The 56,715-nt window shown below is 47.0% G+C and carries 63 protein-coding genes and 1 riboswitch (2 of these 64 only partly in view); of the genes, 38 read left to right on the top strand and 25 right to left on the bottom strand.

Features of this window, described 5'->3' with window-relative positions; translation table 11 throughout:
• The 6 genes from QEO93_RS11190 to xth form a co-directional block, all read left to right on the top strand.
• On the top strand, nt 1-949 hold the 3' portion of the coding sequence (locus QEO93_RS11190) for a glycosyltransferase family 2 protein (protein ID WP_085815439.1). It extends 14 nt beyond the left edge of the window; the window shows 949 of its 963 coding nt (coding positions 15-963); the start codon falls outside the window, past its left edge; it ends in the stop codon at nt 947-949.
• Between the two features lie 197 nt (nt 950-1,146).
• Nucleotides 1,147-1,584, top strand: coding sequence for a peroxiredoxin (locus QEO93_RS11185; protein WP_032137412.1), 438 nt, complete (start codon nt 1,147-1,149; stop codon nt 1,582-1,584).
• Between the two features lie 82 nt (nt 1,585-1,666).
• Nucleotides 1,667-2,878: a multidrug effflux MFS transporter gene (locus tag QEO93_RS11180; protein ID WP_245190654.1), complete on the top strand. Its 1,212-nt coding sequence runs from the start codon at nt 1,667-1,669 to the stop codon at nt 2,876-2,878.
• Between the two features lie 84 nt (nt 2,879-2,962).
• A complete protein-coding gene (locus QEO93_RS11175; RefSeq protein WP_032137411.1) occupies nt 2,963-3,625 on the top strand; it encodes a YiaD family glycine zipper/OmpA-like lipoprotein in 663 nt (220 codons plus the stop codon).
• Between the two features lie 102 nt (nt 3,626-3,727).
• The gene (locus QEO93_RS11170) at nt 3,728-4,039 is read left to right on the top strand and encodes an ArsR/SmtB family transcription factor (protein ID WP_044250248.1); all 312 of its coding nucleotides are present in this window, start codon (nt 3,728-3,730) and stop codon (nt 4,037-4,039) included.
• 92 nt (nt 4,040-4,131) lie between these two features.
• On the top strand, nt 4,132-4,899 hold the full coding sequence (xth, locus tag QEO93_RS11165; protein WP_032137410.1) for an exodeoxyribonuclease III: 768 nt from the start codon (nt 4,132-4,134) through the stop codon (nt 4,897-4,899).
• Nucleotides 4,900-4,941: 42 nt separating this feature from the next.
• On the opposite strand, the gene tmk is transcribed toward xth, so the two are convergent.
• Nucleotides 4,942-5,571, bottom strand: coding sequence for a dTMP kinase (gene tmk / locus QEO93_RS11160; RefSeq protein WP_032137409.1), 630 nt, complete (start codon nt 5,569-5,571; stop codon nt 4,942-4,944).
• A gap of 130 nt (nt 5,572-5,701) precedes the next feature.
• Between tmk and QEO93_RS11155 the strand changes: the two genes are divergently transcribed.
• Nucleotides 5,702-5,923, top strand: a complete 222-nt coding sequence (locus QEO93_RS11155) for an HP1242/YdcH family protein (protein WP_032137408.1) — start codon at nt 5,702-5,704, stop codon at nt 5,921-5,923.
• A 154-nt stretch (nt 5,924-6,077) separates the two neighbouring features.
• Nucleotides 6,078-7,256 carry a restriction endonuclease subunit S gene (locus tag QEO93_RS11150; RefSeq protein ID WP_032137407.1) on the top strand — a complete coding sequence of 393 codons (1,179 nt, stop codon included), beginning with the start codon at nt 6,078-6,080 and terminating at the stop codon, nt 7,254-7,256.
• Nucleotides 7,257-7,358: 102 nt separating this feature from the next.
• Here QEO93_RS11150 and QEO93_RS11145 read toward each other — a convergent pair whose 3' ends face one another.
• From QEO93_RS11145 to miaA, 3 genes are all read right to left on the bottom strand, one after another.
• The gene (locus QEO93_RS11145) at nt 7,359-7,529 is read right to left on the bottom strand and encodes a hypothetical protein (RefSeq protein ID WP_209434855.1); all 171 of its coding nucleotides are present in this window, start codon (nt 7,527-7,529) and stop codon (nt 7,359-7,361) included.
• A 155-nt stretch (nt 7,530-7,684) separates the two neighbouring features.
• The gene (locus tag QEO93_RS11140; RefSeq protein ID WP_342446731.1) at nt 7,685-8,338 is read right to left on the bottom strand and encodes an RDD family protein; all 654 of its coding nucleotides are present in this window, start codon (nt 8,336-8,338) and stop codon (nt 7,685-7,687) included.
• A gap of 3 nt (nt 8,339-8,341) precedes the next feature.
• Nucleotides 8,342-9,277: a tRNA (adenosine(37)-N6)-dimethylallyltransferase MiaA gene (gene miaA / locus QEO93_RS11135; protein WP_085815438.1), complete on the bottom strand. Its 936-nt coding sequence runs from the start codon at nt 9,275-9,277 to the stop codon at nt 8,342-8,344.
• A gap of 429 nt (nt 9,278-9,706) precedes the next feature.
• Here miaA and serS point away from each other — a divergent pair, with 429 nt between their 5' ends.
• Complete coding sequence (gene serS, locus QEO93_RS11130) at nt 9,707-10,999, top strand: serine--tRNA ligase (protein ID WP_032137405.1); 1,293 nt, start codon at nt 9,707-9,709, stop codon at nt 10,997-10,999.
• Between the two features lie 44 nt (nt 11,000-11,043).
• Here the strand turns inward: serS and QEO93_RS11125 are convergent, their stop codons facing one another.
• Nucleotides 11,044-11,814, bottom strand: a complete 771-nt coding sequence (locus QEO93_RS11125) for a ferredoxin--NADP reductase (protein WP_032137404.1) — start codon at nt 11,812-11,814, stop codon at nt 11,044-11,046.
• 189 nt (nt 11,815-12,003) lie between these two features.
• Nucleotides 12,004-13,191 (bottom strand): succinyldiaminopimelate transaminase, encoded by a 1,188-nt coding sequence (dapC, locus tag QEO93_RS11120; RefSeq protein WP_032137403.1) that lies wholly within the window; start codon nt 13,189-13,191, stop codon nt 12,004-12,006.
• 207 nt (nt 13,192-13,398) lie between these two features.
• Here dapC and lpdA point away from each other — a divergent pair, with 207 nt between their 5' ends.
• Entirely contained in the window at nt 13,399-15,180 is a 1,782-nt protein-coding gene (gene lpdA, locus QEO93_RS11115) for a dihydrolipoyl dehydrogenase (protein ID WP_032137402.1), read from the top strand.
• A 135-nt stretch (nt 15,181-15,315) separates the two neighbouring features.
• On the opposite strand, the gene QEO93_RS11110 is transcribed toward lpdA, so the two are convergent.
• The 3 genes from QEO93_RS11110 to QEO93_RS11100 form a co-directional block, all read right to left on the bottom strand.
• Nucleotides 15,316-15,699 (bottom strand): rhodanese-like domain-containing protein, encoded by a 384-nt coding sequence (locus QEO93_RS11110; protein ID WP_081906957.1) that lies wholly within the window; start codon nt 15,697-15,699, stop codon nt 15,316-15,318.
• An 83-nt stretch (nt 15,700-15,782) separates the two neighbouring features.
• A complete protein-coding gene (locus QEO93_RS11105) occupies nt 15,783-16,118 on the bottom strand; it encodes a carboxymuconolactone decarboxylase family protein (RefSeq protein WP_032137401.1) in 336 nt (111 codons plus the stop codon).
• Nucleotides 16,119-16,339: 221 nt separating this feature from the next.
• Nucleotides 16,340-17,431: a 5-methyltetrahydropteroyltriglutamate--homocysteine S-methyltransferase gene (locus tag QEO93_RS11100; protein WP_032137400.1), complete on the bottom strand. Its 1,092-nt coding sequence runs from the start codon at nt 17,429-17,431 to the stop codon at nt 16,340-16,342.
• 272 nt (nt 17,432-17,703) lie between these two features.
• Between QEO93_RS11100 and mnmC1 the strand changes: the two genes are divergently transcribed.
• Nucleotides 17,704-19,317, top strand: coding sequence for an FAD-dependent 5-carboxymethylaminomethyl-2-thiouridine(34) oxidoreductase MnmC1 (mnmC1, locus tag QEO93_RS11095; protein ID WP_032137399.1), 1,614 nt, complete (start codon nt 17,704-17,706; stop codon nt 19,315-19,317).
• A 133-nt stretch (nt 19,318-19,450) separates the two neighbouring features.
• Here the strand turns inward: mnmC1 and hpf are convergent, their stop codons facing one another.
• From hpf to QEO93_RS11030, 13 genes are all read right to left on the bottom strand, one after another.
• The gene (gene hpf, locus QEO93_RS11090) at nt 19,451-19,738 is read right to left on the bottom strand and encodes a ribosome hibernation-promoting factor, HPF/YfiA family (protein ID WP_032137398.1); all 288 of its coding nucleotides are present in this window, start codon (nt 19,736-19,738) and stop codon (nt 19,451-19,453) included.
• A gap of 59 nt (nt 19,739-19,797) precedes the next feature.
• Nucleotides 19,798-21,165, bottom strand: a complete 1,368-nt coding sequence (rpoN, locus tag QEO93_RS11085) for an RNA polymerase factor sigma-54 (protein WP_085815437.1) — start codon at nt 21,163-21,165, stop codon at nt 19,798-19,800.
• Nucleotides 21,166-21,275: 110 nt separating this feature from the next.
• Nucleotides 21,276-22,004: an LPS export ABC transporter ATP-binding protein gene (gene lptB / locus QEO93_RS11080; RefSeq protein ID WP_032137397.1), complete on the bottom strand. Its 729-nt coding sequence runs from the start codon at nt 22,002-22,004 to the stop codon at nt 21,276-21,278.
• 18 nt (nt 22,005-22,022) lie between these two features.
• Entirely contained in the window at nt 22,023-22,547 is a 525-nt protein-coding gene (gene lptA / locus QEO93_RS11075; RefSeq protein ID WP_032137396.1) for a lipopolysaccharide transport periplasmic protein LptA, read from the bottom strand.
• A complete protein-coding gene (gene lptC, locus QEO93_RS11070) occupies nt 22,534-23,103 on the bottom strand; it encodes an LPS export ABC transporter periplasmic protein LptC (protein ID WP_032137395.1) in 570 nt (189 codons plus the stop codon). The genes lptA and lptC overlap by 14 nt, the downstream gene beginning before the upstream one ends.
• A complete protein-coding gene (locus QEO93_RS11065; protein WP_032137394.1) occupies nt 23,100-23,639 on the bottom strand; it encodes a KdsC family phosphatase in 540 nt (179 codons plus the stop codon). Before QEO93_RS11065 ends, lptC begins: the two co-directional genes overlap by 4 nt.
• Before the next feature lie 185 nt (nt 23,640-23,824).
• Nucleotides 23,825-24,562, bottom strand: a complete 738-nt coding sequence (recO, locus tag QEO93_RS11060) for a DNA repair protein RecO (protein WP_032137393.1) — start codon at nt 24,560-24,562, stop codon at nt 23,825-23,827.
• Nucleotides 24,563-24,649: 87 nt separating this feature from the next.
• Nucleotides 24,650-25,576, bottom strand: a complete 927-nt coding sequence (locus tag QEO93_RS11055; RefSeq protein ID WP_032137392.1) for an aldose 1-epimerase — start codon at nt 25,574-25,576, stop codon at nt 24,650-24,652.
• A gap of 198 nt (nt 25,577-25,774) precedes the next feature.
• Complete coding sequence (locus QEO93_RS11050; RefSeq protein WP_085815436.1) at nt 25,775-28,060, bottom strand: DNA internalization-related competence protein ComEC/Rec2; 2,286 nt, start codon at nt 28,058-28,060, stop codon at nt 25,775-25,777.
• An 87-nt stretch (nt 28,061-28,147) separates the two neighbouring features.
• The gene (gene ppsR, locus QEO93_RS11045; RefSeq protein WP_032137390.1) at nt 28,148-28,957 is read right to left on the bottom strand and encodes a posphoenolpyruvate synthetase regulatory kinase/phosphorylase PpsR; all 810 of its coding nucleotides are present in this window, start codon (nt 28,955-28,957) and stop codon (nt 28,148-28,150) included.
• 196 nt (nt 28,958-29,153) lie between these two features.
• Nucleotides 29,154-29,642 carry a PaaI family thioesterase gene (locus tag QEO93_RS11040; protein ID WP_032137389.1) on the bottom strand — a complete coding sequence of 163 codons (489 nt, stop codon included), beginning with the start codon at nt 29,640-29,642 and terminating at the stop codon, nt 29,154-29,156.
• A gap of 219 nt (nt 29,643-29,861) precedes the next feature.
• Complete coding sequence (gene ygfZ, locus QEO93_RS11035) at nt 29,862-30,707, bottom strand: CAF17-like 4Fe-4S cluster assembly/insertion protein YgfZ (protein ID WP_032137388.1); 846 nt, start codon at nt 30,705-30,707, stop codon at nt 29,862-29,864.
• 123 nt (nt 30,708-30,830) lie between these two features.
• The gene (locus tag QEO93_RS11030) at nt 30,831-31,319 is read right to left on the bottom strand and encodes a dihydrofolate reductase (protein ID WP_032137387.1); all 489 of its coding nucleotides are present in this window, start codon (nt 31,317-31,319) and stop codon (nt 30,831-30,833) included.
• A gap of 227 nt (nt 31,320-31,546) precedes the next feature.
• Here QEO93_RS11030 and QEO93_RS11025 point away from each other — a divergent pair, with 227 nt between their 5' ends.
• From QEO93_RS11025 to QEO93_RS11000, 6 genes are all read left to right on the top strand, one after another.
• Complete coding sequence (locus QEO93_RS11025) at nt 31,547-32,464, top strand: tannase/feruloyl esterase family alpha/beta hydrolase (protein ID WP_284627595.1); 918 nt, start codon at nt 31,547-31,549, stop codon at nt 32,462-32,464.
• Between the two features lie 12 nt (nt 32,465-32,476).
• Nucleotides 32,477-32,740, top strand: a complete 264-nt coding sequence (locus QEO93_RS11020) for a transposase (protein WP_003789867.1) — start codon at nt 32,477-32,479, stop codon at nt 32,738-32,740.
• A 17-nt stretch (nt 32,741-32,757) separates the two neighbouring features.
• Entirely contained in the window at nt 32,758-33,240 is a 483-nt protein-coding gene (locus QEO93_RS11015; protein ID WP_085815393.1) for an IS5 family transposase, read from the top strand.
• 24 nt (nt 33,241-33,264) lie between these two features.
• Nucleotides 33,265-33,954, top strand: coding sequence for a tannase/feruloyl esterase family alpha/beta hydrolase (locus tag QEO93_RS11010; protein WP_085815515.1), 690 nt, complete (start codon nt 33,265-33,267; stop codon nt 33,952-33,954).
• 100 nt (nt 33,955-34,054) lie between these two features.
• A complete protein-coding gene (glnA, locus tag QEO93_RS11005) occupies nt 34,055-35,473 on the top strand; it encodes a type I glutamate--ammonia ligase (RefSeq protein ID WP_032137386.1) in 1,419 nt (472 codons plus the stop codon).
• Between the two features lie 62 nt (nt 35,474-35,535).
• Nucleotides 35,536-35,976 carry a GNAT family N-acetyltransferase gene (locus QEO93_RS11000; protein WP_032137385.1) on the top strand — a complete coding sequence of 147 codons (441 nt, stop codon included), beginning with the start codon at nt 35,536-35,538 and terminating at the stop codon, nt 35,974-35,976.
• A 6-nt stretch (nt 35,977-35,982) separates the two neighbouring features.
• Here the strand turns inward: QEO93_RS11000 and recG are convergent, their stop codons facing one another.
• Nucleotides 35,983-38,028, bottom strand: a complete 2,046-nt coding sequence (recG, locus tag QEO93_RS10995) for an ATP-dependent DNA helicase RecG (protein WP_032137423.1) — start codon at nt 38,026-38,028, stop codon at nt 35,983-35,985.
• A gap of 210 nt (nt 38,029-38,238) precedes the next feature.
• Here recG and QEO93_RS10990 point away from each other — a divergent pair, with 210 nt between their 5' ends.
• The 6 genes from QEO93_RS10990 (at nt 38,239) to QEO93_RS10965 (ending at nt 42,942) form a co-directional block, all read left to right on the top strand.
• Nucleotides 38,239-38,652: a YqaA family protein gene (locus tag QEO93_RS10990; RefSeq protein WP_032137384.1), complete on the top strand. Its 414-nt coding sequence runs from the start codon at nt 38,239-38,241 to the stop codon at nt 38,650-38,652.
• A gap of 53 nt (nt 38,653-38,705) precedes the next feature.
• Entirely contained in the window at nt 38,706-39,191 is a 486-nt protein-coding gene (locus QEO93_RS10985; protein ID WP_044250245.1) for a DUF3465 domain-containing protein, read from the top strand.
• 19 nt (nt 39,192-39,210) lie between these two features.
• Entirely contained in the window at nt 39,211-40,263 is a 1,053-nt protein-coding gene (gene dinB, locus QEO93_RS10980; protein WP_032137382.1) for a DNA polymerase IV, read from the top strand.
• Between the two features lie 118 nt (nt 40,264-40,381).
• Nucleotides 40,382-41,251 (top strand): ribosome small subunit-dependent GTPase A, encoded by an 870-nt coding sequence (gene rsgA, locus QEO93_RS10975; protein ID WP_032137381.1) that lies wholly within the window; start codon nt 40,382-40,384, stop codon nt 41,249-41,251.
• On the top strand, nt 41,235-41,456 hold the full coding sequence (locus tag QEO93_RS10970; protein ID WP_284627594.1) for a hypothetical protein: 222 nt from the start codon (nt 41,235-41,237) through the stop codon (nt 41,454-41,456). The genes rsgA and QEO93_RS10970 overlap by 17 nt, the downstream gene beginning before the upstream one ends.
• Nucleotides 41,446-42,942 carry a phosphoethanolamine transferase gene (locus tag QEO93_RS10965; RefSeq protein WP_284627593.1) on the top strand — a complete coding sequence of 499 codons (1,497 nt, stop codon included), beginning with the start codon at nt 41,446-41,448 and terminating at the stop codon, nt 42,940-42,942. Before QEO93_RS10970 ends, QEO93_RS10965 begins: the two co-directional genes overlap by 11 nt.
• A 49-nt stretch (nt 42,943-42,991) precedes the next feature.
• Here the strand turns inward: QEO93_RS10965 and QEO93_RS10960 are convergent, their stop codons facing one another.
• Nucleotides 42,992-44,362 carry an L-serine ammonia-lyase gene (locus tag QEO93_RS10960; RefSeq protein WP_032137379.1) on the bottom strand — a complete coding sequence of 457 codons (1,371 nt, stop codon included), beginning with the start codon at nt 44,360-44,362 and terminating at the stop codon, nt 42,992-42,994.
• Nucleotides 44,363-44,601: 239 nt separating this feature from the next.
• Between QEO93_RS10960 and QEO93_RS10955 the strand changes: the two genes are divergently transcribed.
• From QEO93_RS10955 to QEO93_RS10930, 6 genes are all read left to right on the top strand, one after another.
• On the top strand, nt 44,602-44,832 hold the full coding sequence (locus QEO93_RS10955; RefSeq protein ID WP_032137378.1) for a YgjV family protein: 231 nt from the start codon (nt 44,602-44,604) through the stop codon (nt 44,830-44,832).
• Nucleotides 44,833-44,916: 84 nt separating this feature from the next.
• A complete protein-coding gene (locus QEO93_RS10950) occupies nt 44,917-45,444 on the top strand; it encodes a hypothetical protein (protein WP_085815435.1) in 528 nt (175 codons plus the stop codon).
• 20 nt (nt 45,445-45,464) lie between these two features.
• Nucleotides 45,465-47,042: a UDP-2,4-diacetamido-2,4,6-trideoxy-beta-L-altropyranose hydrolase gene (gene pseG / locus QEO93_RS10945; protein ID WP_032138202.1), complete on the top strand. Its 1,578-nt coding sequence runs from the start codon at nt 45,465-45,467 to the stop codon at nt 47,040-47,042.
• A gap of 67 nt (nt 47,043-47,109) precedes the next feature.
• On the top strand, nt 47,110-47,379 hold the full coding sequence (locus QEO93_RS10940; protein WP_032138203.1) for a hypothetical protein: 270 nt from the start codon (nt 47,110-47,112) through the stop codon (nt 47,377-47,379).
• 381 nt (nt 47,380-47,760) lie between these two features.
• A riboswitch (SAM-I-IV-variant riboswitch) is annotated at nt 47,761-47,874 on the top strand.
• 106 nt (nt 47,875-47,980) lie between these two features.
• On the top strand, nt 47,981-49,150 hold the full coding sequence (metK, locus tag QEO93_RS10935) for a methionine adenosyltransferase (protein ID WP_032138204.1): 1,170 nt from the start codon (nt 47,981-47,983) through the stop codon (nt 49,148-49,150).
• A 57-nt stretch (nt 49,151-49,207) separates the two neighbouring features.
• Nucleotides 49,208-49,531 carry a hypothetical protein gene (locus QEO93_RS10930; protein ID WP_143445723.1) on the top strand — a complete coding sequence of 108 codons (324 nt, stop codon included), beginning with the start codon at nt 49,208-49,210 and terminating at the stop codon, nt 49,529-49,531.
• Here the strand turns inward: QEO93_RS10930 and QEO93_RS10925 are convergent, their stop codons facing one another.
• The gene (locus tag QEO93_RS10925) at nt 49,532-50,287 is read right to left on the bottom strand and encodes an IS5 family transposase (RefSeq protein ID WP_284627592.1); all 756 of its coding nucleotides are present in this window, start codon (nt 50,285-50,287) and stop codon (nt 49,532-49,534) included. It lies immediately after the preceding gene.
• Between the two features lie 96 nt (nt 50,288-50,383).
• On the opposite strand from QEO93_RS10925, the gene QEO93_RS10920 reads away from it, so the two are divergent.
• From QEO93_RS10920 to dusA, 9 genes are all read left to right on the top strand, one after another.
• The gene (locus QEO93_RS10920; RefSeq protein ID WP_032136306.1) at nt 50,384-50,641 is read left to right on the top strand and encodes a hypothetical protein; all 258 of its coding nucleotides are present in this window, start codon (nt 50,384-50,386) and stop codon (nt 50,639-50,641) included.
• Nucleotides 50,642-50,652: 11 nt separating this feature from the next.
• Nucleotides 50,653-50,835, top strand: coding sequence for a hypothetical protein (locus tag QEO93_RS10915; RefSeq protein WP_143445722.1), 183 nt, complete (start codon nt 50,653-50,655; stop codon nt 50,833-50,835).
• A gap of 72 nt (nt 50,836-50,907) precedes the next feature.
• Nucleotides 50,908-51,183, top strand: coding sequence for an accessory factor UbiK family protein (locus QEO93_RS10910; protein WP_032136307.1), 276 nt, complete (start codon nt 50,908-50,910; stop codon nt 51,181-51,183).
• 10 nt (nt 51,184-51,193) lie between these two features.
• The gene (locus tag QEO93_RS10905; RefSeq protein ID WP_032138051.1) at nt 51,194-52,696 is read left to right on the top strand and encodes a YifB family Mg chelatase-like AAA ATPase; all 1,503 of its coding nucleotides are present in this window, start codon (nt 51,194-51,196) and stop codon (nt 52,694-52,696) included.
• 104 nt (nt 52,697-52,800) lie between these two features.
• A complete protein-coding gene (locus QEO93_RS10900; protein WP_081907045.1) occupies nt 52,801-53,739 on the top strand; it encodes an SPOR domain-containing protein in 939 nt (312 codons plus the stop codon).
• Between the two features lie 16 nt (nt 53,740-53,755).
• Complete coding sequence (locus tag QEO93_RS10895; protein WP_032138053.1) at nt 53,756-54,502, top strand: thiol:disulfide interchange protein DsbA/DsbL; 747 nt, start codon at nt 53,756-53,758, stop codon at nt 54,500-54,502.
• Nucleotides 54,503-54,574: 72 nt separating this feature from the next.
• Nucleotides 54,575-55,396 carry an undecaprenyl-diphosphate phosphatase gene (locus QEO93_RS10890; RefSeq protein ID WP_032138054.1) on the top strand — a complete coding sequence of 274 codons (822 nt, stop codon included), beginning with the start codon at nt 54,575-54,577 and terminating at the stop codon, nt 55,394-55,396.
• A gap of 117 nt (nt 55,397-55,513) precedes the next feature.
• Nucleotides 55,514-55,879, top strand: coding sequence for a hypothetical protein (locus QEO93_RS10885; RefSeq protein WP_032138055.1), 366 nt, complete (start codon nt 55,514-55,516; stop codon nt 55,877-55,879).
• A gap of 57 nt (nt 55,880-55,936) precedes the next feature.
• On the top strand, nt 55,937-56,715 hold the 5' portion of the coding sequence (dusA, locus tag QEO93_RS10880; protein ID WP_032138056.1) for a tRNA dihydrouridine(20/20a) synthase DusA. Its footprint extends 220 nt past the window's final position; the window shows 779 of its 999 coding nt (coding positions 1-779); it begins with the start codon at nt 55,937-55,939; its stop codon lies off the right edge, out of view.

The following is a 56,715-nucleotide window of genomic DNA, read 5'->3' as shown; positions in this document are numbered from 1 at the left end:
ATCCATTATCGTGCCGTGCTACAACGTCCAAAACTACGTTGCCACTGCCCTACAATCCATCGTCCAAAACACGCAGCCTGAAAACCAAAACCGCGTAGAAATCATCATTGTGAATGACGGTTCAACCGACCAAACCGCCGCCGCCATCAACACCCAACTTTCAGGCTGCCCGATTGCTGCGCACGTTATCACACAAGAAAACGCAGGCTTATCCGCTGCCCGAAACACAGGCATGGCACAAGCCCAAGGCAATTATTGGCTCTTTTTAGATAGCGACGACTTCTACCAAAACCAAGCCATCGACAAAATCCTAGCCGTGATTGACGCACACCAGCCCGACATCATTGAATTTGACGCCACCATTTTTTACGGCGAAAACGACTGGGCAGAACAAACCCTATACCACAGCTATTTTGCCGACATCGCCAATCCAATGCAGCCTGAAAATAGCAAAATCCAACGCACCTTCCAAGAAAATCGCTGGTACGTCTGGTCGCGCTGTTACCATAAAAAACTCTTTCAAAACCAGACATTTGAACGCAGCAAGCTATACGAAGACTTCATGACTATACCCTATCTCTATCCGCAAGCCCAAAGCATTTTCAGGCTGCCTGAAAGCCTATTAGCCTACCGCCAAAACCACAGCAGCATTACCGCCAACGTCTCTCATCGCCACATCGCCGACATCTTCTACGGCTTGCAAAAAGCCATTGCCGCCGAAACCACACAACCGCAATACCGCGAACTTTGGCAAATTTTGCAGCTCAAGACATGGCGGTTAATCGTTGCCTATTCCGTGAAACGCTTTTTGCGCACACGCAAAACCGCCTATCTTGCCAACGTTCAACGTTTTCGCGCCCAGTTGCGCCAGCAAAACCAACGCAATTGGGGTTGGCAGTTTGGCTATTTTGGCAGCGTGTTAGCAAAACGACTTTTCAAGCTGCGATAACGTAGGGTGTGCCCAGCGCACCATTTTTGCAAACAAAACCAATCTTTCAGGCTGCCTTTTAAGTACACAACAGAAATTTATACGATGGAGCGTGTACTGTAAGGTTGCTCTACCCACTCAATACCGTTTTACAACCATTTTTCAGGCTGCAAACCACAAATCGCAGCCTGAAAACCCAACTCCACAAGGAAACAAAAATGTCCCACTTCAGCCTCCCCTCCTCAACAGGCGAAACCTTCCACAGCCAAGACCACGCCCCATTAGTCGTGTACTTTTACCCAAAAGACCACACTGCAGGCTGCACCACCGAAGGCTTAGACTTCAACCGCTTGCTGCCCCAATTCCAAGCCGCAGGTTACACCGTTGTCGGCATCTCACGCGATAGCGTCAAAACCCACCAAAATTTCTGCACCAAACAAGGCTTTCAATTCCAGCTACTCAGCGATTCAGATGAAACCGTCTGCCAACAGTTTGGCGTGATGAAACTCAAAAAACTCTACGGCAAAGAACACATGGGCATTGAACGCAGCACATTCGTGTTAAACCAATCAGGTGAAATCGTCCACGAATGGCGCAAAGTGAAAGTGGCAGGACACGCAGAAGAAGTATTAAATATTTGTTTGCAAACGAAATAATTTGTATAATCCACACTCTAACGCAGTCTGAAAACAATTTCAGGCTGCTTCATTTTATCCATAAATGAAAGAGAGAAAGAAAATGCCCCACTCACATGCAGAAAATCGCCGTATGGCAGTCATGCTCGCCATGCTCATGTCCATTATGCCCTTTTCCATTGACACGTATTTGCCCAGCTTGCCGCAAATCGCCCAGTCGCTCAATTCCGATATTCACTACATTGAAAAAAGCCTAAGCACGTTTTTTTTTGGCGTTGCCATTGGGCAAATTATCGGTGGTTCACTGTCCGATATTAAAGGGAGACGACTGATTGCGCTGATTGGCTTGTGCATTTATATCACCGCCAGTTGCAGCCTGATTTTCGTGCAAACTGCCGACCAACTGCTCGGTTTGCGTTTGGTGCAAGCATTGGGTGCAGGCATGTCCGCCGTAGTAGTCGGTGCGTTGGTTCGCGACAATTACCTAGGGAAAAAAGCCGCGCAAATGTTTGCCCTAATTGGCATTATTTCAATGGCTGCGCCACTGGTTGCGCCTATTCTTGGCTCAATCTTGCAAATGATTGGCGGCTGGCGTGCTGTGTTCGTGTTTTTGTTTGTTTACGGCTTGCTTATGTTTGCGCTGCTATTCTGCTTTTTGCCGAGCAACAAAGCCCCTGAAAAACTCACTGGCGAACAAGTCAAAAATATCTTTAGCCGCTATCACACGGTTTTAACCACCAAGCCTGCGTTGGGTTTTCTGTTTTATCAAGCCGCTTCATTTGCTTCTATGCTGGCATTTTTAAGTGAATCACCGTTTGTTTATATGCAGTTATACAAACTCACGCCCAATCAATATGCGTGGGTATTCGGCTGCAATATTGTGATGATGATGATTTGCAATCATTTAACGGCGTTTGGTTTGCGCCGCAACTGGGAATCGCGCGATTTATTGAAAATCGGCATGATTATTCAAAATTTGGCAAACTTGGCTTTAGTGGCGATTGTATTAGTAACCAAGCAGCCTGAATTGTGGTTGCTCGTGCCATTTGCGGTGGTGTCGATTGGCACGCTGGGGCTGATTTCTGCCAATACTCAAGCGATGTTTATGGCAAACTTTAAACCTGAAATCGCAGGCAGCGCGAATGCGATGTTATCCGCAGGGCAATCGCTGATTGCGTCTTGCGTGGGCTTTTTGGTCACGCAGTTGCACAATGGCACAGTGTTTGTGATGGTAAGTGTGATGTTGGCTTCCACACTCACAGGCTTTGTTTTGTTGCATAGTTTTTCCAAATCACAAATGCAGCCTGAAAAGTAATTCTGCGTTAAATTAGCTGCTTTTTACCCATAAATTGCGCTATATTCCTGTTTTTCCCACACTTTAATATTGAAGGAAGACAAAATGATGTTCAAAAAAATGACGATTATTGCTGTGGCGACTGCCATGGGCTTGAGCGGCTGTATGACTAACGCGCAAGGCGAACAACAAATGAGCAAAACCGCCATGTATGGCTTGGGCAGCGCAGCAGTGTGCAGCATCGTCGGCGCATTGACTCACGGCAGCACTGGCGCACGTAACTCAGCTTTGGCTTGTGGCGCAATCGGCGCAGGCGTGGGCGGTTACATGGACTACCAAGAGAAAAAATTGCGCGAACAGTTGAAAAACACTGGCGTGGAAGTAACACGTGAAGGCAACCAAATCAAATTGACTATGCCTGAAAACATCACTTTCTCAACAGGTCGTTACGATTTGTCAGCAGCAGCGCAAAGCTCTTTGGCTCAAGCCGCGCAAACTTTGGCAGCTTATGTTGATACCACAATCAGCATCGTAGGTCATACAGACAGCACAGGCTCTGCAGCGATTAACAACCCATTGTCAGTAAACCGTGCGCAATCAGTGGCAAACTACTTGGCACAACGAGGCGTAGCAACTAGCCGCATGACTGTTTCTGGTAAAGGTTCAACTCAGCCAATCGCAGACAACGCAACTGACGTAGGTCGCGCACAAAACCGCCGCGTTGAATTGTTGATTAACCCAACAGCAGCCGCGGTAAATGCAAAATAATATTTGTTGCATAAAACCCATTCAGGCAGCCTGAAAATCTCTTTTCAGGCTGCCTGAAATGCTATTAAATACCACTAACTGATAATTAAAATAAATCTCACAATGTTAAAAACCGCGCCCATTTTGCAACCCACTCCTACTTTGAACGAAACCGCACAACTTTTCAAAGCCCTGTCCAATCCACAAAGATTAGCCATTTTGCTGGATTTGAATGATGACGTTCGCAGCCTGAAAGAGCTTGCCGAAAGCACAGGACAACCGCCCACACAACTTGCCACGCATTTAGAAAAACTGCGCCAGATGGGGATTGTAGACCACACCCGATTTATGCGCATTTTGCAATATCGCATCATTTCGCCAACTGTGTTAAGCGTATTGAAAACATTGCAGCCTGAAAATAAAATCGTAGCCTGAAAATTGTGTGAAACTCGTAAGGTGGGATTTATCCCACAAAAAATCTACAACACAAATCGCAGCCTGAAAACCCCAATCCACAAAGGAACCCCATGAAAATCGCCACATGGAACGTCAATTCTCTCAACGTCCGCCTACCCCACGTTATCGACTGGCTTGCCGATAATCAACCCGATGTCCTCGTTTTGCAAGAACTCAAGCTAGAGCAAGACAAATACCCAGCCGCCACCTTCCGCATGATGGGCTGGCAAACCGAATGGATTGGACAAAAAACCTACAACGGTGTTGCCATCATCAGTCGCCACGAATTGCACGACGTGCAAACAGGTCTGCCCGAAATGCCAGACGACCTACAACGCCGCGTGATTGCTGCCACCGCCAACGACGTACGCGTCATCAACGTTTATTGCGTGAACGGCGAAGCGTTGGACAGCCCAAAATTCGCCTACAAACGCCAATGGTTTGCCGCACTCACAAACTTTGTGCGCGACCAAATGGCAAAATATCCACAGCTCGTATTGCTTGGAGATTTCAACATCGCCCCCAGCGATGAAGATGTGTACGACCCTGTTAAATGGCACGAACATATCCACTGTTCATCAGAAGAACGCGCATGGTTTCAAACGCTGCTGGATTTGGGTTTAACCGACGCATTGCGCCACGTTCACCCCACAGGCAAACACTACACATGGTGGGATTATCGCGGTGGCATGTTCCCCAAAGGCTTAGGTTTGCGCATCGACCACCAGCTTATCAGCGCAGATTTAACCGCCCGTTTGCAAGACGTGTTTGTGGATACAAAACCACGCGCCTTAGAACGCCCTAGCGACCATGCACCGTTAGTGGCAACTTTCAAATAACAAAAAGCAGCCTGAAAAATCATTTTCAGACTGCTTTTTTCATTAATCCGCAAAACCAAAAAACCTATCCAAAATCGCCTCAATATCCGCCCTCACCTCAGGCTTTTCACGATTGCTGTTCACCACCGCATAACGCTCAGGCGCAGCATCTGCACGACGGAAATACGCCGCACGCACCCGCTCAAAAAACGCCGATTGTTCCTGCTCAAAGCGGTCTTTCTCACGGCTGCCCTCAATTCGCGCCAACGAAACTTCAAGCGGCACGTCTAACAAAATCGTCAAATCAGGTTTCAGGCTGCCTTGCACCCACGTTTCCAAAATTTCAATCTGCTCATCAGGCACACCACGCCCACCACCTTGATAGGCAAAAGTCGCATCCGTGAAACGGTCACTAACCACATGCACACCCTGTTCCAACGCAGGCAAAATCACCTCTTCCAAATGCTGACGACGCGCCGCGAACATCAACAAAGTTTCTGTGTATAAAGAAACCTTGGTTTCAGGCGCAAGCAGCAAACGGCGCAACTCCTCACCCAATGCCGTTCCGCCAGGTTCACGCGTAAACAAAACAGGCAAATCACGCGCTGCAAACCAATCACGAATCACGTTCAACTGCGTGGTTTTGCCCGCACCATCAATGCCGTCTAAAGTTAAAAATTTTGCTGAAGTCATCTGTTTTTCCTTGTTTAAAAATTTGTTTGCTATTTTATGGCAAAACGGAATTGAGTGTTATAGAATAATGCTGTGGCATCCCCACACATTCAAACTTTTCTTACTATTCTTCTCAAAAAGGACAGCTATCATGTTCCCAGAATACCGCGATTTAATCAGCAAATTGAAACAAGAAGACGCACACTTTGCGCGCCTGTTTAATCAACACAACGAACTGGACGACAAAATCACTGGCTTAGAAAACAACCCTGTTACCAGCGCAACCGCAGACGCTGAAGTGCAACAATTGAAACAACAAAAATTGGCATTGAAAGACGAGTTGTATGCCATTTTGAAAGCGGCTGACAAATAATTGCAGCCTGAAAAACAAAAGCAGCCTGAAAACTATTTTTCAGGCTGCTTTTTGTTATTGATGTGTAGGGTGTGCCATGCGCACCATTTTTCAGGCTGCCATAAAAGAAACTACGCTAAAATAGCGCAGCCTGAAAATACAAAAGGACACAATCATGCAAATCAACAGAATTTTAGCCAAATTTTTGCAAGGCGAAAAAGTAGAGTGGAAAACGCTGGGGGAAGTGGTAACAATAGAAAAAGGTGTTCAACTCAATAAATCATTATTGTCTGAAACGGGAAAATACCCCGTTATTAATGGTGGTGTTAATCCCTCAGGTTATTGGCATGAATACAACTATACTGCGGACAAAATTGTGATTAGCCAAGGCGGTGCTAGTGCTGGTTTTGTGAATTGGTTAAAAACCCCATTTTTTGCAGGCGCGCATGCTTTTGTGATTTTGCCCGATGAAACCACTGTTCTTAATCGCTATGTGTTTCATTTTGTGAAAATGAAACAGCGCGATTTTATGGAAAAACAATACGGTGCAGGTATTCCAGCATTAGCCAAGTCAGAATTAGTAAAATTACCTATTCCCGTTCCATCGCTTCATATTCAACAAAAAATCGCCAACACATTAGACAAATTTACCGAATTAAATGAGGAACTGAATAAAGAACTGGCTCTAAGAAAAAAACAGTTCACGTATTACAGAAATTTATTACTGGACTACAAACACCCCCAAAACCCATTTTCAGGCTGCGAAGCACCATGGAAAATGTTGGCAGAAGTATCCAACAAGATTTCATCAGGCGGAACACCCAGAACAGGTATTGCAGATTATTACGATGGCGATATTCCATGGCTAAGAACGCAAGAAGTGAATTTCAATGAGATTCTAGACACAGAAATCAAAATCACCACCCAAGGTTTAGAAAACTCAAGTGCAAAAATGATACCCGCAAATTGCGTTATTCTTGCCATGTATGGCGCAACGGTTGGCAGAGTGGCTATCAACAAAATCCCACTCACCACAAATCAAGCCTGCGCCAACATTGAATTGAACAGCAAAATTTTAAATTACCGTTATGCGTTTCATTATTTAAGCAGCCAATACGAATATATAAAATCCTTGGGGACAGGTTCGCAAAGCAATATCAATGCGCAAATAGTGAAAAAACTTGAAATCCCAGTCCCTCCGCTAGAAATCCAAACCAAAGTAGTCGAAATGCTAGACAAATTTGACACGCTGGTTAATTCGTCCACCGATGGCTTGCCGCGAGAAATCCAGTTGCGCCAAAAACAATACGAATACTACAGAGAGCAATTACTAGATTTTCCACGCGAAAACTAAACAAATGCAGCCTGAAAACTATTTTTCAGGCTGCATTTTATTAGCAATCGCATAATGAAGCGTAAGATGAGGCGTAGGACGGGCTTCAGCCCATCAATCCCACTATTTCTCTTCACTCAAATAAACAGACTTATCACGCACATCACGCGGCAACACCACATTCAACACCAGCGCCGTAATCCCCCCAGCCGCAATCGCATTGCGGAATACTTCAGGCAGCAAATGAAATACTTCAGATTCAAACACTACGCCCACCGCCTCAAACACACTCAATAAACTAAATCTGCTTCAGCCGTAGCTTTCATGTGAGCTTCTGACATTTTTGGGTATCCTTAAAAAATGTGAATAAAAAAAGTCGGTAGCACCCTTTTGAAGGATTACTACCATTTCGGAATGAATTTGGGGCGCGGTTGTAAAAGATAAGTGCATTAACTATATTCACGCAAATCCACCAATTCCGTCCCTGCCAACACATCATACAAAAACTGCCCACGCGCATGAAACAGCGCAAAACCCCACGGCAAAATCCACCACGCCAACGCTACGCCCAAAGCCACGCGACCATGCAGCCCAAAATGTTGCGCCGCCGCGTAAACCAACATCGGCACAAACACCACAAACACACACGCCCACACAAAGCGCATCAGCAATCTTTTGACTACAGGTCGGCAGCCTGAAACATCGGTCAGACCAATTTTCCACACGCGCATGGGTAGCGTTTGCCCTTCACGCAACCAGTTGATTTTGAAATACAGCCACCATGCGAACAAAATCAGTGCGCACGTCCAAAAAGTGCGAAATGGCACAACGGCTGGGAACATTCGCATCACAATGGTGTTGAATGCACCAATCACCATACCCGATAAAATCGTAACCGAGCCGACCAATAGAGATTCGTAAATCAACGCCAACAAGCGGCGTTTGAGTGAAGCGGGTTTTAAGGGTTTGTTGTTCATTTGTTTTCTCAATAAATTTTCAGGCTGCTTTTTGGCTTGTCTCGCAATCGTAGGGTGCGCCCCGCGCACCGAAATCTTCAGGCAGCCTGAAAATGGGTTTGTTGGCAAAAATGGTGCGCGTGGCACACCCTACGCGAAAAATTGCTTCATCGCCCGTTCAGCTTGCTGCAAATAATCCGCTTGCGTGAACGGGTCTAGCACGGTATCGGCAGGCAATTTGCGCAGCCAAGTGAGCTGACGTTTCGCTAACTGCCGTGTGGCGGCTTGCCCTTGCACAACAAATTCGGCGAAGTCAGTTTCGCCGTCCAAATGCGCCCATGCTTGGCGATAACCAACGCAGCGCATGGACGGGGTTTCAGGCTGCAATTCGGGATATTTTTCGCGCAGAAACCGCATTTCGTCCAAAAAACCTTGTTCTAGCATGATTTCAAAACGGCGGTTGATTTGCGCGTGTAATCGGCTGCGGTCTTCGGGAATAAGCGTGAGCGTGTGCAAATTGAGCGGCGCGGATTGGGTTTCTTGCTCGGCAAAGTGTTGCGATAGGGGTTTGCCTGTGAGCAGGAAGACTTCTAAGGCGCGTTCTATGCGTTGGCTGTCGTTGGGTTTGAGCCGTGCAGCGGTTTCGGGGTCGCATTGCTGTAACTGCTTGTATAAATGGGCTAATCCGTGCTGTGCTTTTTGTTGGTGTAGCTGTTCGCGTGTGGTGGTGTCGGCTTCGGGCAGAGTGTTTAGCCCTTGTGTGAGGGCGTGAAAATACATCATTGTGCCGCCGACTATCAGGGGGATTTTGCCGCGTGCGTGGATTTGGTTCACTAAGCGGACGCCGTCGTCCACAAAATCGGCGGCACTGTAATTTTCTAGTGGGCTGATGATGTTGATGAGGTGATGGGGAGCGATGGCAAGTTCTTCGGCGGTGGGTTTGGCTGTGCCGATGTCCATGTCGCAGTAAACGAGTGCGCTGTCTAGGCTGATGATTTCACAGGAGATTTGTTGGGCGAGGTGTAAGGCTAGGGCGGTTTTGCCGCTGGCGGTCGCGCCGAGTATAGCTAGGGCTTTGGGTTGCATGGTTTTTCAGGCTGTGTTTGTTGAATTGGGCGGCATTTTAGCAAGGTTTTGGGGAAACTTTAATTGGGTAAGGGCAAGGTTTATCCTTGTCCTTTTTTTAACTTGCTGAAATTTTTTGATTTTTCTGCATGGCGAAATGGACAGGGATAAACCCTGTCCCTACCAAAATGTTGTTTTCAGGCTGCAATAGGTGTTTTTTCACGAATTTGAAGCGTGGGTGTGGCGGCGCAACGCCACGTTCTAGCGCAAAATTAGGGGGCTTATTTTTCAGGCTGCATTTTTAATTATTGCTCTGTGTACCCGATATTCAGAAAGAATGGTGCGCGGGGCGCACCTTACAGCTGTGCGACAAATCATTATTTTCAGGCTGCCTGAAAGGTGTGTTTTCGTTTACAATATCTTTTTTCATTTTTACTCAGGAAAAACATCATGATTGATATTCAATTATTGCGTACGGACGCGGCTGCGGTGGCGACGCGTTTGGCTGGTCGTGGCTTTGTGTTGGATACGGCGAAATTTGAGGAATTGGAAGCACAACGTAAGTCTTTGCAAATGAAAAACGAGGAATTGCAGGCGAAACGTAATAGCGTGTCTAAACAAATTGGCGCGTTGATGGGTCAGGGCAAAAAAGACGAGGCTGAAGCGGCGAAAGCGGAAGTGGCGGCGATTAAATCTGAAATGGATAAAATTGAGCTGGATTTGCCGAATATTCAGGCTGCTCTGGACGATTTGTTGTTGCGTGTGCCAAACTTGCCGCATGAGAGCGTTCCTGTGGGCAAAGATGAAACGGAAAATGTAGAAGTGCGTAAGGTTGGCACGCCACGCGCGTTTGATTTTAAGATTAAAGACCATGTGGATTTGGGCGCGGCTTTGGGCTTGGATTTTGAAAAAGCGGCTGAATTGTCGGGGGCACGTTTTAGCTTGATGAAGGGTAAAGTGGCGCGTTTGCATCGTGCGTTGGCGCAATTTATGTTGGACACGCATACGACGCAGCATGGTTATACTGAGTGCTACACGCCGTATATTGTGAGCGATTCTACGTTGTTGGGTACGGGCCAGTTGCCGAAATTTGGCGAGGATTTGTTCCATGTTACGCGCGGTGGTGATGAAACGAAATTGACGCAATATTTGATTCCAACTGCGGAAGTTACTTTGACGAATACGGTGCGCGATGAGATTTTGTCGTTGAATGATTTGCCGATGAAATTGACGGCGCATTCGCCTTGTTTCCGTAGTGAAGCGGGTTCACACGGCAAAGACACGCGCGGTTTGATTCGCCAACACCAATTCGATAAAGTGGAAATGGTGCAAATTGTGCAGCCTGAAAAATCTTATGAAGCATTGGAAGAAATGGTGGGACACGCGGAAAATATTTTGAAATTGTTGGAATTGCCGTATCGTGTGATTACTTTGTGTACTGGCGATATGGGTTTTGGTGCGACTAAAACGTATGATTTGGAAGTGTGGGTGCCTGCTCAAAATACTTACCGCGAAATCTCAAGCTGTTCAAACTGTGAAGATTTCCAAGCTCGCCGTATGAAAGCGCGTTTTAAAGATGAAAATGGCAAAAACCGTTTGGTGCATACGTTGAATGGCTCGGGTTTGGCGGTGGGTCGTGCGTTGGTAGCGGTGTTGGAAAATCATCAGAATGCGGACGGGTCTATCAACATTCCTGTTGCGTTACGTCCTTATTTGGGTGGTTTGGAAAAATTGGTGCCTTAATATAATCAAAAGCAGCCTGAAAATATTTCAGGCTGCTTTTTTATTTAGAATCCGTTTTCCATCATAATCTGCCCTGGAATACGATTGCGGTGCATCGCAAAACCCTGTTCCAACAGCGTTTTAAACGTATCTTGCACCATATCAGGATTGCCGCAAATCATAAAACGGCTACGCTCTTTGTTGAACGACAAGCCCATTTTCTCCGCCAAACTGCTGTTTTTCAAACTTTCAGGCAACCTGAAATGCAAATGTTCGCCGTCCGTTTCGCGCGTGGTAATCGGCACAAAACGCAGCTTGTTCACATATTCGCCAATCAACGGGTGTTCTGCCAGTTCAGCAATTTGTTGATTAAAAATCAAATCAGCATTGTGCGACACGCTGTGCGCGAGTGCCAACGTGTCAAAGCGTTGCCAAATTTCAGGCTGCTGCAAAATGGACAAAAACGGCGCAATCCCTGATCCTGTACTCAGCATAATCAAATCGTTACCATCTGGGAAGCGCTCGGGCAGGAAGAAGCCTTGCGCGGTTTTGTCGAGTAAAATCGTGTCGCCAGCTTGCACGTTGGCAAAGCGTTCCGACATTGCGCCGCCTTCAATCAAAATCACGAAAAATTCCAGTGTGTCGGCGTATTCGGCGGACGTAACTGAGTAGGCACGCCAGATAAAGCCTTCGCCTTCGGGGAAACCTAAACGTGAAAATTGCCCTGCAGCAAATCGGTAGCTTTCAGGGCGGGTGATGGCAAATGTGATGTATTTGGGGCTGTGGTGTTTGACCCACAGGATTTTTTCTTCGGTGTATTTTTGTTCGGTTGTCATGGTTTTCAGGCTGCGGTAATTGAAAGAAACGCAATTATATCAATGAAAGGCAGCCTGAAAAAATTTTCAGGCTGCGATTATTTTGCGTTTTCAGCAGTAGGTCAGATACTTGTATCCGACATTTTTCCCTTGTTAGCGCAAGTCGGATTCAAGAATCCAACCTACGTGAATTTTCAGGCTGCCTGAAAGTTATTTTTGATACCAAGCAACCATACGTTCTGCTGCTTCCACGCATTTTTCCACTTCATCAACCAGCGCAATACGAACAAAACCTTTGCCTGGATTGCCGTGCTCTGTATCACGCGCAAAGAAACGCCCTGGCAAAACCTGAACGCCTGTCGCGCGGAACAATTCTTGCGTGAATGCCAAATCATCGCCATCAGGAATTTTCAGCCAAATATAGAAAGACGCTTCAGGCATTTTCACATCAAATTTTTGGCGCAAAATCGGCACAACTCGGTCAAATTTGATTTGATACTGGCGGCGGTTTTCTTCAACGTGCGCTTCATCGTTCCAAGCGGCAATGCTGGCGCGTTGCACGGGGTTGCTCATCGCGCTGCCGTGGTAAGTGCGGTAGAGCAAAAACGGTTTCAGCAATTTTTCATCGCCAGCCACAAAACCCGAGCGCAACCCAGGCGCGTTGGAGCGTTTGGATAAGCTGGTAAACATGATGATGTTGTCAAACGAACGCCCCATTTCTGCGGCGGCTTGCAGGCAGCCTGTAGGTTTGTGTCCGCCAAAATAAATTTCTGCGTAACATTCGTCAGACGCAATGATGAAACCGTATTGGTCTTGCAACGCGAAGAGTTCTGCCCAGTCTTCGCGTTTCAACACGCTGCCTGTTGGGTTGTCGGGCGAGCAAACGAAAACAATTTTGCAACGCTCCCATTTGTCTTCTGGAACGCTTGACCAATCGGGCAAAAAACGCGGTGCGGTGGTGTTGGCAAATACGATTTCGCCGCCACCTAAAAAGGTTGCACCTTCGTAAATTTGGTAAAATGGATTGGGCGATACGATGACTGGTTTTTCGTCTGCAATCGGGTCTAACGCAGCCTGAACGAATGAAAACAGAGCTTCACGGCTACCTAAAACGGGCAAAATTTGGGTTTCTGGGTTGAGTGTTAAACCGTCATAACGGCGGCGTAACCAGTCAGCACAGGCTTGGCGCAATTCAGGCAAGCCCAGCGTGAGTGGGTATTTTGAGAGTTCGTTTAACGATTGAGTAAGCGCGTCTGTTAAAACTTTTGGGGTGGGGTGTTTGGGTTCGCCAATTTGCAACATGATTGGCGCGAGGTTTTCGGGCGGTATGATGCCATTTATGGCTTCGCGCAATCGGGCGAATGGGTAGGGTTGAAGTTGGTCTAAATGGCTGTTCATGAAGTTTTCCTTTTTCAGGCTGCAATTTGATAAGAATAGACAAAAATTTTAGCACAAAATGCTTGTCTCGCAGCCTGAAAACTGGTTTTGCTGTTTCACTCCCTGCCAACTGTTTTCAAAATAGAGTATAATGGATTTTGTCATTATTCAGGTTTTTTGCCTGAGTTTCATTCCTACACAAAGCCATTTTAAATAGAAAGGTTTAGCATGAGCTTAATTGAATTGAAAGTTCCCGATATTGGTGGACACGACAACGTGGACATTATCGCTGTTGAAATCAAAGCAGGCGATACTGTAGCGTTGGAACAAACTTTGATTACTTTAGAAACTGACAAAGCCACTATGGACGTGCCTGCTGATGCAGCTGGTGTGGTGAAAGAAGTTAAAGTTAAAGTAGGCGACAAAATCTCTGAAGGCGGTGTGATTGCTGTGATTGAAGCGGCTGGTGCAGCTGCTGAAGCGCCTAAAGCTGCGCCTGCTGCAGAAGCACCAAAAGCTGCTGCGCCTGCGCCACAAGCAGCACAATTCGCTGGCTCTGCTGACGCTGAATACGATGTGGTTGTATTGGGTGGTGGCCCTGGCGGTTACTCTGCTGCATTTGCTGCGGCTGACGAAGGCTTGAAAGTGGCTTTGATTGAACAATACAGCACTTTGGGTGGCGTTTGTTTGAACGTAGGTTGCATTCCATCTAAAGCATTGTTGCACAACGCAGCTGTGATTGACGAAGTGAAACACTTGGCTGCAAACGGCATTAAATTCAATGAACCTGAAATCGACATCAACGGTTTGCGTGGTTACAAAGAAAAAGTGATTGCTAAATTGACTGGCGGCTTGGCTGGCATGGCTAAAGCACGCAAAGTGGACATCATCCGTGGTAACGGTCAATTCGTTGGCGCGAACCACATTGAAGTTTCTTTGACTGAATCTGCTCAATACGAACAGGCAACTCAAACTGGCGAGAAAAAAACCGTTGCGTTCAAAAACGCAATTATCGCAGTGGGTAGTCGCGTGGTTAAATTGCCATTTATCCCTGAAGACCCACGCATTGTGGACTCAACTGGCGCGTTGGAATTGCGTCAAGTGCCAGAACGCATGTTGATTATCGGTGGCGGTATCATCGGCTTGGAAATGGGTACTGTTTACAGCACATTGGGCGCACGTTTGGACGTGGTTGAAATGATGGACGGCTTGATGCAAGGTGCTGACCGTGATTTGGAAAAAGTATGGGAAAAAATGAACGCTCATCGCTTTGACAACATCATGACTAGCACTAAAACTGTTGCTGTTGAAGCCAAAGAAGACGGTATCTACGTTACATTTGAAGGTGCGAAAGCTCCTAAAGAACCACAACGCTACGATTTGGTATTGGTGGCAGCAGGTCGCGCACCAAACGGCAAATTGTGTTCTGCTGAAAAAGCAGGCGTGGCAGTTACAGACCGAGGCTTCATTGAAGTAGACAAACAACAACGCACAAACGTACCACACATCTACGCAATCGGTGACGTGGTAGGTCAACCAATGTTGGCGCACAAAGCGGTTCACGAAGCACACGTTGCGGCTGAAAACTGCGCAGGTCACAAAGCATACTTTGACGCTCGCGTGATTCCAGGCGTGGCATACACAGACCCTGAAGTGGCTTGGGTTGGCGTAACTGAAGAAATCGCTAAACGTGATGGCATCAAAATCACTAAATCTGTATTCCCTTGGGCAGCTTCTGGTCGCGCGATTGCAAATGGTCGCGATGAAGGCTTCACTAAATTGATTTTTGATGCGGAAACGGGTCACATCATCGGCGGCGGCATCGTGGGTACACACGCTGGCGACATGATTGGCGAAATCTGCTTGGCAATCGAAATGGGTTGCGACGCTGTGGACATCGGCAGCACGATTCACCCTCACCCAACTTTGGGCGAATCTATCGGTATGGCAGCTGAAGTGGCTAACGGCACTTGCACAGACTTGCCTCCACAAAAGAAAGCTAAAAAATAATCTGTTGATTGTTTGAAATGACAAGCAGCCTGAAAATGTTTTCAGGCTGCTTTTTTGTGCTTTGTAGGTTGGGTTCTTGAATCCAACCTACGATTAACGCAGCCTGAAAACTCACTTTCAAGCTGCATTTTATATTTACTTAATCCCTTTTTTAACCAAATCTTGATAACCGCCATGATTGGTTACATTCGTATAACCCATATTTTTCAACGTATTCAAAGCCACTTCCGCGCGGCGACCCGTACGACAATACAAGTTAATCGGTGCGCTTTTATCTTTGCTCACATTCGCGATTTGAGTAGCGATTTGCTCCACAGGAATGTTAATCGCGTCTTGAATATGCCCACTTTGGAACTCTTCAGGCGTGCGAACATCAATCCACACACCAGCCGCTTTTTCAGGCTGCGTTTGAGTTTGTGCAGTTTGGCTGGCAACCGCAGAGGCAGCAGAATGATTTTGCAGCTCAGCACACGCCGTTAAACCGCAAACCAATAAAACAGAAATCAACAGTTTATTCATAGTCCTACTCCTACTAAAAGAGCAGCCTGAAATTATTTCAGGCTGCAAAGGTTCAGAAATATAGCACTTTCTGTACTGAAAAATTATCGTTGTGTTTCAACCGCTTCCAACGCACGCAAAGCATAAGTGTATGCCGCGCCAGCGTTCAAGGCGATAGCCGTTGCCAATGCACCCGCGATTTCGCTTTCAGTCGCGCCTGCTTTCGCCGCTTTTTCTGCGTGTACGCTAATGCAGCTTTCGCAACGTGTGGTAATTGCCACAGCAATCGCAATCAGTTCGCGTGTTTTTTCGTCCAACGCTTCTGCAGCTGCTGCTTGGTCTAACGCGCCGTAGGCTTGCAACATTTTTGGGTGTTTTTTACCCAATTCGCCAAATGATTTTTTCACGTGCGCTGTGTGTTCTGTCCAGTTGTTAAACATTTTATTTCCCTTTGTGTTTAGTTGAATGATTTGAAAGACCGTATTATGCTGCTATTTTTTATGTAAATACCCAATAAAAATCTCAAAATTTCACAAAAAAATATAGTAAATTAAAATGAGACAAGGTGACAACGTCCGCCGTGTGCGTGTTGCACATAAAGACGTTGGCAACGCAGTATCATTGCAATTTTAATTCACTATATTTTCAGGCTGCATTCAAATTAGTCCTCACCCCACACTTCTTTGGCGATTTCTTCTACCAAGCGAACTTTCGCCCATTGTTCCTCAATCGTTAGCGTATTGCCTTCTTCTGTGGACGAAAAACCGCATTGTGGGCTTAAGCACAACTGGTCTAACGGCACATATTTCGCTGCTTCTGCAATACGCGCTTTCACGGCTTCTTTGTCTTCCAAATCTGCGAATTTAGACGTTACCAAACCCAACACCACTCGCCCTTTGTGCGGATTGTCATTAAAGTGTTTCAACGGCTCAAAACCGCCTGCGCGTTCTGTGTCGTATTCCAAGAAATAGCCATCAAACGCGGTTTTACCAAACAAATCGGCGGCGATTGGGTCGTATGCGCCTGTCAGCGAATAGGTAGATTTGTAGTTGCCGCGACAAACGTGGGTAGTAATCGTCATATCGGCTGGTTTGTCTGCCAAAATCGCTTGCACGTTTGCCAAGGCGTAACGTTTGTCATCTTCAAAAGTAGGCTGGTCGTGGTTGTTGCACAAAACACCCCAGTATACGTCATCAATTTGCAGATAGCGGCAGCCTGCGTTGTAGAACGCTTGAATGGCATCTTTGTAGGCTTGTTGCAAGTCGGCGACAAATTCATCTTTATTGGCATACACGCCTGTGTCCCACAAATATGGGTGTAACATTTGGTTTGGGCTTGGAATGGTGAATTTCACAATGCCGCGGTCGCCCACGATTTCGGCGAGTTTGCGATAGTGAGCGATGAATGGGTGATTGTCGTTCCATGAAACCTTGCCGCACACGCGCGTGTTTTCTTGTCGCGCTTCTACGCCTTGGAACACGCGGCGGAACGCTGGGATAAACACTTCAATGCCGTTCAAATTCGCCAAAAAATCTAAGTGCCACCATGAGCGGCGGAATTCACCATCGGTGATGACTTGAATGCCTGCGTTTAATTGCTGTTGCACGAGTTCGGCGATTTCTGCGTCTTCAATTTGCTGCAGTTGGTTGCGTTCAATTTTGCCTACCCAGAAGTTGGCACGGGCTTCTTTTAAGGTTTTGCTGCGTAAGTAGCTGCCTACAGTATCGGCGCGTAAAGGTAAAGTTTTGCTCATGGTTTTGCTCCTTGTAGCGTGAAGTAAAATCGCAATAGGACGGCGTTGCCAACTCTCTTATGTACTACACGTACACGGCGAGCGTTGTCGCCTTGTCCTATTTTTATTTCACTTCACTTAGATGTGGTAAAAACTGTAATGAAATGTAATCCTACGGTTTCCTTTTTGGGCTGACAAATGGGAAATTTTACTGATTGATATGAATGGAATTCATATTTTTACAGTTTGAAATATAATTGCATTTTGCAGCCTGAAAACTAAAAGGAAACCACATGACTCCCATTTACGCATGGGCAACCCTCCCCGAATTTGCCGAAATCCAATCATTTCTAACCGAACATAACCACCCAAAACACCTCATATTCTGTCTACAAAACACAGATTTCCCACACTTCACGCAGCCTGAAAACTCCACCGCAGAACAAACCCAACTGCACACCGCACTCACAGAGTCCACACGCTGCCTCACTTTTGACGCAGTGAACTACATCGCCAACTGGCAACCCCAAACCCACTTATGGTTCATGCCAGTCGCAGCCGCCAGCGCATTGCACGAACACTTCACGCAGCCTGAAAACATCATTTGGCAAACCCAAGCCATTCCCCAAAACACCCCAAAATCCCAAAAATCATGGCAAACGCAGCCTGAAAACCCACACACGCAGCCTGAAAACATCCACGCCGTGATTATCGGCGCAGGCATCGCAGGCGCAGCCACCGCCCACGAACTCGCCATTCGCGGCGCAAAAGTAACCGTATTAGAACGCAGCGAACGCGTCGCCCAAGCAGGCTCAGGCAACCAACAAGGCTTGCTCTACGCCAAAATTTCCCCACACAACACCGAACAAACCGAACTCCTCCTCACAGGCTACGGCTACACACGCCGCATCCTGAAAACCCTGTTCCCCAATCAAGAAAACTGGGGCGCAACAGGCATACTCCACCTCAACCACAACGAAAGCGAAACCCAACGCAACCAAAAACTTGCCCAAAAAACCCACTATCGCCATCTATACCGCCCCGTAACGCCCGAAGAAGCCAGCCAAATTGCAGGCATACCCATCGCCCAAAGCGGCTTATACTGGCAACAAGGTGCATGGCTTAACCCACCCGCCATCGTAAACGCTCTATTGCAGCACCCAAACATTACCGTCCACACCCAAACCCAAGTCCACACCGCCACCCATAACGGCGCACACTGGCAAATCCAAACCAATCAAGGCGACTACACCGCCACCCACCTCATCATCTGCACAGGCGCAGACAACCAAACCACCCCCATCATCCGCAACTACCCCTTCCAAATGATACGCGGACAAACCAGCGTCGCCACCGCCACAGAAGGCAGCCTGAAACTCAAAACCGCGCTATCAGGTGCATCCTACATATCCCCAGCGTGGCACAACCAACACTGCTTTGGCGCAACCTTTATCAACAACGACCCAAGCAGCGAATGGCGCGGAGAAGACGACACCGCCAACCAACAAGAACTCGCCCAGCTCAACCCATTTTTGGCGAGCGAATTACACACACAGCCTGAAAACATCAATCACGGCAGCCTGAAAGGACACACCGCCGTCCGCTGCGATAGCCACGACCACTTGCCAGTTGTCGGCGCACTCAGCGACGTTGTCGCCATGCGAAGCGTGTACGCCAAACTCGCGCTGGACAAAAACTATCGCCTAACCGCGCCCTGCCCTTACCTGCCCAATGCCTACACCAACACCGCTCACGGTTCACGCGGTTTAGCCACCGCCCCCATTTGCGCCGCCGAAATTGCTGCGCAGATTTGTGGCACTCCACACCCGTTATCTGAGCGATTGCGCCAAGCGTTGAACCCCAATCGCCTGATTATTCGCCAAATCGTGCGGCATGAAGTGCAATAAAAAGCTGTAGGTCGAATTCTTGAATCCGACATTTCAATTCATCAAAAAAATTGTCGTATACAAGTATCCGACCTACGTAAAAACAAAACGCAGCCTGAAAAAACTTTCAGGCTGCGTTTTTTAAAACATCAAATCAATGATGTTGATTTTTCTCTTTGTGCTGCACCAAAGCGCGGTCTACTTTATCCACCAACACATCAATCGCTGCATACATATCCGCTTCAACTGCTTCAATGTGAATATCTTTGCCAGCCAAATGCACTTGCGCGGCGGCTTTGTTTTGCACTTTTTCCACAGACAAAGTAACCGTTACAGAAATCACACCATCGTGATGACGCACAGAGCGTTCCACTTTTTCAGTAACGTAATTACGGATAGCTTCGGTAACATCAAAATGTAAGCCAGTAATTTTTAAGTTCATGATGCACTCCTTGATATAAGGTGGGTTAAAACGCAGCCTGAAAACTCAGGCGGCTGAATTTATGACTCGCGGCGTTGTTGCACGGTAGGAATACCAATTTGTTCGCGGTATTTTGCTACGGTGCGTCTTGCGATGTTAATGCCCTGTTGCTGCAACATCTGGTGTAAAGCGCAATCGCTGTATGGTTTGCGTTTGTCTTCGCGTTCCACCAATTCGTTGATGATGGATTTAATCGCGTTGGCACTAATGCCTTCTTCGCCGTCTTCACTGCTACTGATTGCATTTTGACTGAAAAAGTAGCGCAATGCAAATAATCCTTGCGGACAAGCCAAATATTTATTGCTCACGGCGCGAGAAATGGTGGATTCCGCCAATTCTAAATATTTGGCGCAGTCTTTCAACAGCATTGGCACGATGCCGATTTCGCCAAATTGGAAGAAATCTTGTTGTTTTTCCACAATATATTCAGCGACGCGTGTGAGCGTGTTTTTGCGCTGTTGCAACATATCCATTTTTTGCTTGGCGGCGGCGATTTTTTCACGCCAAACAGGGTCAATCGCCTCTTCATCTTGCAACGCTTCAGACAACTCTGTGTTGATTTTGATTTGCGGCTGCGCTTCTTCGTTCACTTGTACGCGCCAACCTGCTTCGGTTTGCACCACAAACACATCGGGGTGGACGTATTGCGTGGGTTCTTCGCTGGCGAAACCGTAAGACGGATACGGGTTCAAATTCGTAATCAGTTCCAAGGCTTCGCGCAAGGTATCATTATCAAAATCGGGCAGCAATTTGCTCAAGCGGTTCACGTTTTTGGGCGTGTTTTGCGTGAGTTTGTCTAAATGGTGCATGACAATCTGTGCGGCGCAACGACGTGCTGGCGATAAGGGCAAACGGTCTAATTGGTGCAGCAAAGATTGGGTTAAATTGGCGGTGGCAATGCCTGCGGGTTCAAAGTTTTGCAGGTTTTCCAGCGCGATTTCCATATCTTCTTCGTCCAGCATCCATTCCAACGAGGTGTTTTCCACGATTTCAGTAATGCTGTCTGTGAGATAGCCTTTGTCGTCCAAAAAATCAATTAAGATGTGGACGTGCGCGGCTTCTGTGGGGGATAGTGGGTGCTCGCTTACTTGCTTGTGCAGGTAGGCGTTTAGTGTTTCTTCTTGGGCGAGATTTTCCCATGCGCTGCTGTCGTCATCACCTAGGCTGACACCGCGTTTGATGTCCACGGTTTGACGGGGCATTTCGTAGCTGCTGAAGTCTTCTGAAGGGGTTTCGGTGCGTTCCAAAATGGGATTTTCTTCTAACCAGTCTTCTACTTCGCGCTCTATCTCTATCCCAGACATTTGCAAAACACGCAAGGATTGTTGCATGTTTTGGCTCAGTTGCTGGGTTTGCCGCAGTTTTAGTTGAAAGTTTGTTCCACTCATAATTTTGTGTTTTCAGGCTGCCTGAAAAATAAGTTTAGCTGTGTGAATGATTGCTGGCTTGGAAAGCCAACCTACCATTTTTCGCATACCAAAAGGCAGCCTGAAAAAGTTTAATAATCAAAATTTTCGCCCAGATAAACGGCGCGTACTTGTTCATCGTTTACCAAGTCGTCTGGTTTGCCTGTGGCTAATACAGTGCCATCGCTAATAATGTAGGCACGGTCGCAAATTCTCAAGGTTTCGCGCACGTTATGGTCGGTAATCAACACGCCAATGCCGCGCTCTTTTAGAAATTCGATGATTTTTTGAATGTCAATCACAGCAATCGGGTCCACGCCTGCAAACGGTTCGTCTAGCAAGATGAAACGGGGCTGCATGGCTAACACGCGCGCAATTTCTACGCGCCGTCTTTCGCCGCCTGATAACGCTGGGGCTGGGCTGTGGCGCAAGCGTCCGATGTTCAAATCATCAAGCAATTTGTTTAGCTGCGTTTCAATTTCATGTTTATCGGACAGGCGAATTTCCAAAATACTGCGGATATTGTCTTCCACAGTCATTTTGCGAAAAATGGACGCTTCTTGCGGCAAATAACCAATCCCTGCTTGGGCGCGCTCGTGAATTGGGCGATGGCGCAATTCGTTGCCGTCTAGCAAAATCGTGCCTGAATCTGCGGCAATCAAGCCGACAATCATGTAGAAACTGGTGGTTTTGCCTGCGCCGTTTGGCCCGAGCAAACCAATCACTTCGCCGCTTTCAATATCCAGCGAGAAATTTTTAACAACTTGGCGTTTTTTGAACGATTTTTGCAAACCTTCAACGTGTAAATGTGATGTAGTCATGTTTTCAGGCTGCCTGAATTATTTTTTGTTGGCGGTATTCGGTTGAATAATCACGGTTACGCGGCGGCCGTTTTTGTTGCCTGTCGCGTTGCCGCCCAATACGGTGTAAACCTCAGTTTTGGTGTTATAGCTAATCGCTTCGCCTTGCGCCATATCGCCGCCGCGTTGGATTTTGGCGTTACCAATCAGTTTCACCACATTGGTTTGCGACTGATATTCCATGCGGTTGCCCCAACCTTCAGCGATGCCTTTGTTGTTGTCTAGCATTTGGCGGAAATAGGCTGGGTTGCCTTGCGCATCTATGGTTTGGTTACCTGATTGGTCTTGGCTCACGCGAACATTGTTGGCACGCATATTTAATGTACCTTGTTTGGCAATCACGTTGCCTGTGAACACGGTTACTTGATTTTTTTGGTCTAGCGAACCTTGGTCGGCTTCAATTTGAATGGGCTGTTGACGGTCGCTTTCCAATGCCATGGCGTTCAGGCTGCCTGAAATCAACGCCACAGCGCAAATCGCTTTGATAAGGTTATTTTGTGTCATAAATCATTGCTCTCACTCGGGACGGCAAGCTCAGCAGCCCCTTTTGGTTATCGTAAGTCATGCCAACGGACGAGCCTGTGGAACGTCCATATTGGTATTGAATCGGCGCGTCTGTTTCGGCGATTTCGGTTACTGTGTCCACGTTTAAATGGTCGGTGGTTACTTTTGCCGCTGGGCGTTGCTCGTCCGCTTCTTTGGTTAGCACCACATCTTGTTGCAAGAAGACTTTTTTCGTTTCGATTTCATAACGCGCTTGCTCGGCATCAACTTGATATTGCTTCACTCCTTGATTGAATAGTTGCAACGTAGGCGATTGGAAAAACACGTTTTTTTGGTCAGGCAACTGCCATGCGTGTGGCGAATCCAGTTGCTCTTTCAGGCTGCCTGAAATATCAAAACGCTTGCCTTGCGTGTTTGTCATGGAATACTGCGGTTTGGCAGGGTCTAGCTTCACTTCTTCCACAATCACTTCGCTCACGCGACCCAACCATGCGCTCAATCCGCACAAAATCATCGCCAAAACCAACGGAAAAATTAAGTTGCGAAAGCAGCTCATTTCAAATACTCATTCAGCGCAGGCAACAAAGTGTTTTGCGCTTGCATAATCAAATCCGTTACTTCACGTACTGCGCCGAAACCGCCGTTCTTCTCGGTGGTTAGCGCGGTGTGTTTTTTCACAAATGTGTGCGCGTTAGCAACCGAAATCGGCAAACCGCAACGCACCAACACAGGCAAATCAATCACATCATCGCCTACCATAGCACACTGTTCTGCTGAAACGCCTGCTTGTTCGCACAGCTGTTCAAACGCCACTTTTTTATCGTGAACACCGAAAAAATAATGCGTGATACCAAGCTGTTTCGCACGCGCACCCACGGCTTCATCGTTTCTGGCAGTAATAATCGCGGTTTGCACGCCTGAATTTTGCAGCATTTTGATACCGTGTCCGTCTAACGTGTTGAACGCTTTGATGATTTCGCCATTACTGCTCATGAATAACTGCGCGCTGGTGAGTACGCCGTCCACGTCTAAAACGAGCAATTTAATGCGTTTGGCGCGTGCAAGAATGTCGGGAGAATAGTGAGAAAACATGATTTCAGGCTGCCTAATTGAAATAGAAATGGCGCATTTTAGCAGAGTTCAAAAAGTAAAGCCTAATTTTTGCACGGTAATTGCTTAATGCGGCGATTTATTAAGAATATGTTAATCGCAGCCTGAAAAACCGTTTTCAGGCTGCGATTATGTGGAGCGTCAGCGAGCCGCTGACGCTCCATTTTTCAGGCTGCAAATTGATTTTTAAATTGATTAAGCTGCTGCAACACACGCCGACTTTTAATCCCATCAGGCAGCCTGAAATCCAGCAGCAACCGCGTTAATTTCAGCGCAGTCGCCAAATCAGATTGCGCATTCAGGCTGCCTGAACCCAGTTGCAGCAACAATTCGCCCGACACAATCACGCCATCTTTCGGCAGATTACCCGAACCTTGCCAAACCTGCACCGCCGCTTCAGGGCGAACGCAATAAAAGTTTTCGGGCTGCACCGCACGTCCCAAATCATCGCGCTGATAATCGGGCGCAAAACCCAGTTCACTCAACAACTGCCATTCAAAATGGCGCAAATCCGCCGCGTTTTCAGGCTGCATACACAAGGCTTGCAGCGTTTTATATTGCAAATCAAACAGTTTGGGCGACGGATCTTCAGGCGCAGTCAGCTTCAAAATCAACTCATTCACATACATCGCGCTGAACAAATTGCGCTGACGCGGTTGCGCCCAGCCGCCGAGCCATTCCGCGCGGTGCAGCGTTTTCAATTCTTCCTTGCCAAACCAAGACACAGAAACAGGCACAAACGGCACTAACACGCCACGCAATTCCGAGCCACGCGTGCGCGCACTTCGCGCCAAAAGCGACACGCGCCCGTAATCGCGGCTAAACACTTCCACGCGCAAACTGTTTTCGCGCCATGGTTGCGAAGTGAGCAGGAAAACGGGTTGATGATTGATTCGATTGGACATAAATGCAGCCTGAAAAATGAGGGGTGCTTATTATATATCTGCTAAACAAAATGCAGCCTGAAAAGTGTTTTCAGGCTGCATTTTGTTTTAAATCTCACTCAACTGATAAACCGTTTCAAACGCTTTTGCTTCCCCAGCTTGCAACTCAATCAAGCCAATTTTATTGTTAAATGCATCAGGCGCTGCACTCAAATTTTCCAGCGCAATGCTCTTGCGGTCATCAGGGATATAGGCTTGCACATACGGATAAGATTCGTCTGGCGACAGGGTTAGGCGAATGCGTTTGCCTTGTAGCGTAACGGCTGGCGCGGTGTTATCGCGGCGGATAAAGCAGTTATCCAGCGAAATATTGGCGAGCGTGCTGCCGTGTAAAAAGCGTTCATCTGGCGTGGTTTCGCCTGTGGGCAACAATGCTGCGCTAAACGCCAACTGCGCTTGGCTGTTGATGTGCAACTGCCAGTCGTCCAAATCACCATCAACGGCAAAATACGGATGCCAACCGTCCACAATCGGCAGCGCGGTTTCGCCTGTGTTGCGTACTTCGGTGCAGACGCTGAGCGCGGCATTTTCGCGCAATTCGTAGCGCACGCTGATGTCGTAATCAAACGGATAACCTGCGTGTTCGTGGCGATAGCTGTAGCGCAATTCCACGGCTGCGCTGTGTTCATCGACGTGGCTGTGATGCAGCGTAAACGGTGCGTCATAAATCAAACCGTGAATGGCTGAATCGCCCAGTTTGTGTTTGTTCACATGATAATCGCAGCCTGAAAATGAGTAATTGCCTTGCGCCAGTCGGCAAGCAAATGGGCTAAGTTTTGCGCTGCGGAACAGTTGCGTGATGTCGCGCTGTGCGGCTTCGGGCGACGCATACGCGGCGATGACGTTGTGCCATTGTTGGCTGCTTTGCAAAATGGCAAAACGGTTGAGCAATGCGCCAAACGGGAAAATTTCGGCTTGCGCGTGGTTTTCGTGGGTCAGCACAATGCGGTTAGGTTCTGTGGTGATGGTAAACATGATGATTTCCTTTTGTGGATAGGCGCACCATTTTCAGGCTGCCTGAAGATTTTGGTGCGCGGGGCGCACCCTACAACTGCGATTATTTTATAACAAAATCACTCGGTTGTAGGTCGGCTTTCCAAGCCGACATTTTATTTTCAGGCTGCGTGAACATGATTTGTCAGCTCGGAGAACCGACCTACAGCAAACCTAAAATCACTCAGGCACACGCAAAAACGGCTTACGCTGCCACCAAAATTTCTGCTCCGTTGCCAACGCAGCTTGAAAACGCGAACCATCAAAATCCACCTGCACCCCGCCCTGCAAATCCGTCCGATACAGCCCCACATTTCGCGCCGCCAACTGCGCCTGAACGCTCGGGTGCGGATGACGAAACGCATTCGCAAAACCACTGCTGGCAATCGCAATCTGTGGCGCAACCGCGTCCAAAAACACACTGCTAGTCGCGCTTTTGCTGCCATGATGTCCCAACACCAGCACATCGCTCTTCAGCCCAGTCCCATATTTTTGCAGCAACTTCCATTCCCCAGCCTTGCCCGTGTCGCCCATAATCAGCAGCGATTGCGCCCCCGAAACCACGCGCAACACGCAACTCAAATCATTGTCTGCAGCCTGAAAACCCATGGGCGGCGTGAGAAACTCAAACCGCACATCGTCCACCGTCCAAGCTAAGCCGTCCGCGCAATACTTCGCCTGTGGATAAAATTCAGGCTGCCCAGCCCAAATCTCATCCACTTTCAGGCTGCGATTGATTTCCGCAAAACCCCCATCATGGTCATTATCGTGGTGCGATACAATCAGCGAATCCAATCGCCAAACCCCTTTAGCCCGAAGATTTTGCAGCAAAGTTGCCCCAACCGCAGGCTTACCCGTGTCAAACAACACATTTTGAGAAGGCGTTTGCAGCAGCACAGACAAACCCTGTCCCACATCAAACACCGTCATCTTAAAACCATGGGATACAGGCTCAACCCGATACAAGAAAAACGCCGCCAACCCACAACACGCCAACGGTTTCAGCCCCGAACCACGCGGCAAAACCAGCAGCAAAACCCCAGCCATCGCCGCCCACATCAACCCAGTAGGCGCATGAACAAAATACCACTCAGGCAACACACCACCCAAAAATTGCAATACAGAAACCGTCCATTCCCCCAACCAAGCCGCCCACATTTTCAGGCTGCCAAACGGCAAAACCGAAGCCACCAACGCCAATGGCACAAGCAACCAAGAAAAAAACGGAATTGCCACCGCGTTCACCAAAGGCGAAAAAATCGGCAGCGAACCAAACAAAAACACCGTCATCACCGCACTCGCCAGTGTAACCGCTCCTTGCGCGAAAACCGCCTGTTTCAGCTTAAACGCCCAACCGCGCGGAAACGGACGCAGCCTGAAACCACACGCCCAAATCAGCACCCCCACCAAACCAAACGACAACCAAAATCCAGCCGCCAACACCGCCACAGACTGAAACAGCAAGACCACCGCCAACGCCGCCCACCAAGTCCGCCACGGTTTCGCCTTTTTGCGCCCAATCCACGCCACCGCAAACACCGAAAACATCAGAAAACTGCGCAGCGCAGGCACTTGAAAACCAGCCAACGCCGTATAAAACAGCCCCACCAACACCCCAAAACCCAACGCCCACACACGCGGACGCGCAATCTCCAGCCGCGACAAATACAATACAACCAACGCTAACCCAGTCGCCAACATCGCCACCATGCCAATATGCAAGCCCGAAATGCTCACCAAATGGTTCAAGCCTAACGGACGCAATGCCGCCCACGTTTCGCGCGACAAACCGCTTGGGTCAGCCACCGCCAAAGCCGTCATCAAGCCAGCCCCTTGCGGATAACGCGCCGCCGCGTCTTGCCAGCCAGCAATGATTTTCGCGCGGACAGAATTGATGTTTTGTACGTTTTCAGGCTGCAATAAGCGGTTGTTTTTGCTGATATTCGCAATCCCATCAATTTGGTTGGACAACGCCCACGCTTCACGGTCAAAGCCCACAAAATTTCGCGCGCCAACCGTGGCGCGGACTCTCGCATTCAGTTGCCACGTTTCGCCAACGTGCCACTCGCCACCTGCGTAATCGTTGAAATACAGACGGTAGGTTTTGCCGTCTGCCGTTTGCGCCGTGCCGATGAAACTGGTGTGGTCAGCGTTGGTTTCGTCTTGCTTGGGCAACTCGGTGATTTGCACGCGCAAAGGCGTTGGCACGGGCGAAAGCGTTGGCTGCCATTGCTGCGACAACGCCCATTGCGTGCGCCCAATCGCGTAACTCGCGCCCAGCAACACGCAAAAACACAAAAACGCAGCCTGAAATATTTTCAGGCTGCGTGTGTGTTTTGCCCAAATTATCGCCGCCAAATTCGCTGTAAACGCAATCAACCAGAACCAAAAGTTTCCCTGCGTTGGCAAGAAAAAACTGGCGATTGCGCCTAAAGCGAAAGTGGCAAAAAGATAAGTTGTGTTCATTCTGTTCCTGCGAAATCTGTAGGCTGGGTTTCAACCCAGCAATTTTCAGGCTGCGTGAATTTGCTGGGTCGCGACCCAGCCTACGCATCAAAAACGACGTTTCAGGCTGCATGCTTGCAAAATTTCCACCGCCAATTCTTCCACCGATTTATGCGTGGTGTTGGCAAACGGAATGCGATGACGGCGGAAAATCGCCTGCGCGTCCGCCACTTCTTGCCGACAGGTTTTTAGGCTGGCATAACCCGAATCTGGGCGGCGTTCTTGGCGAATGTGGTGCAAACGGTCTGGCTCAATCGTTAAGCCGAACAATTTGTTTTGATGATTTTTCACCATGCGCGGCAAATCGTCCGTGTCCAAATCTTCAGGCGTGAGCGGATAGTTCGCCGCACGAATGCCGTATTGCAGCGCAAGATAAAGGCAAGTCGGCGTTTTGCCACTGCGAGACACGCCCATCAAAATCACATCGGCAGCCTGAAAATCTTTGTCGGAAATCCCGTCATCATGGTTCAGCGCAAAATTCACCGCTTCCATTCGCGCATCGTATTTTTCCACGTTTTGAACGCGGCTTTGCACAATGTGACTGGCGGGCGCGTTCAATTCTTCTTCCAGTTTTCCCAAAAATGCGTCAAAAAAACTGAGATGAAACGCGTTGGCTGTGGTAATAATCGCGCGGATTTCATTGTTTACCACACTGGAAAACACGAGCGGTCGTGCGCCTTGTTCAGCGGCTTGGTTGATGATTTGCACCAGCGCGTGAGCTTTTTCGGGCGTGTCCAAAAAAGGATAAGTGGCGCGTTTGAAAGATATGCCAATGAATTGTTCCAGCAGGGCGTTACCCATGTTTTCAGAGGTTAAACCCGTGCGGTCGGACACGAAAAAAACGGGATATGTATTCATGGTAGATTTCCTTTAGTGGAGCGTCAGCAGCTCGCCGACACGTTTTCCATTCAGGCTGCCTGAAAGTTTGTCGGCGAGCCGCCGACGCTCCATAGCCATCGTAGGGTGCGCCCCGCGAACCACAATCTTCTAAAAATGGTGCGCGTGGCACACCCTACGCAAGAATTGTCGTACACCCAAAAACGCAGCCTGAAAACTAATTTTCGGGACGAAATTCCTTTTTCAAACGAATATACAACGTGCGCTTAGCAATCGCAACGGTTTCATTTTGTTCATCAAAAACACGCACGGTAAACTCAGGCAAGTGCATTTCGCCGTCTGCGGTTGCTGCAATAATCTCATCAATTTCCGCGCGACTAATCTGGCAATCCAAAAACACTGCGCCTTTGCTGGCTTTGATAAATTCAATGTGTGCCGATTTGTCCCAAACGTAATATTTTTCGTGAAACAAGCAGTTGCACATCATCGCGTAAATCGGGTCGGTGAGCGCGAACAGGCTGCCGCCAAATTGTGTGCCGTGTGAATTTTTGGTGTTGCGCCAATTTTTCAGCATGGCACGGCAATGGGTGTAATCGTCTGATAGGTAAGTGATTTTAATACCTGTGAAAAACAGCGGAGACCATAAATTTAAACAGCGACGCAATTTATCGGCGGTTTTGGGGAATTTTTTGGGTAGGGGTAACATTCGGGTTCTTTCAAAAAAAATTTCAGGCAGCGCTTTCAGGCTGCCTTTCAGTACGCAATAAAAATGGAGCGTTGGCGGATCGACAATAAACCTTTGATAATCAAAAACTTATTCCAAGAAATCAATTTACTGTTATTTGAAAAATATCGGCGAGCCGCCGACGCTCCATTGTAAAATTTCTGTTATGTACTAAAAAGCAGCCTAAAAAATATTTATAGATTACTCTTCTGACTGATTGTTCTCAAAAAACAAATGTGCCAACGCAAACACATTGCCCGAAGTATCGCGCAATTCGCCCGAAACCGCACCATGTTTCACCACCAACAAATTCAGGCTGCCTGAAACATTCATCACTACACCAGCCTCCGCACCGCTCACGTCCAATACTTCCGCGCCAGCCGTCTGCGCATGTTCATTTTTTGCCACCGCCAAACCGCGTTTCACTTGCCCACGATACTGCGCGCGCGCAATGATTTCTTGCCCTGGATAGCAACCTTTGCGGAAATGCACACCACCAATCGTGTGTTGGTTCAACATTTGCGCCACGCAAGCCTCTGACGTTGCCGCACAAACCCACGGATAACCGCTCAAAATTTCGTGTGTGTTCCAAGCAACTTCAGCTTCTGCGGAAAATTCAGGCAATTCCGCTTTCGGCGCAAGTTTCAGGCTGCCTGAATGCGGTAATTCAATTTCGCCTGCTTCGTTTGCCGCAAATTGCAAATGCGGTTCAGTCGGCAAGACAGGCTGTGCGCCGTCTTTCAGGCTGCCTGAAACGCCCCAGTCTGCCAAAATTTCCAATTGCACTTTGGCGCGTAACACAAACATACGCAAACGCTTCACGACTTTTTCCGCTAAATCTGCCGCCATTGCCAACAAGATTTCATCGCCTGTGTTGTATGCCAACAGGTTTACAATCACTCGCCCTTTTGGGGTGTTATACGTGGCGTAACAAGCGTGATTTTTGGCTAGGTTATTGATGTCGTTTGAAAATTGCTTGTGCAAAAAATCGTGGCGGTCTTCGCCTGATACTTTCACGACTGCGAAAAATGGAAGTTGTGTTTGCATGGTAAATCCTTAGTGATATTTAAAACATTCGTCTATTTTACTCTTTCAGGCTGCCTTTGAATATTCTGAAAATCAATTGCAAAAAATGCAGCCTGAAAACGGTTTTCAGGCTGCGTTCACACATTATTTCATGCGCTGATAGTGCACAAAATCAAATGCCATTTCTTTGGCTGAAACATGGCTTTCACGCGTGATTTCTCGCCATTCTTCGCGCAAAAATTCAGGGAAAAACGCGTCGCCTTCAGGCTGCAATTGCACTTCGGTTAAACGCAAATCTGTCGCGAATGGCAAGGTTTGGCGGTAGATTTGTTCGCCGCCCATAATCATCACTTCGGTTTCATTCGCACACGCGTTTAATGCAGCCTGAATGTCGGTGAAGACTTCTGCGCCCTCTGCGGCAAAATCTGTTTGACGTGTGATGATGATGTTACGGCGATTGGGCAAGGGTTTGCGCGGCAAGCTGTCCCACGTTTTGCGACCCATAATCACGGGCTTGCCTGTTGTGTATTGCTTGAAAAAGGCGAAATCTTCGGGAATGTGCCACGGCATTGTATTATTTGAACCGATAACGTGATTTTTTGCTAGCGCGGCGATGAGGGTGATTTTGGGCATAGAATTCCTTTGTAAAATGGAGCGTCGGCGGCTCGCCGACACATTTTTAAATTAAAAATTTGTGATTATCAAAGATTTTGTCGGCGAGCCGCCGACGTTCCACTTTTTATCATGAACTAAAAAGCAGCCTGAAAAATTCGTTATTTTAATGTATCTCTCAATTTTCAAACCGTTTTGAAATGCTAAAATCATCATTTCCCCAATCACACACATTAAAGGATTTTATCGTGCTACTGAAAAAAACGATTTTGATGTTATCCGCAGCATTTGCCGCACACAGCGTTCAGGCTGCCATTTTTGACGCTGCACAATGCGCAGATTTGAGCAAAACCGAAGGCGTAAATTCCGCCAAATGGATTCAAGCAGGCAAATTGCCATCAGACGACCAAGCCTCGTTCACAGGTGCAGCCAAATCAGCCGCAGGCGTGGAATTTGACGCGCATTGCGTGGTAAACGGCGAATTGGAAAAACGCACAGGCGCAGACGGCAAACCTTATGCCATCGGCTATCAAATGCGTTTACCCGCCAACTGGAACGGCAAATTCCTGTTCCAAGGCGGTGGTGGCATGGACGGTTTTGTCGCGCCAGCAGTGGGTGCGACACCTGTGGCAGGTTCAACCGCATTGCCTGCATTGAAACGCGGTTACGCTGTTGTGAGCATGGACGGCGGACACAAAGGCGCAGGCGACCCTTCTTTCGGCGCAGACCAACAAGCGCGTTTGAATTATGCGTACGCGTCCACAGGCAAAGTAACAGGCTTGGCAAAATTGTTGATTCGCAAAGCCTACAACACTGAGCCAAAACACAGCTATTTTATGGGCTGTTCCAACGGTGGTCGCGAAGCCATGCACGCGGCAATGCGTTACCCTACTGAATTTGACGGCGTAGTGGCAGGCAACCCAGGTTTCCGCTTGTCTCGCGCAGCCATTGCCCAATCTTGGGACAATCAACACTTCCGTGCAGCCGCACCGAAAAACGATAAAGGCGAAGTGATTTTTGCCAACGCTTTAACACAAAAAGACTTAGACGCTGTGGTAACAGGCGTGTTGAATCGTTGCGACAAAAATGACGGCGTGAAAGACGGCATCATCAACGCATGGGAAAGCTGCGATTTCAAACCTAAGAACCTGTATTCACAAAAATGATAAAATATCTTTATGACTAGAAAATCCTACCCAACAGACTTAACAGATGCCCAATGGCAAGCGATTGAGCCACATTTTAACCAGCTACGCCACTACAAATGGGATAAACGTCAATTAGTGAATGCCGTTTTGTACATCACCAAAACAGGTTGCCAATGGCGTATGCTGCCCAATGATTTTCCACCTTATTCAACCGTATGGAGTTTCTATCGCAGAGCCAATCAATCAGGCTTATGGGATAGAATTCTTTTGGCATTGGTTCAAAAAAACGTTTAATCCATCAAAAACAAGCAATGCCAACTTATGCCATTCTTGATTCACAAAGTGTCAAAACAGCTTCTAGCGCACATGATAAAGGTTTTGATGGAGGTAAAAAAATCAAAGGTCGTAAGCGACATATAGCTGTTGATACGTTGGGTAATCTATTGTCTGTTGTGGTTCATGCAGCCAATATTCATGACACAAAAGCAGGTATTTTTGTAGCAAAAAAAGCGTTTGAGACCTATCCGAGTTTAAAAGGTTTCTGTGCGGACGCAGGTTATCGGAATACATTTGAGCGTGAAGTATCAGAGCAATTGGGTTTAACTGTTGAGATTTCAAAGAGAATTCAAGATATTTCTTGGCATATTCTGCCCAAACGTTGGATTGTAGAACGAACGTTTGCATGGTTAGGTTGGTCTCGACGTTTAGCAAAAGATTTTGAGCAGACGAATTTATCTGCTGAAAATTTTGTTAAACTAGGGTATATTTCACAAATATTAAAATTTATCAAATAGTTGTTTGTGAATACAGGTTCTAAAATGGTACAAGACCAAATCGGCGCGGACAAAGTGAAATTGCTGAACCAAATTTTTGGTGGCGCAAAAAATTCGCGTGGCGACCAAATTTATAGTGGTTGGTTTTATGACGCAGGCTTGAATACCGAAGGCTGGCGCGCATGGAAATTGGGCAATTCGCAAACCGCGAAACCGAATGCGCGAAACATCACATTGGGTGCAGCGAGTTTGCCAAGCTACTTCATGACCCCGTATCAGCCCAACTTCAGCACATTTGATTTCAATTTTGACACAGACGTGGCGAAAACCGAGCAAATCGGCGGTTTGAACAATTCAGACAGCACAGATTTGTCCACATTCAAAGCGCGTGGTGGCAAAATGATTGTGTTTGAAGGCGTGTCAGACCCAGTGTTTTCAGCCGTGGATTTGCGCGACTGGTACAAACAATTGTTGAACGACACAAAAGGGGCGCGTGATGCAGTTCGCTTGTTTAATGTGCCAGGCATGACCCACTGTGGTGGCGGCGCAGCGTTGGACGATTTTGACCCATTGACTGCGTTGGAACAATGGCACGACAAGGGTAAAGCACCTGAAGCGATGTTGGCACAAGGCAAAGCGTTCCCAAATAAAACGCAGCCATTGTGCGCGTATCCAAAAGTGGCGACTTATGTTCGCGGCAATGTGGATAAAGCCAGCAGCTTTGTTTGTAAATAATTAAAAATGCAGCCTGAAAATTTACATTAACAATTCTTTACTCAAAACTAACACTTGTGGCAAAATTGTTTTTTCCACAGCCCACAACAGGAGCTAAAACATGTCTATTAAAGAAGTTGTAAAAATGATTGAAGACAACGAAGTTCGCTTCGTTGATTTACGTTTCACCGACACCAAAGGCAAACAACACCACTTCACCATTCCCGCACGAATCGTGTTGGAAGACCCAGAAGAATGGTTTGAAAACGGTCAAGCATTTGATGGTTCATCAATGGGCGGCTGGAAAGGCATTCAGGCTTCAGACATGCAGTTGCGCCCTGACCCAAAAACTGCGTTCATCGACCCATTCTATGACGATGTAACCCTTGTTTTAACATGTGATGTGATTGACCCTGCAGACGGCAAAGGCTACGACCGCGACCCACGTTCCATCGCACGCCGCGCCGAAGCCTATTTAAAATCCACAGGCATTGGCGATACCGCATTCTTCGGGCCCGAACCAGAATTTTTCGTATTTGACGGCGTGGCATTTGAAACGCACATGCACACCGCCCGTTTTGAAATCACATCTGAAACAGGCGCATGGTCTAGCGGCAAACATTATGACGGTCAAAACACAGGACACCGCTCAACCGTGAAAGGCGGTTACGCACCCGTTGCGCCAGTGGACGCAGGACAAGATTTGCGTTCAGCCATGGTGAACGTGTTGGAAGAAATCGGCATTCCAACTGAAGTACACCACGGCGAAGTCGGCACAGGTTCGCAAATGGAATTGGGCACCAAATTCAGCACCTTAGTGCAACGCGCCGACTGGACGCAAGACATGAAATACGTGATTTGGAACGTGGCACACAACTTTGGCAAAACCGCCACATTCATGCCTAAGCCTTTAATGGGCGACAACGGCAGCGGCATGCACGTTCACCAATCCATTTGGAAAGACGGCAAAAACCTATTTTCAGGCGACGGCTACGCAGGTTTGAGCGACATGGCGTTGTATTACATCGGCGGCATCATCAAACACGCCAAAGCCCTAAACGCGATTACCAACCCGTCCACCAACTCATACAAACGCCTTGTGCCACATTTTGAAGCACCTGTTAAACTGGCTTACTCAGCGAAAAACCGCTCAGCGTCTATCCGCATTCCAGCCGTTCATAGCCCCAAAGCCGTGCGCATTGAAGCCCGTTTCCCAGACCCAACCGCCAACCCATATTTGGCTTTTGCCGCGTTGCTGATGGCGGGTTTGGACGGCATTCAAAACAAAATCCACCCAGGCGACCCAGCCACCAAAAACCTGTATGACTTGCCACCAGAAGAAGATGCACAAGTGCCAACCGTTTGCGCGTCTTTAGACGAAGCCCTGAACGCATTGCAAGCAGACCACGAATTTTTATTGCGCGGCGGCGTGTTCAGCCAAGACTGGATTGACAGCTACATTGCATTCAAATCCGAAGATGTGCGCCGCATGCAAATGGCACCGCACCCATTAGAATTTGAAATGTATTACTCGCTGTAAAACACAAATGCAGCCTGAAAATTAGTTTTCAGGCTGCATTTTCTACATTTGAAAGATAAATTATGAACTGGACAGAAAAACGCTTCACCGAACTCACCCCAACCCAAATTCACCAAATCTACCGCGAACGCATCGCCGTGTTTGTGGTGGAACAAACCTGCCCTTATCCCGAAGTGGACGACACAGATTTAACCGCATGGCATATTTTCAACACAGAAAACGATGAACTGATTAGCTATTGCCGCGTGTATCACGCCCAAGACGGCGCACATATCGGGCGCGTGTTAGTGGCACAAAAACACCGCAACGGCGGCAAAGCCAAAGCCCTGATGTTACGCGCATTGACATTGGCAAAACGCGAATATCCGCATGAAAACATCATGGTGCAAGCACAAGCACATTTGCAAAATTTTTACGGCAGCTTAGGTTTTGTGCCAACTTCTGAAGTGTATTTGGAAGACAATATCCCACACATTGATATGATTTTGCAGAACGCAGCCTGAAAAACATCAAGCTGCCATAAACCCTTCCCGACTGCTCAACCACCGTTCCAAATGTCTCGCCACACTTTCAGGCTGATGCGCAATCAACAACGGCGCAACTTCACGCGCATATTCCAGCAAAGCCATATCCTGCTCCAAATTCGCAAAGCGCAACATCGCCGCGCCGCTTTGTCGCGCACCCAAAAATTCGCCTGGTCCACGAATTTCCAAATCCTGTCGCGCAATTTCAAAGCCGTCCGTATGCTCGTAAATCACTTTCAACCGTGCTTTACCGATTTGCCCAAGCGGTTCAGCAAACAGCAACACGCAAGTACTCGCCGCCGCACCACGCCCCACGCGCCCACGCAATTGGTGCAACTGCGCCAAGCCCATGCGTTCTGCGTGTTCAATCACCATTAAACTGGCGTTTGGCACATCCACGCCCACTTCAATCACAGTAGTCGCAACCAGCACATTCAGGCTGCCTGAAACAAATTCTGCCATTACCGCCGCTTTTTCCGCAGGCTTCATGCGCCCGTGAACCAAGCCAATTTTGAGCTGTGGCAACGCGGCTTGCAATTCCACTAACGTGTCGGTCGCCGTTTGCAGTTGCAGCACTTCGCTCTCTTCAATCAACGGGCAAACCCAATACGCTTGCTGTCCTTTTTGGCAAGTGTTCAGCACAAAACCTTCCACTTCTGCGCGGCGCAACTGATTGACTAATTTGGTTTTAATCGGTGTGCGATTCGGCGGCAACTCGTCAATGGAAGATACGTCCAAATCAGCAAAAAAACTCATCGCCAAGGTGCGCGGAATGGGCGTGGCGGACATCATCAGCTGATGCACGTCTTCGCCTTTGTTTTTCAACGCCAAACGCTGCGCCACGCCAAAACGGTGCTGTTCGTCCACAATCACTAAACCCAAATTGTGAAACACCACATCGTTTTGAAACAGGGCGTGTGTGCCAACGGCTACGCGAATGCGTCCGTCCGCCAGCGCGGCTTTGACTTGGTCTTTTTCTTTCTTTTTCAGGCTGCCTGAAAGCCATGCCACGCTGATACCGAGTGGTTCAAACCATTGTTTAAATTTAAGATAATGTTGCTCGGCAAGAATTTCGGTGGGTGCCATCACGGCAGCCTGAAAATTGCCGCTGCTTTCCAGCGCGGTCAGCACGGACAAGGCGGCGACGATGGTTTTGCCGCTGCCTACGTCGCCTTGAAGCAGGCGGTGCATGGGGTGTGGTTTTGCCATATCAGTGCGGATTTCGTCTAACACGCGCGCTTGGGCGGCGGTGAGTGAAAAGGGCAATTTTTCAATCAGTTGGCGCGACAGACTTTCATCGCCAATTAACGGTTTGGCGTTGTTTGACTGGCGTTTTTGACGAGCGAGCCGCATGGAAAGCTGTTGGGCGAGCAGTTCGTCAAATTTGAGCCGTTGCCATGCTGGGTGTGCGCCGTTGCTGATTTCGTTGATATGGAAATGCGGCTGTGGGTTGTGCAGCAGGCGCAGGCTTTTGGCGAATTTGGGCAGATTGCGTTTGTCTAACACGCTTTGAGGGAGGACTTCGGTTAGGTCGATGTTTTCTAATACGGTGTTGATGATTTTGCGTAATGTGGGTTGGTTGAGTCCGTTGGTAGTGGGGTAAACGGGGGTAAGTGATTGGGCTAGCTCATTTTTTTCAGGCGACTTGATTTTGGGGTGTATCATTTCGTCGCCATAATAGCCGTGTTTGATTTCGCCGAGTGCGCGGACGGTTTGTCCTTCGGCGAGTTGTTTTTGGTGGGTGGGGTAGAAGTGGATAAAGCGTAGGTTCAGCACTGCGCCTGTGTCGTCTTGGATTCGGGCGATGAGTTGCTTGCGTGGCTTGAATTGCACTTCTTGATAGATGACGGTGCCTTGCACTTGCACGGGCGTGGCAATGGGTGCGCTGGCGATGGGTGTGATTTGGGTTTCGTCTTCGTAGCGCAGGGGGAGGTGAAGGGCTAAATCCCATGGGGTGTGGAGATTGAGCTTTTCTAGTTTTTTGGCGGTGATATCGGTGATTTTTAGGAGTTTTCGGGTTTCAGGCTGCATTTTGGTTTCTAATTGATTTTCAACCGTAAGGTGTGCTGTGCGCACCGTTTTCAAGTTTTTGGTGCGCACGGCACACCCTACGAGAATGTGAATTTGTTTTTGAATTGCGTGAAATTATAATGGTTTCAGGCTGCATTTTTGGAAAAACTTGGTTTGCAGCCTGAAAAATAGGAAAACCGTTTTTTCAGGCTGCGTTTTGTGGAGATTTTAATGATTGAATGGAGTTTGTGGGCGTTGGCAGTATCGGCGTTTACTTCGGCGACGATTTGGGTGGGGACTTCGGAAGTGGCTTTTGTGGCATTTGTGATGAAGTTCCCTGATTGGGCATGGGCAGCGTTTTTGGTGGCTGGTGTGTGCAATACGTTGGGGAGTTTGGTTTCGTATGCAATGGGGCGATGTTTGCCTGAAAAATACACGGCGAAATTATCGCCCGATGTGTTGGCGCGTTTGCAGAAATGGGGCGCGTGGGGATTGGTGTTGGCGTGGTTGCCTGTGCTGGGCGATGCGCTGCCGATTGCGGCAGGATTTTTGCGCTTATCGGTGTGGCGGTGCGTGTTGGCTTTGGCAGCAGGGAAATTTTTTCGCTATGGCGTTTTGTGGATTAGCATTTTTCAGGCTGCCTGAAACGCCCTATTCTGTTTATAATTGAAATCTTTTTTGACGAATTGTCAACACACATGAAAAAAATCATTCCTTTATTGTTGGTTATCGCGGCGATGGGTTGGCAAAAGTTGCGCCCAACCACACTAACACAACCAACCGCCACGCGCACCGCACAAGCGCAAACTCAGGCGCAAGTTGCCAACAAAAAAACGCCAACCAGCAACGATTTTGAAAAAGTCCTGCAACAAGCCTTTGAAAACCAGCAAAGTAATATTCAAATTCAAGGCGTTGGCACGGTTAGCAAAACGCTGCCTGATGACACAAAAGGCACAAAACACCAGCGTTTCATCATCAAACTCAGCAGCGGACAAACGCTGTTATTCGCACACAACATCGACCTTGCACCCAAAATTCGCAGCCTGAAAAAAGGCGACACGCTGGAATTTTTCGGCGAATACGAATGGACAGAGCAAGGCGGCGTGATTCATTGGACACACCACGACCCAAGCAAACGCCACGCAGACGGTTGGTTAAAACACAACGGACAGTTGTATCAATAATTTCAGGCAGTCTGAAAACATGATTACCCGTAAAATCATACACATAGACATGGACGCATTTTACGCTTCGGTGGAGTTGCGCGAACAGCCACATTTGCGTGGCAAGCCTGTAGTTGTGGCGTGGGACGGGGCGCGTTCTGTGATTTGCGCCGCGTCTTACGAAGCGCGAAAATTTGGTTTGCGCTCGGCAATGGCGGTTTCTGCCGCTAAACGATTGTGTCCACAGGCGATTTTTATTCCGCCACAATTTGCGCTGTATCGCGAAGTGTCGCAGCAGATTCACGCGATTTTCAGGCAGCATACGGATTTAATCGAACCGCTTTCGTTGGACGAAGCCTATTTAGATGTAACCGTTAATAAGCAGAATATGGAATTTGCACAGGATATCGCCACACAAATTCGTGCGGAAATTTTGCGCCAAACGTCATTAACTGCATCGGCTGGCATCGCGCCAAATAAATTTCTCGCTAAAATCGCGTCTGATTGGCGCAAACCGAATGGGCAATTTGTGCTGCCACCGCAAAAAGTGGCGGCGTTTTTGCAGGATTTGCCGCTCGGGAAAATTTCGGGCGTGGGCAAAAAGACATTGGCGAAACTACACGCGCAAGGCTGGAACACGGCTGGCGATTTACAAAAAGTTCCAACGCAACAACTGGTTAGCTTGTTTGGCAAATGGGGTTATCGCTTACACGATTTGGCGCATGGGATTGACAATCATCCTGTGCAAGCGGAACGTGAGCGCGTGCAAATTTCCACAGAAATCACGCTGCCTGAAGATTTACCGTTGAATCAGCTTGTTCGTCATGTGCCTGATTTGGCGCGTGATTTGGCGCAACAGATTCGTCAAAAATCAGTGGAAGGTCAAACGGTTACGCTGAAATTGAAAACGGCAGATTTTCATACTTTAACGCGTTCGCAAACGTATTCTTCGGCGATGTCTGATGAATCGGCGTTGATTTTGGCAGCGCAACAGTTGGCGGCGCGTATGCCGTCCGATCGTGAATATCGGTTGATTGGCTTGGGAATCAGTCACTTGCAGCCTGAAGATTTGCAGTTGGGGCTGGAATTGTGATTTTCAGGCTGCGTTTAAACAATCGCATCGCACGACAATCTTTCAGGCTGCCTGAAAGATTGATTTCATTCAAAAAAAATGGTGTGCGGGACGCACCCTACTTTATTAAGAATTATTTATGTCGCAACAAACCGCTCAAATTATTACCAGCTACGGTCGCCGTTACATCGTTCGCACCGAGCAACACAAAACTTATGAAGCCAGCACGCGCAGTAAACGCACGGATTATGCGTGTGGCGATTTCGTGAAAATTCAAGTGATTAACGATGAACAAGCCGTGATTGAACAGGCGTTGGAACGCCACAGTTTGCTGTATCGGCAGGACGCGTGGAAATCGAAATTGATTGCAGCGAATGTGTCGCAGCTTTTGGTGGTGGTGGCGGCTGTGCCTAGCCCGAGTGAGGCATTGTTGCAACGTGCGCTGATTGCGGCGGAAGCGGCGGGTATTCGCGCAGTGATTGTGTTGAATAAGGCGGATTTGCCCGAAACGGCGGCGTGGCGTGAGAAATTTTCATTTTATGAAACATTGGGTTATAAATTGATTGAATTGTCTGCACTGAATGATGTGGGCTGCCTGAAAAATTTGTTACACGGCGAAACGAATATTTTGTTGGGGCAAAGTGGCATGGGGAAATCGACTTTGACCAACGCGCTGTTGGGCGAAGAGCGGGCACGGACAAATGAGATTTCGGCGGCGTTGGATTCGGGCAAACACACAACGACACACGCGCAACTTTATGATTTAGATGATGAAACAAAATTAATTGATAGCCCTGGGTTGCAGGAGTTTGGTTTGCATCATTTGAACACGGCGGATTTGTTGAAGTATTTTCCTGATTTGCGGCATTTGATTGGCGCGTGTCGTTTTCATAATTGTACGCATCGCGCTGAGCCGAATTGTGCGGTGAAAGCAGCGGCGGAACGGGGTGAGATTCGCAAGGAACGTGTTGAATTGTTGCAGAAAATTACTGATGAATTATCAAGATAACTATGATTGCGGTTTTATTTCCTCTTTTATTATTGTCCCCTGCCCTGCTGCTTTTTTGTTTAGACCACAATCCCAGCACGGTTTTGTTCAATGGCTTAATCGTGGTGTTTTTGGCGGCGTTGTTCAAAAAACAAAAACACTGGGTGTTGTTCGCGCCTTTTTTGCTGCTGATTCCTGTTTATTGGGTCTATATCGTGCGTTATGAAACGTTTTTAACTGAACAAATCTTGGCTATTGTGCTGGAAACACATTATCAAGAAGCAAAAGCCTTTGTTGGCAATATTTCTTGGTTAATTTTGGGATTAGCCGCCACTTGGTTGGGGTTTTGTACTTATTTATGCGTGAAAACGTATCAATCCCGTTGGGTTTGGCAACACAAAAGCCGCTTTTTTGCATTGGCAACTGGTGCAATTTATTTTGTGATGATTTTTTTGACGAGCGTGGTTTTTGACCCGTATCGCGCATTCAATCCCGATGAATCATTGTGGTCACACATCAAAAAGGAAACCGTGGCGAAAAATGCGATGAGCGAGCAAATCAAAGCCAGTTATCCGTTGGGCTTGATGATTGCGTTGCGCGACACTTATCGTGAGCAAGAAACGCTGGCGAACTTGGTAAGCAAAACCCAGCAATTTAGTTTTCAGGCACACGCGCAAGCTGGTTTAGACAAATCTACGGTGGTTTTAGTGATTGGCGAAAGCAGCCGTGCAGCAAATTGGCAATTAAACGGTTATGCGCGTGAAACCAATCCTTTGCTGAGCAAACAAAGCAATTTAGTTAATTTAAACAATATGTTATCCATTGCCAACAACACTCGGCTTTCTGTGCCGATGATGATTACACGCAAGCCTGAAAACTTGGTAGAAAGCATTGATTTTGCAGAAAAATCTGTGATTAGCGCATTTAAAGAAGTAGGTTATAAAACCTATTGGTTGTCCAATCAGCAAAAATACGGTACGCACGACACCAGCACTTCAGTTTACATCAAGGAAGCAGACGAGCAAATTTTTGCGAATTATGCGGATTACACCAACCCTGGTAGTGTGGACGGGGTTTTGTTGCCGCATTTGAACAAAATTCTCACGCAGCCTGAAAATAAGAAGCTGATTATTTTGCATTTATTGGGCAGCCATGTGAATTATACGCACCGCTATCCCGATGAATTTCGCCGTTTTACGCCTGATACAAAAGAGCTGTCTAATGCGGACATGCCTGATTTGATTTCACAAGCACAGTATAAAAATCAGTTTATCAATGCGTATGACAACAGCATTTTATATACGGATTTTGTGCTGAATGAAGTGATTGAAACACTGAAACGGCAAACACAAACACCCACTTTCTTGTTGTATGCGTCTGACCACGGCGAGGATTTGCAAGATGGCGAATGCACGAAAACCATTCACGGCAATATGACGGTGTATGATTTTCAGGTGTCGGCGTTGGCGTGGTATTCGGATGTTTATCAGCAGCAGTTTCCTGAGAAAATTGCGATGTTGCACCAAAATCAGCACCGCAAAATGAACCACACGGCGATTGTGCCAACGCTGCTGGATTCGATGAATATCAGCATTGCCAACGATTCTTTACCGCGCAGTTTATTGAAAAATTATGCGGATTATCCGCGTTATGTGATGAATAAACCGTTTGCGGAAAATGGTGGCGTGGGAGTTTGCAAGGAAATTAAATAAACAAAAAGCAGCCTGAAAACCCATTTTCAGGCTGCTTTTTTATAAAAAACTAAGCGCAAACCACCTTAATCGCCAACCCACCACGCGAAGTTTCCCGATACTTCGCATTCATATCCTTACCCGTTTCATACATCGTTTCAATCACCTTATCCAAATCCACAAACGGGCTGTCTTCGCGCCGCATCGCCATACGTGCCGCATTAATCGCCTTCACTGCACCAATCGCATTGCGCTCAATGCACGGAATTTGCACCTGTCCACCCACAGGGTCGCACGTCAAACCCAAATTGTGTTCCATACCAATTTCCGCCGCCATACACACACGTTCAGGCGAACCGCCCAGCAACGCCGCCAACGCCCCAGCCGCCATCGAACACGCCACGCCCACTTCCCCTTGGCAACCCACTTCCGCACCCGAAATCGACGCATTTATCTTATACAACGCCCCAATCACACCAGCCGTCAGCAAATAATCGCACACCACATCATCCGACAACTCGCCCACAAAACGCCCATAATATTTCAGCACCGCAGGCACAATGCCACACGCCCCATTCGTTGGCGCAGTCACCACGCGCCCACCAGCCGCATTTTCCTCGTTCACCGCCAACGCATACACGTTAATCCAATCCACCAGCAGCATAGGGTCGTCAGACATATCCGTGCCATGGCTTTGCAGCAAACGATACAACTTCGGCGCACGGCGAGACACCCGAAATGAACCTGGTAAAACCGCTTCTTCAGACGACAAACCACGCTCAATACACGCATTCATCGTGTCCCAAATGCCCAGCAATTTCGCCCGAATTTCAGGCTGCGATAATAATGCCGACTCATTCGCCCAAGCCATTTGCGCGATACTCAACTTTTCTGTTTCACAAATGCGCAACACATCAGCCGCCGAACGATAATCAAACGGCACGCCCGTAGTCTGCACAGTCGGCGCATTAAAATTTGATTCGCTCACAATAAAACCGCCGCCAATCGAATAATACGTTTGTGCATAGACTTTCAGGCTGCCTGAAAACGCCGAAATCGTCATGCCATTCTCATGTAACGGCAAAAAGTCTTCATGGAAAACCATGTCTTCTGCATAGACAAAACACACTTCATGCGCCCCTTTTGCCACCAGCAATCGCCTAGACTGTTTCACATTCGCCACAAAATCAGGAATCACATCAATATCCACATCATGCGGCAAATAGCCCGCCAAGCCCATCAAAATCGCCGAATCCGTACCATGTCCAATCCCCGTCATCGACAGCGAACCATACACGTCCACGCGAATATGGTCGATTTGCGCCAACTGGTTTTGCGCCAACAAATCGTCCACAAACTGTTTGCCCGCCTTCATCGGTGCAACCGTGTGCGAACTAGACGGGCCAATCCCGATTTTGAACATATCAAAAACACTAATCATCATTTATCCTAAAAAAACGCGCATTATATAGTTGATGCAATTATTTTTTAAGACAAGGCAACAACGCCCGCCGTATACACATAGTAAATAAGGGCGTTGGCAACGCAGTATTACAAAATAAGTGCATTAACTATAAGCAGCCTGAAATAAAAAAACACATATTTGTTTTAGAACAAATCAAAAAACCACACTTTCGCTATAATGCGCCACAAATTAAACCAACCGAACGGAGAAATCTCATGAATGCATTAGAAATTTTTGGCTACGTAGCCATGTTAATTGTAGCCGTATCATTCTTGATGAAAGACGTATTAAAACTACGCATTACCAACGCTGTGGGCGACGTGATGTTTGTGATTTACGGCTTGATGACTAATACCATTCCCGTAGCCCTGCTCAACGCATTGGTTACAGGGATTAATGTGTATTACATTATCAAAATCCTCAAAGAACGCAAAGAAGCCAAATAATTTCTCACCCAACACAATGCGAGCTCAATCAGCTCGCATTTTTTATGTACAATTTGCAGTCTGAAAACTAAGAAAGATATTCAAATGTATATTCTAAAAAAAGATTTCTATTTTTTAAGCAGTATCATTAAAGAATTTTTCCGACAACCACACATTATCCAGCGACTAAACGAAATTAAACGGTTACACATTTCAGGCTGGGAAGTTTGGCTACAAGTTGAATTACAAATCTTCTTGCAAAACTATTCTGCCGTTTCAGAATCTCATCGCGAACAACGCTATTATTTTGATTTACTAAAAGAAAAATCGGAATCAGAATGTTCTATAGATTTTTTAATTAGACAAAAAAGTGCACAAAGTTATATTCCATTAGAAATTAAGCAACACCCATTTGCTAGCGATTGCATTCGAGAAATGCTAAGAGATACTCAAAAGTTTGAAAAAATTAGACAAAGTGAATTAACTAAAGAGCGATACTTATGGTGTTTAGGTATTCATCAGATTGAAGATGAAAACAAAATCAAGTACAAATTAGTATCATCAGTTTTTAGTATCAAGCACCTTTGTTGCGAGCTAATCAACGGAACGCTATATATGTTCACATTATTTTAAAGCAGCCTGAAAGGAAACCCATGAAATTCATCATTCGCGCAGACGCCAGTTTACAAATCGGTAGCGGACACATCATGCGCTGCTTAACGCTCGCCAAAACCTTGCGCGAAAATGGGCATTTCGTGCAATTTATCACACGCGAACACGTTGGTCATTTGGCAGATTTTGTGCGCGAACAAGGCTTTGAATGCGTGTTACTGCCTAAATTTTCAGGCAGCCTGCAAACCGAAAACGAACCCCAATTTCCCCATTCCGCATGGCTCGGCACAACGCAAGCGCAAGATATTGCCGATTGCGAAACGCACATTCGCGCCTTGTCGCCCGACTGGATTATCGCCGACCATTACGCGCTTTCCGCGATTTGGCAGAACGCCGCTAAAAATATTTTTGGCAGCAAAATCATGGTGATAGACGATTTGCACGACCGCCCACACACTGCCGATTTGCTGCTTGACCAAAACCACGCCCACACCGCGCAAGATTACGCCCACTTGCTGCCTGAAACCTGCCGCGTGTTGGCTGACACACGATACGCGCTGTTGCGTGATGAATTTGCGACATTCCGCGAAACCAGTTTAGCGCGAAGAAAAACCGTTTCAGGCAGCCTGCAAACGCAAAATGTGTTAATCAATTTAGGCGGCGTAGACAAAGACAATTACACGCTATCTATATTGAAATCATTGAAAAAACAAAATTCAGGCAGCCTGAAAATTACCATAGTTATGGGCAAAACCGCGCCCCACATCAACAGCATTCGCCAATTCGCCGAAACCGCACCGTTTGAGTGCCAAGTGCTTGTAAACGCAAACAATATGGCGGAACTGATGGCGCAAGCCGATTGGGCGATTGGCGCGGCTGGCAGCACATCTTGGGAGCGTTGCTGTTTGGGTTTGCCGACTTTGCTGCTGGTTATTGCCGACAATCAACGCACGATTGCGGAGCAATTACAACAAGTTGGCGCGGCGATTTCGCTACATGCGCAGGAAATTGATACGCCGAAATTTGCCGAATGCGTGGCGCATTTCAGGCAGCCTGAAAATTTGGCGCAAATGTCGGAAAAGGCCGCGCGTTTGTGTGATGAGCTTGGTGCGAAACGTGTCGCGCAACACATTGAAGATTTAACGAAAAACGCGGATTTCGCCAACATTCGCCGCGCCACATTGGACGATTGCCGCCAAATTTTTGAATGGCGCAATCATGTTGATATTCGGAAATTTATGTTTAACACCGATGAATTGATTTGGGAAAATCACGCGGCTTGGTTTGCGAAACAGTTGGGCAATCCTGACTTTATCATGTTGATTTATCAAGTGAATGGTGTCGCGCAAGGTTATGTGAGTTTTACGCACCAATCAGAAAATATTTGGGAATGGGGTTTCTATCTCGCGCCAACGTGTTCGCGTGGACAAGGTTCACGCATGGGGCGGCTGGCTTTGGCGTGGGCGTTTGCGGAATTGGGCGCAGCAAAAATTACCGGGCAAGTTTTACCGCACAATATCGCTAGTTTGAAATTGCATGAAAAGCTGGGATTTTTCAGGCTGCCTGAAAAAGATAATGTGGTGCAATTTGAATTACTGGCGGATAAGTTTTTGTTTTAATTATTATGCGAATGCAGCTTAGAATATAAAATATTTATTTTGATTCAAATTACAGAAGGAATGAAAAATGGCAAACAACGAAATCACTTTTGAAGACTATGTTAAAAAGATTTTAGGTGAAGACATTTTTAATAAAGGTGCTTGTCCTGACCAATATGTTGGAAAATTAAAAGAGCTAAAAGATGGTTTCAAAAGAGAAATATCTAAAAAACATATTGAAGACTCATACAAAATCATTGTTATACTTGAATCCTCGCATAAAGATGAATATGAAGATGATAGAAATAAACTCGCTCCAGCAAAAGGGAAAACAGGTAAAAACATTAGAAAATATTAAGTCTAAAAATTATTCTATTTTTCTTATTAATCTTATTCAATACCAATGTTTAAAGGGAGAAACAAATCGTTCTAAAACAAAAAAAGTGTTTCAGAGAATTATGGCGTAATATAATAGAGGAAAAGAATGTTTTAATAACCGCCTAGAAAAAAATACAGACATTATTATTAACGCGTGTACATTTGGGCTAAATAATCTTATTGAAACACAATTAAAAAACAGTACTAATGAAAATATAAAGAATGCCGAAAGACATAAATTAAGACACCCTTCTGCTTGGTGCGATAACTATATTTCAACTTTAAAAAATAAGACGCCTGAAAAATCTCCCCGCACCTTTCAGGCTGCCTTGCCCAAAAAACCATAATTTGCTACTATGCGCCATTGCATTAAGAGTTGGGAATTCCATGCCAACCTGCTGTTCAAAAAGAGCAGTAAGGTGGACGGTTTAAAATAAACCGATGTGGCTCACAAGAGCAATCCAAACCCGCTTAATGCGGGAATTTTTTTGTCTATCGCAAACAAAACAAATTCCAACGCAGCCTGAAAACAATTTTCAGGCTGCGTGAAACTTATCTTTATATTAATTAAAGGAAAAAACATGAGCGAATATCTATTCACATCAGAATCCGTGTCAGAAGGTCACCCAGACAAAGTTGCTGACCAAATTTCAGACGCAATCTTAGACGCAATTTTCGCGCAAGACCCCAAAGCCCGCGTTGCCGCAGAAACTTTGGTTGCAACTGATTTGTGCGTATTGGCAGGCGAAATCACCACCACCGCAAAAGTGGACTACGAACAAGTTGCCCGCGAAACCGTGCGCAAAATCGGTTATAACGACCCAAAATTAGGCTTCGCTGCTGACACTTTCAAATTAGTGCTGAACTACGGCGAACAATCGCCAGACATCGCCCAAGGCGTGAACGAAGGCGAAGGCTTAGACCTGAACCAAGGCGCAGGCGACCAAGGCTTAATGTTCGGCTACGCATGCGATGAAACCCCAGCATTAATGCCATTTGCTATTTACTACAGCCACCGCTTAATGCAACGCCAAAGCGAAGTACGCAAAAGCGGCTTATTGCCATGGTTGCGCCCTGATGCCAAAGCTCAATTAACCGTTGCATACGACCACGAAACAGGTCGCGTAACCCGCATTGACACCGTGGTTTTATCCACGCAACACGACGAATCCATCAGCCACGAAGATTTGTGCGCGGCGGTGAAAGAACACATCATTTTCCCCGTGTTGCCAAAAGACTTGATTACGCCCGAAACCAAATACTTCATCAACCCAACAGGCTCGTTCATCATCGGCGGCCCGCAAGGCGACTGCGGTTTGACAGGTCGCAAAATCATTGTGGACACTTACGGCGGTGCAGCCCCACACGGCGGCGGCGCGTTCTCTGGTAAAGACCCAAGCAAAGTGGACCGCTCTGCGGCTTATGCTTGCCGCTATGTGGCGAAAAACATCGTGGCGGCTGGTTTGGCGACACAATGCCAAATTCAAGTGTCTTACGCGATTGGTATCGCTGAGCCAACTTCTATTTCTGTGGACACCTTCGGCACAGGTAAATTGAACGAAGCAGCATTGATTAAATTGGTGCGCGAACACTTTGATTTGCGTCCAAAAGGCATTATTCAAATGCTGGATTTGCTACGCCCGATTTACAGCAAATCTGCTGCTTACGGACACTTTGGTCGTGAAGAACCTGAGTTTACTTGGGAACGTACCGACAAAGCGGCTGAATTGAAAAAAGCGGCTGGGTTGTAATCAAATCCAAAACGCAGCCTGAAAATGTTTTCAGGCTGCGTTTTGCATGGAAAAAATATGGATTATTCATTTACGGGCAAAGTAGAAATTGAACTTGATGGCGAATATCAGGATTTCACAAATGATGATTTTATTCGTTTAGCAGGTGCGCCTGATGGAGCGAAATTAATCGTAAAAGATTATGATTTATATACCGAACACGATTTTTTTGAAGACCCTATCTGGCAACAAATTCGTTATGACGAAGATGATAATATTTCATTATATTTTTACACTAGATTATTAGTTTTAAAGTCAGAATATCACAATCAGAAATTTGTAACACAAATGCTACAAAATCAAATCAAAAAAGCCACAGAGCTAGGGCTAATGACATTTTAGCTATAATTTCAACCAAATCAAAGCACAAGCTAATGACACGGTACTTTCATAATTACGTTTTAATTTATCGTACCGTGTTGCCAGCGCACGAAAATGCTTTAATCGTGCAAAAGCGTTTTCTACCAAGTGCCTGATTTTATATAAATACCAATCTGTGTCCACATTAAGATGTTCTCTATTTTTCTTATATGGAATATTGGCTTTACTTTGTTTAGAATGAATTAACCGACGAAAAGTATCACTGTCAAAACCTCTATCAGCACACACGGTTTCATTATCACTTAAGTCCAATTGTGCCAATAAATCAGGCCCAACAACAATATCATTTACATTACCAGCTGTAATCATAAATTCAATTGGATTACCACAAGCATCAACCGCTAAATGAATTTTAGACGTATGACCTCCGATACTCTTACCGACAGCTTGATGCACAATGGATTTTTTACCCATGCCGTGTTGATGAACACGGATATGACTACCGTCCATAAAGACCCATTCCATATCGGGTGTATCTGCCAAATGTTTAAATAATTTGGTAAAAATACCGCGTTTAGACCAGCGATTGAAACTTTGGTAAAGGCTGTTTGCTTTACCAAAATAACTAGGTATATCAGCCCATTGGCAGCCTGTACGTAAGCGAAACAGGATACCTTCTACTGTTTTGCGTAAATTTTTCTTGCGATAAATGCCAAGCTGTTTCAAAATAGGCAACAGTCTTGACCATGTTTCATTTGTAAGCGTGTTTCGGGACATGGCAAAGGTTTAGGATGGTTGTATGGAAACAATATCTTATATCCTTTGCCTCTTTTTTTGAATTGTCAATAGCCCCTAGGCTTTAGTTACTTTTATTTGTATGCAGATGGAGGCGCCAATCAAGATTTAAATGGCTGTTATTCATGGGCTAGATTAGGCTTTAATGCCCCTATTCCTCAAGGCTTGCATTTACCTGATTTTTTAAGAAATTGCGAAGATATTTTGGATATTGTTTCAAATGAAGAGGGAGCAAAATGGTGGAAAGAGAATGGCATTCCTGTTAATATGGAATTTGATTTATCCACCAATAGCAAATCCATGAAATATTTTGAAAAATATGTTCAGAACAAATGATTGGAATAAAAATGAAAAATATTAAACGTATACCACCACGCGTTAATCCTACTGAGTTGCATGAATTATCAATGAAAATATTACTTCGTGCTCTGGAGCAAGGAGAGCCAGAAAAAGGTAACAATATTGACCATCGTGTAGCACAAATTCAATACAAAATTGCTCTACGTTATAGATGCAACGGCTTATTATAAAATTCCTTTTCAGGCTACATTTATATTCAAACGCAGCCTGAAACCTTTACTAAACCCAAAGAAAGACCCTCCATGATTGCCAAACAACTCTTTGAAGAAACTGCTAACAAAATCAGCGAAACCCTAGCCAACAGCCCAGTGAAAGACATAGAAAAAAACGCCAAAGCCATGATGAGCAGCGCGTTCAACAAAATGGACTTGGTTACACGCGAAGAATTTGACGTTCAACAACAAATCTTAATCAAAACACGCATGAAACTGGTTGAATTAGAAGCCAAAATCGCCGAGCTAGAAACCAAACTCAGCGATTTAGCCGACAGCAAAACCCCGTCTAAAAGCAAAAAATAAGGCAGCCTGAATGAGTTTTGCTGCCGTAAACAGCCGCGCCTTAAATGGCATGAACGCACCGTTGGTCGAAGTGGAAGTCCACCTTGCCAACGGTTTGCCGCAATTTAACATTGTCGGATTGCCAGACACCGAAGTGAAAGAAAGCCGCGACCGCGTTCGCGCTGCCATTATCCAAAGCGGTTTCGATTTTCCAGCGCAAAAAATCACCGTCAATCTCGCGCCAGCCGATTTACCCAAAGAATCCGCCCGTTTTGACTTGCCGATTGCCGTGGGCATTTTGGCAGCGTCCGCACAAATCGCGCCCGATGTGTTGGCAGACTATGAATTTGCAGGCGAACTAGCCCTTTCAGGCGCATTGCGACCCGTTCGCGGTGCGTTGGCAATGGCGTGGCAAGGCAAACAAGCCAACCGCGCATTTTTGTTGCCGCAAGACAACGCCGCTTCCGCCGCCGTGATTGACGGCATTCGCGTGTATGGCGCACGCAGCCTGAACGAAGTTGCCGCGCATTTAAACGGCACAAAACCCCTGTCATACCAAAAAATTACCGAAGATTTCAGGCAACCTGAAAATATCACGCTGCCTGATTTGCGTGATGTGAAAGGGCAACACACCGCGCGATTGGCGTTGGAACTTGCCGCAGCAGGCGGACACAGCTTGTTAATGCTCGGCCCTCCGGGAACAGGCAAATCCATGTTGGCACAACGCTTGCCGTCTATCTTGCCACCGCTTTCCGATGAAGAATTGCTGGAAACTTGGGCGTTGCGTTCCTTGCTGCCCAACTTTTCAGGCAGCCTGAAACACGATTCACGCCGACCATTCCGCAGTCCGCACCATTCCGCCAGTTCAGCCGCGTTGGTTGGCGGTGGCTCAGACCCGAAACCCGGCGAAATTTCATTAGCGCACAACGGCGTTTTGTTTTTAGACGAGCTGCCTGAATTTGACCGTAAGGTGTTGGAAATGCTGCGCGAACCATTAGAAAGTGGCGAAATTCACATTTCACGCGCCAGTCGTCAGGCGACTTATCCTGCGAAATTTCAATTAGTTGCAGCAATGAACCCGTGTCCGTGCGGCTATTTGGGGCACCCTGCCAAACCGTGCCGTTGCACGCCCGATGCGGTGCAACGATACCGCGATAGAATTTCTGGTCCTCTGCTCGATCGCATTGATTTGACAATTGAAGTGCCTGCGTTGCCTGCAGCAGATTTGGTCAGCGCGCAAATGGGCGAAGACAGCGCAACAGTGTTGCAACGCGTTCAGGCTGCGCGCGCAAAGCAGTTTCAGCGACAAAGCAAAACCAATGCGGCACTCAATCCAACGGAATTGGATACGGTGGCAAACATCAGCGCGGAAGCGAAAAATGCGTTGGGCGAAATGCTGGAAAAACTGAGTTTGTCGGCGCGGAGTTTTCATCGTATTTTGCGCGTGGCGCGGACGTTGGCGGATTTAGCTGGCGATGATGTGGTAACGCGGGTGCATGTTTTGCGGGCGATTGGGTTTAGACGGGCGTTGTAATTTTGTGAAAGTAAACACGCGTTTAGCAATATTTGATAAAATGCGCGATTTAGTTTTCAGGCTGCCTGAAAACTGTTTTTTAATATTTTTCAAAGGGCAAACTGATGTATTCTCAGAAACAACAGGGTAATGGTCTGCTCAGTTTTATGTTGGGTTCTGTCGCTTTGCTGATTATGTTGGTGGTGTTGGTGCTCACGCTGGACAATGGTGACCACAATTTTAAAAAGCCTCACCCCGCCGCGAAAATGATGGAAAAGCCTGCTACGGAAACTTTAACGCCGATGGGGGCATCAAATAGCCAACAACATGCGCTGAAGCAAGATGAAACGGAAACGCAAGAAAATCTGGCTGCAAGCGAAGTTGTGAAAACGCCTGTCAAAAAACCTTTGAAATTGGTTAAAGAGACTAAAAAAGAACCTAAACCAGCCGATACGATGATTGACCCCGTTTTGGGTGCAGCAACTGAACAGCCTGAAACGGTGCAACCGCGTAAATCTCGCCGTAATCGTTTGCAGCCTGAAAATACCGAATTGGAAATAGTTGCTGCGGAAAATCCTGCGGAAACGCGCCGTGAAGCACGTAGTAAAAAACGCTTGGAAGAGGCGGCTGCAAGAAAAGCGGCTGCGGAAGAAAAACTGGCTCTTGAGCAATCTCGTCGTGAAGAGCAAGTGAAAAAAGAAGTTGCTGAAGCGCGTGTTCAACCAGAGAAAAAGAAAAAAACGCATGAGCCTGCGCCTGTGATTGATGGCACAAAAGCGGAATCAGTGGCTAAAAAGCAGCCTAAAAACAAAAAAGCTGAAACAACCAATAAAAATGCACAAGTAAGCATTCAAGCTGGGGCTTATCACAAACGTGAAATGGCTGAAGCGCAAAGTGCTAAACTGGCTGAAATGGGTGTTAAAACCAAAATTGTTTCTGTTCAAAATGGCAAACGAACCATTTACCGCGTTCAAACGGATATGTTGAAAGGCAAAAATGCGGATAAAACACTTCAAAAATTGCACGAAAATGGTGTGAAAACCTATACTCATCAACAACAATAAACTTTTAGGAAAGATTATGAAATACAAAAAATTATTTTTAGCAGCAGCGTTGTCTTTTGGTTTGGCTGCGCCTGCTATGGCTTTGACTGAAGGCGAAGATTACATCTTGATGCCTGTTGAAGTTGCACCTGTGCAAAAAGACAAAATTGAAGTAACCGAGTTTTATGCTTACTGGTGCCCACACTGTGCGGAGCTGTACCCTGAGATTTCAAAACACGCTAAAACATTCCCTTCTGATACCGTTTGGCGTTTAGAACACATCGTTTGGGAGCCTCAGCGCGACATGACTTTGGCGCGTTTGGCAGCCGCTATCAAACAAACCAATCAAGCAGAACAAGCTGATGGCGTGATTTTTGATGCGTTGATAACCAAACGTTTGCCGTTGTATGAGCCTGAAGCATTAAACCAATGGTTACAAACGCAAACCGCATTTGATGGCAAAAAAGTTTTAGCTGCATACAATTCATTCAGCAATGAACCTGCCGCGAAACAAATGGCTGTTTGGACGGAAGAATACGGCATTAGTGGTACCCCAACCGTTGTTGTGGGTGGCAAATACAAAGTAATTTTTAAATCTGACTACGCTGCTGGCATGAAAACGATTGATGATTTGATTGCTAAAGTACGCCAAGAGCGCGGTATGCCTGCACCTTCTGCAAAAGCTGTTTCTGCTGCGTCTGCAGATGCTAGCCAACCTGCCGCTGCTGCAGCAAAACCCGTAAAAAGCTGGGGCGCACGTTTGGTGCAAGCGGCTAACCAATAATGTAGCCTAATCTATCAGGCAGCCTGAAAATCTTTTTCAGGCTGCCTGAAACTGTTTTTTTAGAGAAATAAAATGGATATTGTGATTTTGATGAAAGCCCTGTTTCTGGGCATTGTGGAAGGCATCACTGAATTTTTGCCGATTTCCAGCACAGGGCATTTAATCGTATCTGAAAGTTTGATTGGCTTTCATAATCAAAGCGAGGCTTTTGATATTGTGATTCAGTTGGGTGCGATTTTAGCGGTGATTTACGAATATCGCCAACGTTTCGCACACGTCATCACGCACATTGGTCGCGACAGCAACGCCAATAAATTTGTGCTGAATTTAGCCATCGCCTTTATCCCTGCCGCCGTGATGGGATTGCTGTTTCACAAAATCATCAAAGGCGCATTGTTCAGCCCATTAGTAGTCGCAACAACGCTGGTGATTGGCGGTTTCTTGATGCTGTGGATTGAAAAACGCACCATCAATCGTGAGCCAAAAGTGAAAAACGTTGATAATATGCGTCCAATTGACGCGCTGATGGTTGGTTTAGCGCAAGTGTTGGCGTTGATTCCTGGCACTTCACGTTCAGGCAGTACCATCATGGGCGGTATGCTGTGGGGCATCGACCGCAAAGCGGCAACAGAATTTTCATTTTTCCTAGCCGTTCCCATGATGGTCGCTGCTTCTGGTTACGACATCTATAAAAACTGGGAAAATTTCACTGCAGACAGCATCGGCATCATTGCAGTAGGCTTTGTGATGGCATTCATTTCAGGTTTGGTTGCCGTGAAAGCCTTGCTGAAATTTGTGTCTACCAAAAACTACGTCCCCTTCGCTTACTACCGCATCATTTTCGGCGCACTCATCTGGCTAACTGCCGTCATGGGCTGGGTAAAATGGGATTGATTTAAAACAAGACCACTAAAAAAATCTCCTCTTCCCTATTCTCAGCAGACTGAATTTAGGCGAAAATACGCAATATTTGTCAAAGATAGAATTCAGTTTATAAAGAAAGCATGTGATATGACCTTAAATGAAATTACAACTGCGCTTGCCAAACTAAAAGGCGTGCTAGGTGTAGCGATTGTCGATGCCAGCAGCGGCATGATGATGGCATACAGCACATCCCCAGGCTCTAGCTTTGACTTGGAAATTGCCTCAGCTGGTTGCGTAGACATTATTCGAGCAAAATCAAAAATTCTTAAAATGGTTCAGATTGACGATGTTATCCACGATATTCAAGTGAACATGTACAAACAAATCCACCTCATCTGTCCCTGCTCCGAAAAAGAAAACACCTTTATCTATCTGGTTGCAGACCGCGCAACGGCTAATATCTCCATTTGTCGCCGTTCCGTATTTGCCGCAGAAAAATTAGTCGATTTTTAACCAAACCGCCGTTTCAGGCAGCCTGAAACGGCGTTTTATATTGCAAACCCAAAAAACATGAAAACACTTCCCAAACGCACACTCTCAGTCGCGCCCATGCTGGACTGGACAGACCGCCACTACCGCTACATGGCACGCCAAATCACACGCCATACATGGCTCTACACCGAAATGGTAAACGCAGGCGCGATTGTGTATGGCGACCCAGACCGCTTTTTGCACCGCAACGAATGCGAAAACCCAGTCGCCTTGCAACTGGGCGGCAGCGAACCCAAATTGCTCGCCAACGCCAGCGCAAAAGCCGCAGAATACGGCTACGATGAAATCAACCTAAACTGCGGCTGCCCCAGCCCACGCGTCCAAAAAGGCGCGTTTGGCGCGTGTTTGATGAACGAAGTCGAACTCGTTTCAAACTGCCTGAACGCCATGCAAGACGCTGCGCCTGATTACGCCGTAACCATCAAACACCGAATCGGTTTAGACAAACAAACCGAATACGAGCCGCTTGCCGAATTTGTTGGCACACTACGCGACAAAACCCCCTGCCGCACTTTCATCGTCCACGCACGCAACGCATGGCTAGACGGCTTGTCGCCCAAAGAAAACCGTGATATTCCACCTTTGCGATACGATTACGTTTATCGCCTAAAAAACGAGTTCCCCGATTTAGAAATTCTGATTAACGGCGGTGTGAAAACCAATGAAGAAATCGCCGAACACTTGCGCCATGTTGATGGCGTGATGGTTGGGCGCGAAGCCTATCACAACCCCATGATAATGCAGCATTGGGACAGCCTATTTTATGGCGACACGCAGCCTGAAATCACATACGAAGC

Source organism: Kingella negevensis, assembly GCF_030177895.1.
Lineage (GTDB): Bacteria > Pseudomonadota > Gammaproteobacteria > Burkholderiales > Neisseriaceae > Kingella_C > Kingella_C negevensis.
The sequence above is the reverse complement of the archived record's forward strand: the minus strand, read 5'-3'. Positions and strand labels throughout refer to the sequence as shown.

Coding starts and splice junctions, on each gene's coding strand:
- QEO93_RS10970 (WP_284627594.1), top strand. CDS start 41,235: ATGAATTATCAAGATAACTATGATTGCGGTTTTATTTCCTCTTTTATT.
- QEO93_RS11015 (WP_085815393.1), top strand. CDS start 32,758: ATGCCAACTTATGCCATTCTTGATTCACAAAGTGTCAAAACAGCTTCT.
- QEO93_RS11000 (WP_032137385.1), top strand. CDS start 35,536: ATGAACTGGACAGAAAAACGCTTCACCGAACTCACCCCAACCCAAATT.
- recG (WP_032137423.1), bottom strand. CDS start 38,028: ATGCAGCCTGAAACCCGAAAACTCCTAAAAATCACCGATATCACCGCC.
- ppsR (WP_032137390.1), bottom strand. CDS start 28,957: ATGAATACATATCCCGTTTTTTTCGTGTCCGACCGCACGGGTTTAACC.
- QEO93_RS10955 (WP_032137378.1), top strand. CDS start 44,602: ATGAATGCATTAGAAATTTTTGGCTACGTAGCCATGTTAATTGTAGCC.
- QEO93_RS10915 (WP_143445722.1), top strand. CDS start 50,653: ATGAAAAATATTAAACGTATACCACCACGCGTTAATCCTACTGAGTTG.
- lptB (WP_032137397.1), bottom strand. CDS start 22,004: ATGACTACATCACATTTACACGTTGAAGGTTTGCAAAAATCGTTCAAA.
- QEO93_RS10940 (WP_032138203.1), top strand. CDS start 47,110: ATGGCAAACAACGAAATCACTTTTGAAGACTATGTTAAAAAGATTTTA.
- QEO93_RS10890 (WP_032138054.1), top strand. CDS start 54,575: ATGGATATTGTGATTTTGATGAAAGCCCTGTTTCTGGGCATTGTGGAA.
- xth (WP_032137410.1), top strand. CDS start 4,132: ATGAAAATCGCCACATGGAACGTCAATTCTCTCAACGTCCGCCTACCC.
- QEO93_RS10885 (WP_032138055.1), top strand. CDS start 55,514: ATGACCTTAAATGAAATTACAACTGCGCTTGCCAAACTAAAAGGCGTG.
- QEO93_RS11125 (WP_032137404.1), bottom strand. CDS start 11,814: ATGACAACCGAACAAAAATACACCGAAGAAAAAATCCTGTGGGTCAAA.
- QEO93_RS11110 (WP_081906957.1), bottom strand. CDS start 15,699: ATGAATAAACTGTTGATTTCTGTTTTATTGGTTTGCGGTTTAACGGCG.
- QEO93_RS11150 (WP_032137407.1), top strand. CDS start 6,078: ATGCAAATCAACAGAATTTTAGCCAAATTTTTGCAAGGCGAAAAAGTA.
- QEO93_RS11055 (WP_032137392.1), bottom strand. CDS start 25,576: ATGTTTACCATCACCACAGAACCTAACCGCATTGTGCTGACCCACGAA.
- QEO93_RS11010 (WP_085815515.1), top strand. CDS start 33,265: ATGGTACAAGACCAAATCGGCGCGGACAAAGTGAAATTGCTGAACCAA.
- QEO93_RS10960 (WP_032137379.1), bottom strand. CDS start 44,362: ATGATTAGTGTTTTTGATATGTTCAAAATCGGGATTGGCCCGTCTAGT.
- QEO93_RS11065 (WP_032137394.1), bottom strand. CDS start 23,639: ATGTTTTCTCACTATTCTCCCGACATTCTTGCACGCGCCAAACGCATT.
- lptC (WP_032137395.1), bottom strand. CDS start 23,103: ATGAGCTGCTTTCGCAACTTAATTTTTCCGTTGGTTTTGGCGATGATT.
- hpf (WP_032137398.1), bottom strand. CDS start 19,738: ATGAACTTAAAAATTACTGGCTTACATTTTGATGTTACCGAAGCTATC.
- QEO93_RS11040 (WP_032137389.1), bottom strand. CDS start 29,642: ATGTTACCCCTACCCAAAAAATTCCCCAAAACCGCCGATAAATTGCGT.
- glnA (WP_032137386.1), top strand. CDS start 34,055: ATGTCTATTAAAGAAGTTGTAAAAATGATTGAAGACAACGAAGTTCGC.
- QEO93_RS10950 (WP_085815435.1), top strand. CDS start 44,917: ATGTATATTCTAAAAAAAGATTTCTATTTTTTAAGCAGTATCATTAAA.
- QEO93_RS10925 (WP_284627592.1), bottom strand. CDS start 50,287: ATGTCCCGAAACACGCTTACAAATGAAACATGGTCAAGACTGTTGCCT.
- lptA (WP_032137396.1), bottom strand. CDS start 22,547: ATGACACAAAATAACCTTATCAAAGCGATTTGCGCTGTGGCGTTGATT.
- QEO93_RS11155 (WP_032137408.1), top strand. CDS start 5,702: ATGTTCCCAGAATACCGCGATTTAATCAGCAAATTGAAACAAGAAGAC.
- serS (WP_032137405.1), top strand. CDS start 9,707: ATGATTGATATTCAATTATTGCGTACGGACGCGGCTGCGGTGGCGACG.
- mnmC1 (WP_032137399.1), top strand. CDS start 17,704: ATGACTCCCATTTACGCATGGGCAACCCTCCCCGAATTTGCCGAAATC.
- QEO93_RS10895 (WP_032138053.1), top strand. CDS start 53,756: ATGAAATACAAAAAATTATTTTTAGCAGCAGCGTTGTCTTTTGGTTTG.
- QEO93_RS10990 (WP_032137384.1), top strand. CDS start 38,239: ATGATTGAATGGAGTTTGTGGGCGTTGGCAGTATCGGCGTTTACTTCG.
- QEO93_RS10985 (WP_044250245.1), top strand. CDS start 38,706: ATGAAAAAAATCATTCCTTTATTGTTGGTTATCGCGGCGATGGGTTGG.
- QEO93_RS10930 (WP_143445723.1), top strand. CDS start 49,208: ATGGATTATTCATTTACGGGCAAAGTAGAAATTGAACTTGATGGCGAA.
- rpoN (WP_085815437.1), bottom strand. CDS start 21,165: ATGAGTGGAACAAACTTTCAACTAAAACTGCGGCAAACCCAGCAACTG.
- ygfZ (WP_032137388.1), bottom strand. CDS start 30,707: ATGCAAACACAACTTCCATTTTTCGCAGTCGTGAAAGTATCAGGCGAA.
- tmk (WP_032137409.1), bottom strand. CDS start 5,571: ATGACTTCAGCAAAATTTTTAACTTTAGACGGCATTGATGGTGCGGGC.
- rsgA (WP_032137381.1), top strand. CDS start 40,382: ATGTCGCAACAAACCGCTCAAATTATTACCAGCTACGGTCGCCGTTAC.
- QEO93_RS11180 (WP_245190654.1), top strand. CDS start 1,667: ATGCCCCACTCACATGCAGAAAATCGCCGTATGGCAGTCATGCTCGCC.
- QEO93_RS10905 (WP_032138051.1), top strand. CDS start 51,194: ATGAGTTTTGCTGCCGTAAACAGCCGCGCCTTAAATGGCATGAACGCA.
- dinB (WP_032137382.1), top strand. CDS start 39,211: ATGATTACCCGTAAAATCATACACATAGACATGGACGCATTTTACGCT.
- QEO93_RS10910 (WP_032136307.1), top strand. CDS start 50,908: ATGATTGCCAAACAACTCTTTGAAGAAACTGCTAACAAAATCAGCGAA.
- QEO93_RS11170 (WP_044250248.1), top strand. CDS start 3,728: ATGTTAAAAACCGCGCCCATTTTGCAACCCACTCCTACTTTGAACGAA.
- miaA (WP_085815438.1), bottom strand. CDS start 9,277: ATGCAACCCAAAGCCCTAGCTATACTCGGCGCGACCGCCAGCGGCAAA.
- dapC (WP_032137403.1), bottom strand. CDS start 13,191: ATGAACAGCCATTTAGACCAACTTCAACCCTACCCATTCGCCCGATTG.
- QEO93_RS11185 (WP_032137412.1), top strand. CDS start 1,147: ATGTCCCACTTCAGCCTCCCCTCCTCAACAGGCGAAACCTTCCACAGC.
- QEO93_RS10900 (WP_081907045.1), top strand. CDS start 52,801: ATGTATTCTCAGAAACAACAGGGTAATGGTCTGCTCAGTTTTATGTTG.
- QEO93_RS11100 (WP_032137400.1), bottom strand. CDS start 17,431: ATGAGCAAAACTTTACCTTTACGCGCCGATACTGTAGGCAGCTACTTA.
- QEO93_RS11030 (WP_032137387.1), bottom strand. CDS start 31,319: ATGCCCAAAATCACCCTCATCGCCGCGCTAGCAAAAAATCACGTTATC.
- recO (WP_032137393.1), bottom strand. CDS start 24,562: ATGTCCAATCGAATCAATCATCAACCCGTTTTCCTGCTCACTTCGCAA.
- QEO93_RS11175 (WP_032137411.1), top strand. CDS start 2,963: ATGATGTTCAAAAAAATGACGATTATTGCTGTGGCGACTGCCATGGGC.
- QEO93_RS11050 (WP_085815436.1), bottom strand. CDS start 28,060: ATGAACACAACTTATCTTTTTGCCACTTTCGCTTTAGGCGCAATCGCC.
- metK (WP_032138204.1), top strand. CDS start 47,981: ATGAGCGAATATCTATTCACATCAGAATCCGTGTCAGAAGGTCACCCA.
- lpdA (WP_032137402.1), top strand. CDS start 13,399: ATGAGCTTAATTGAATTGAAAGTTCCCGATATTGGTGGACACGACAAC.
- QEO93_RS11020 (WP_003789867.1), top strand. CDS start 32,477: ATGACTAGAAAATCCTACCCAACAGACTTAACAGATGCCCAATGGCAA.
- pseG (WP_032138202.1), top strand. CDS start 45,465: ATGAAATTCATCATTCGCGCAGACGCCAGTTTACAAATCGGTAGCGGA.
- QEO93_RS11105 (WP_032137401.1), bottom strand. CDS start 16,118: ATGTTTAACAACTGGACAGAACACACAGCGCACGTGAAAAAATCATTT.